The sequence below is a fragment of the Corynebacterium sp. LK14 genome, assembly GCF_008042215.1.
GTDB lineage: Bacteria > Actinomycetota > Actinomycetes > Mycobacteriales > Mycobacteriaceae > Corynebacterium > Corynebacterium striatum.
In genome coordinates this window covers 57,672-115,342 of sequence record NZ_NOVQ01000010.1, presented here as the reverse complement: position 1 = coordinate 115,342, position 57,671 = coordinate 57,672, and the positions used below count along the sequence as shown (strand labels likewise).

The following is a 57,671-nucleotide window of genomic DNA, read 5'->3' as shown; positions in this document are numbered from 1 at the left end:
TATCAAGGAAGACGTCCTCAAGATTGCGGTGTGTGGTGTCGAGGCTGCGCAAGGTCACGGATTGTCGTGCCAACTCTTGCGCTAGGCGGGCGATGACCTCCGGGGTGGCCGGAGTCTCGACGCGGTAGTGCAGTGGGCGGGTGGCATCCGTAGGAAGATCTGCCGCACGCAGCGCTGCGAGGTCAACTTCGGTCGAGGTCTCAAAGCTAATGAGTGGAGACCCCGTGGATTCCATCAGCTCGGCGGTGGTACCTTGAGCCACCATGTGTCCGTGATCAATGATGACCACTCTGTCGGCAAGCGCCTCCGCTTCATCCATCAGGTGGGTAGTTAGGATAGTGGTCACGCCGTCTGCGCGCAGCGCACGAATGAGATCCCACACGGCTAGTCGCGACTGCGCGTCGAGACCTGCGGTGGGTTCGTCTAGGAAGACCAGCTCCGGCCTGCTAATGATGGCTAGCGCCAAGGAAAGTCGCTGCTGCTGACCGCCGGAGAGACGGCGGTAGGTGTTCTTCTCCACACCCTTGAGTCCCAGCTTCTCGATGAGCCAATCCGGGTCGAGGGGGTTGGCACTGTACTTCGCGCTAAGCTGTAGCATCTCGCGGACGCGAATTCCGGAATAGGAGCCACCACCTTGCAGCATGATTCCGATTCGCTCTCGTACGGCATCTGGACTTGTGCTGGGGTCGAGACCAAGGACACGAATACTCCCCGACGTCGGCTTCTTAAAGCCCTCGCACATCTCGATAGTCGTGGTCTTACCCGCACCATTGGGGCCCAGCAGACACAGCATTTCTCCACGATTCACATGGAAGCTGAGCCCGTCTACGGCTCTCTTGTCCCCGTAGGTTTTGACTACGTCCGTTAGCTCGAGAGCTGGGGATCCATCGAAAGTTGTATTCACGAAGGACTAGTTTAGGACACTAATTCTTGAGCGACGTAATAGGAGAGTCCACAGCCCCATGACCACGACGTATGCAGCAATAGCGGAAATATAGATGATAGCGATCGTGCCCGGCGGGAGGCCAAGGCCGCGCGGGAGAACGAAGAAGCTCATCCCGGCCGAATAGATCACCACAGTGAGGCGGAAGATGAGCCGGTTAGCCCAAGCCGCAAGCGGCAACACCGTCCAGAGGATGTACCACGGGTGGACCACAGGGAAGAAAACGACTAACACAAGCGTCGAGATTCCCAGACCGCCAATCGGATGGATGCTTCCGCGGTACGTTGCAAGGAGCATGCGGAACATGAATCCAGTGGCGATGAGCACGCCTACCGTGCGGGTAAAGGAGAGGATTGCCTCAGTGTGGTCGCCCAAGCCCAAAAGCATCCCTAGGAAGCCGGCGCCCACGCCCACGGCGGTACTAGAGGAAAGCCAAGAGCGAATGCTTGCGGCACCGCCTTGGCCCGTGATCCAGCCCAGTCCGATGCCGGATGCAAGCGTGACGATGCCGATGGACAGGATGAGGATGCCGAGTTGGACTGCGGTTGCGCTAGCTATGGCACCCAGGGGGGAATAGCCGCGCCGCAGCATCAACACTCGGGCCAGGGCCATGCCCACAAAACCCAAGCCGATAAAGCCCGTCACCTTGACCATGCCTGCGCAAGAAATGAGCAGGCCCGAGGCCAAGAAATAGAACCACACGGGTCTTCCACCCAACTTATCGACCCCGCGCAGGCCCAGTTCCACGCCCACGAGTGCCAGCCCCAACATCACCGACTCGTTATGGATACCGCCCACTAGGTGCAAGGTAGTCAGTGGGTTCAAGATACCCAGCCAAAGCGCTGACTCTGGAGAAACTCTGCAGCGACGTGCCAGCTGCGAGGTCGCCCATCCCGCTGCAATGATGCCCGCCAATGAGAGAAGACGGTGCGCAATAACACCCAGAATGATCGAGTTATGCGTGAGCAAGCTAACTATGGCTGCGAGGCCCAGTGCCACAGGGCCATAGGGCGAGGGCGAGTTGGCCCAGATGAATGGAACCGAGCGCGCTAGTGGGTCCTCCGATCCCAATAACTGAACGGGACCTGCTGAATAGGGGTCGAGTCCCTGGGCCACGATGGAGCCATTAGCAAGGTAGGAATAAATATCCTGCGTAAACAGGGGAGCGGTGAAAATGAGTGGGATGACCCAACCCGCCCACGTTCGCCAGAGCTGGCTTTGGGTTAGCAAGCGTCGAGGTTTTGTGCCACGGGCACCGCGTAGTGGCGTGCCCACGAAAGGCGCGATGAGTACCCACGCGGTCACCATGAGGCCGACACCCAAAAAGACCAATGCTGAGGCCGACTGCAGCATGCGAGACATTAAAGAGCCGAATGGAACGTTGTCATAAGGATTACCCACCACGGGGAGAGCGCCCGCCCCCAGGCCGCCAACCGCGATAAGGATTGCGCCAAGTGTTCCCATCCAACGCAGGACGAAAAAGGCGCGTAGTTGATTAATAGAGGTGCGCGGGCGAACCTCAGGATCGTCGGGGAGCAGGTCATATAGGGCGTCGGAAAGCGAGCCCCTCGTTGCATCATCTGAATCAGCGTGCAGCTGCGCGGAACGAGAACCCGCACTGCCAAAACGCGGGAGGTCCTCGCGGACACCCGTTAGGAAGGCAGTGAGACGCTGTTTCATAAAGAAACACTTTAGCGGGCCTTCTGTTCAAACGGGGGTGAAGGTACGCCACGCCGGGACCAGCGCTGGTGGAAATTGGGAATGAATTAGGGAACACTAGTGTTGTCTAAAAATAGACGTTCGTTTTTAACAAGGAGGTGCAGCACATGGTCACAGATAAAGAGACCCGAACCACCGAGGGCGATACCCGCCGCCAGGTCATGCTTCTCCTCCTCAAGGACGGCCCGGTGACGGCGTCGTACCTCGGCGAGCGCCTAGGTCTTTCGGCCGCCGGAATTCGCCGGCACTTAGACATTCTGGTGGAAGAAGAGCTAACAGAGGTTGTCCATCGCCGGCCCCATTCGGCTGGGCGTGGCCGCCCTGCCAAGCATTTCCGCCTCACCGACCGTGGGCGTGCGCAATTTGGCCATGCTTACGACGCGCTTGCTTCGGATGCTCTGGACGCCCTGCGCGCGGCCGGCGGTGCCGAGGCAGTGCGTAGCTTTGCCAAAGCACGTTTCGAGAAACTTCTGGCAGACGTTAAACCACTTGTGCGGGATGACGAGTCTGTAAAGGAAGTGGCGAAGAAACTCGCTGAGGTTCTTGATGAACATGGTTACGCTGCCACGGTAAATAGTGCGGGCAACGGTGTGCAGATTTGCCAGCACCATTGCCCCGTAGCCCACGTGGCCGCGGAACATCCGGAGTTGTGTGAGGCTGAGCAGGAAGTCTTTTCTGCCCTATTAGGTAAACACGTGCAGCCCTTGGCCTCCATTGCGGATGGCCACGGAATCTGCACCACAAACATCCCCTTGACTCCGGTCAGCCCTGACCGGAAAACAAATCTTTAGACGAAAGGAGCGGGTTATGACTCAGGCACAACCGGCGCCAGGCCTCGAGACCAAGATGAGTGATGACGAGATCATCTCTTCCATCGGCGGTTACGAGTACGGCTGGCACGATTCCGACGAAGCGGGTCAGGCAGCTCACCGAGGACTCAGCGAGGACGTTGTCCGCGATATCTCTGAGAAGAAGAACGAGCCGGAGTGGATGCTGGAATCCCGGCTGAAGGCGCTGCGCATCTTTAACAAGAAGCCGGTTCCAACGTGGGGCCCGGATCTCTCCGCTATCGACTTCGACAACATCAAGTACTTCGTCCGTTCCACGGAGAAGCAAGCTCAGACGTGGGATGACCTTCCCGCCGACATTAAGGAAACCTACGACAAGCTCGGCATTCCGGATGCCGAGAAGAAGCGTCTGGTCTCTGGTGTTGCGGCTCAGTACGAGTCTGAGGTGGTCTACCACAAGATCCGTGAAGACCTTGAAGCACAGGGCGTCATCTTCGTCGACACTGACACTGCCGTTAGGGAGTACCCGGAGATCCTCCAGGAGTACTTCGGCACCGTTATTCCGGCAGGCGACAACAAGTTCTCCGCACTGAACAACGCCTGCTGGTCCGGCGGCTCCTTCGTCTACGTCCCGAAGGGCGTTCACGTGGACATCCCGCTCCAGGCTTATTTCCGCATCAACACGGAGAACATGGGTCAGTTCGAGCGCACCCTCATCATCGTTGAGGAAGACGCTTACGTTCACTACATCGAGGGCTGCACCGCTCCGATTTACAACTCGGACTCCCTGCACACCGGCGTTATCGAGATTGTGGTCAAGAAGGGCGGACGTTGCCGTTACACCACCATCCAGAACTGGTCCACCAACGTCTACAACCTGGTTACCCAGCGTGCCAAGGTCGAAGAGGGCGGCACCATGGAATGGGTCGATGGCAACATCGGTTCCAAGGTCACCATGAAGTACCCGTCCTGCTGGCTGACTGGTGAGCACGCTAAGGGCGAGGTCCTCTCCCTGGCTTTCGCTGGCGAGGGTCAGGTCCAGGACACCGGTTCCAAGATGGTTCACATGGCACCGCGTACTTCCTCCAACATCGTGTCGAAGTCCGTTGCCCGCAACGGTGGCCGCGCTGCCTATCGTGGCTTGGTGCAGGTCAACGCGAACGCCTCCAACTCCACCGCGAACGTCGAGTGCGACGCACTGCTCGTGGACAACAATTCGCGTTCGGATACCTATCCGTATAACGACATCCGCAATGATCACGTGACCCTCGGCCACGAGGCAACTGTCTCCCAGGTCTCTGAGGAGCAGCTGTTCTACCTCATGTCCCGCGGCATTGCGGAAGAGGAGGCAATGGCGATGATCGTGCGCGGCTTCGTGGAGCCAATCGCGAAGGAGCTCCCGATGGAGTACGCCCTCGAGCTCAACCGCCTTATTGAACTACAGATGGAAGGATCGGTGGGCTAAGTGGTTGCCTCCAACGAATTCAATCCGGCTGACGTCACGAAGGGTGACCAGTTCACCTCGTTTAACGTCGATGACTTCCCGGTTCCACACGGCCGCGACGAGGTCTGGCGCTTCATCGCGCTGCGCCACCTGCGCGGTCTGCACAACGGCGAGTTCGCACCGGCCGTTGCACAGAAGATTTCCGTAACCACCCCAGCAGGCGTGTCGACTGAGACTGTTGCTCCCGATGACGCCCGCTTGGGCACCGCTGGCGCTCCTGCCGATCGCGTTGCCGCGCAGGCATGGACATCCATGCCGGAGGCACAGATCGTGACCATCGATGCGGATGCACAGGTCAACGACCCCGTCGAGATCACCATCACCGGTGCAGGCGAGGGAGTCACCTCCTTTGGTACTACTTCCATTCAGGTTGGCCACCACGCAGAGGCCACCGTCGTGCTCAAGTACGTCGGTTCCGGCACCCATGCTGACAACGTTGAATTCCTGCTTGGCGACGGCGCCAACGTCACCGTTGTTGTCGACGCTGATTGGGAAGACAACGCGGTACACCTGGGCCACCAGGTCGCCTCCATGGGTCGAGATTCTGTTCTGCGCCACAACACCGCCATCTTCGGCGGCGAGATCGTGCGCATCGTTCCGCGCGTTGCCTTCACAGCTCCTGGCGGCGACGCCGAGATGCTCGGCGTCTACTTCGCAGATGCTGGACAGTACTTCGAGAACCGTCTGCTGGTGGACCACTCCGTGCCGAACTGCCGTTCCCGTGTGTTCTACAAGGGTGCCCTGCAAGGCACCAACCAGGCTGACGGCACCGTCGAATCTGGACGCAAAGAAGCCCGTACCTGCTGGGTCGGTGACGTTCTCATCCGCCAGGATGCAAACAACACCGATACCTACGAGACCAACAACAATCTCATCCTTACTGAAGGCGCACGCGCCGATGCGATCCCGAACCTGGAGATCCAGACCGGTGAGATCGTGGGTGCAGGCCACGCCGCAACCGTAGGCCGCTTCGATGATCTTGAGGTCTTCTACCTCATGTCCCGCGGTATTCCGGCTGCCGAGGCACGCCGACTCATCATCCGCGGCTTCTTCTCTGAGGTCATTTCCCGTATTCCGGTTGAGTCCTTGCGCGAGGATCTGGAAACCCGCGTCATTGACGAGCTCGAAAAAATCAACGCTTAACAATCCCCGAAAGCAGGTATAACTCAATGTCCACCCTGGAAATTAAGAACCTCCACGCGCAGGTCCTCCCGAACGACGAGAACGGTGAGCCTAAGGAAATCCTCAAGGGCGTTAACCTCACCATCAACTCCGGTGAGACCCACGCTGTCATGGGCCCTAACGGCTCCGGTAAATCCACCTTGTCCTACGTCATCGCCGGCCATCCGAAGTACGAAGTAACCGAGGGCGAGATCCTGCTCGACGGCGAAAACACCCTCGAGATGGAAGTTGACGAGCGCGCCCGCGCTGGCCTCTTCCTGGCTATGCAGTACCCAACCGAGGTCCCGGGCGTCAAGATGGCTCAGTTCATGCGCTCCGCTGTCACCGCTGTCCGCGGTGAGGCTCCGAAGCTGCGCGAGTGGAACAAGGAACTAACCGAGGCTCGCGAGAAGCTCTCCATCGATAAGTCCTTCGCACACCGAGCTGTTAACGAGGGCTTCTCCGGCGGTGAGAAGAAGCGCCACGAGGTTATGCAGCTGGATCTGTTGAAGCCTAAGTTCGCCATCATGGATGAAACCGACTCCGGCCTCGACGTCGACGCTCTGCGCGTTGTTTCTGAGGGCATCAACCGCTTCCAGGAGGAAACCCACGGCGGCATCCTGATGATCACCCACTACAAGCGCATTCTCAACTACGTCAAGCCTGACTTTGTGCACGTCTTCGCCAACGGCCAGGTCATCAAGACCGGCGGCGCAGAGCTCGCTGACCAGCTCGAAGAGTCCGGCTACGATCAGTTTGTTAAGTAAGAAGGCTAATGTCTAACTTCGATGTAACTGCCATCAGGAAGCAGTTCCCGATCCTCGAGCGCACCGTGCGCGGCGATAAGCCGCTGGTGTACCTCGACTCGGGAGCTACCTCCCAAAGGCCACTGCCAGTTTGGAAGGCGGAGGAGGAGTTCGTGCTTGGCACGAATGCTCCAGTCCACCGTGGTTCCTACCAGCTGGCCGAAGAGGCCGACGATGCTTACGAGTCTGCTCGCCAGGCCATCGCTGCCTTCGTTGGCGCCGACCGTGACGAGATTGCGTTCACCAAGAACGCAACGGAGGCCCTCAATGAGGTTGCCTACACGCTGTCGGATGAGCGTGCAGGTGATCTCTATGTAGGGGAGGGCGACACCGTCGTCATCACCGAGCTCGAGCACCACGCGAACCTCGTCCCGTGGCAGGAACTGTGCCAGCGCACCGGCGCCACGCTGAAGTGGTACTCGATGACCGAAGACGGCCGCATCGACCTCGATTCTCTCGAGCTTGATGAGAGCGTCAAGGTCGTCGCGTTCACGCACCAGTCCAACGTCACGGGTGCAATCGCTGACGTCGAAGAACTGGTCCGCCGCGCGCGTGCCGTTAACGCCCTCGTCGTCTTGGATGCCTGCCAGTCGGTTCCGCACATGGCCGTGGACTTCCACGCGCTCGACGTGGACTTCGCTGCCTTCTCGGGACACAAGATGTGCGGCCCGAATGGTGTCGGCGTGCTTTACGGAAAGGCAGAGCTGCTTGAAAAGCTTCCGCCATTCCTGACCGGCGGCTCCATGATCGAGGTCGTCCGAATGGAAAAAAGCACCTTTGCAGCCCCGCCTACTCGCTTTGAGGCGGGGACGCAGATGACCAGCCAGGTCGTGGGCCTTGGCGCAGCCGTCAAGTTCCTGAGCGAAGTGGGCATGGCAAACATCCACGCCCACGAGCAGAAGCTCACTGCTCGCGCACTGGAAGGCTTACAGCAGATCCCTGGTCTGCGCATCGTTGGTCCAACCACCACCGAGCAACGCGGTGGTGCCATCTCCTTCGTGGTTGACGGTATCCACCCGCATGACCTGGGTCAGGTGCTCGATTCGCACGGTGTTTCCATCCGTACTGGCCACCACTGCGCGTGGCCGCTGCATCGTGCGGGCAACATCAACTCGACTGCCCGCGCTAGCTTCTACCTCTACAACACTGAGGAAGAAGTGGACAAGCTCATCGAGGCCGTCAAGGCTGCACGCGAATTCTTTGGAGTGGAGTAAATGAATCTAGATTCCATGTACCAGGACGTCATCCTGGACCACTACAAAAACCCGAAGTTCGCCGGTCTGCGCGAGGGCCAGTCTGAGGTCCACCACGTCAACCCATCCTGTGGCGACGAGGTGACCCTGCGTGTAAAGCTTTCCGCAGATGGCAAGACCGTTGAGGATGTTTCTTATGAGGCAGAGGGCTGTTCCATTTCGCAGGCCTCGACCTCCGTGATGGCTGAGGAAATCATTGGCAAACCTTTGTCCGAGGCCAAAGAAAAGCTCGAAGAGTTCGAGAAGATGGTGACCTCCCGTGGCGAAGTCGAAGGCGATGATGAAATCATCGGCGACGGTGTTGCTTTCGGCGGCGTCGCACAGTTCCCCGCCCGCGTTAAATGCGCTCTCCTCGGATGGAAGGCCTTCCAGGCCGCATCCGTGGAAGCACTCAATGATCTGGAGAAATAAATGTCTGACCCAGTAGATCCATACCAAGACGCTAACGCGTCCTTCGATGGTGGCAGCCAGCGTCCGCCCCAAACCGAGGCGCAGATTGCCAAGGTATTCGACATCACCGAGTACATGCGTGACGTGATTGACCCGGAGCTTGGCATCAATGTGGTTGATCTGGGCTTGGTCTATGACGTCTGGCTCGAGGACGTCGACGGCAAGGAGACAGCGATGATCAACATGACGCTGACCTCGCCGGCCTGCCCGCTTACCGACGTCATTGGTGAGCAGGTTGAAGACGCAGTGGTGGGCAACAAGCTTGCCGACGCCGTCCAGATTAACTGGGTCTGGATGCCGCCATGGGGTCCGAACATGATCACCGAGGAAGGCCGCGAAATGCTGCAGGCCCTAGGCTTCGCAGTCTAGGCGAGTGATTTAAACTTCCACATCTTGATAAGTCCCGCTGCCGAATGGCCGCGGGACTCTTCTAGTTTTCTGGTTTTGGCTCAGCTATGACCTGTTAGCGCCGGTTGATAGACTGATTCCTCGTGATTGTGACCAATGATTTCGAGGTGCGCGTGGGCGCACGTACGCTTCTCGACGCTCCCGGCCAGCACCTGCGAGTGCAGCCGGGCGACCGCATCGGGCTGGTCGGACGCAACGGTGCCGGCAAGACGACCACCATGCGCATCCTGGCAGGGGAGACCGAGCCCTATGGCGGCTCTGTCACGCGCTCCGGCCCCATTGGTTACCTGCCACAGGACTCCCGCGAAGGCAATATCGAGATCACCGCTCGTGAGCGCGTTCTCTCCGCCCGCGGCTTGGACGATATCAAGCGCCGTATGGCTAAGCAGCAACAGCTAATGGAAAACGCCACGGACGATAAATTCCGTGACAAGGCCATCCGCAAATACTCTCGCTTGGAGGAGGAGTACCACTCATTGGGTGGTTACGAAGCAGACTCCGAGTGCGCGCAGATTTGCGATAACCTGGGCCTGCCACAGCGCATCCTTGACCAGCAGTTGAAGACTCTCTCCGGCGGTCAGCGCCGCCGCGTGGAGCTCGCACAGATCCTCTTCGCAGCGTCGGCTGGCTCGGGCAAATCCCAGACCACCTTGCTGTTGGATGAGCCGACTAACCACTTGGATGCTGACTCCATTACGTGGCTGCGCGGCTTCTTGTCCAAGCACGAGGGCGGCCTCATTATGATCTCTCACGATGTGGACCTCCTTGAGGCTGTGTGCAACAAGATCTGGTTCCTTGATGCGGTGCGCGCCGAGGCCGACATTTACAACATGGGATTCAAGAAGTACCTGGATGCGCGCGCTACCGACGAAGCTCGCCGCCGACGTGAGCGCGCCAATGCGGAGAAGAAGGCTTCGGCCCTGCAGAAGCAGGCTGCCAAACTCGGCGCGAAGGCCACCAAGGCGGCCGCTGCCAAGCAGATGCTTGCCCGCGCGGACCGCATGATGAACCAACTGGACGAAGTGCGCGTGGCCGACAAGGTCGCGCACATTAAGTTCCCTGAGCCCGCGCCGTGCGGCAAGACCCCGCTGAACGCTAAGGGTCTTACCAAGATGTACGGTTCCTTGGAAGTCTTTGCCGGCGTCGATCTCGCCATCGACAAGGGCTCCCGCGTGGTTGTTCTCGGTTACAACGGCGCTGGTAAGACCACGTTGCTGAAGCTGCTTGCGGGAGTAGAACGCACCGACGGTGAGGGCGGCATTGTTTCCGGCCATGGTCTGCGTATCGGCTACTTCGCGCAAGAGCACGACAACATCGACGCGAACAAGACCGTGTGGGAGAACACCATTGAAGCTTGCCCGGACGCAGGCCAACAGGATCTCCGCGGCCTCCTCGGTGCCTTTATGTTCTCCGGCGACAAGCTGGAGCAACCCGCCGGTACCTTATCCGGTGGTGAGAAGACGCGTCTTTCGCTGGCAACCCTGGTGTCCTCGCGCGCGAACGTGTTGCTGCTGGATGAGCCTACTAACAACTTGGACCCGCAGTCGCGTGAGCAGGTGCTCGACGCACTTTCCACCTACACCGGCGCCGTCGTGTTGGTCACCCACGATCCGGGAGCAGTGAAAGCACTCAAGCCCGAGCGTGTCATCATCATGCCGGATGGCGATGAAGATCTGTGGAACGACGAATACATGGAGATTGTTGAGCTGGCCTAAACATTGCAGTGTCGGACCAGATCGTGTTCATGGACGAAGGACGTATCGTAGAGACCGGCGAGCCCAATGCGTTCTTTGACAACCCGCAGACAGAGCGCGCCCATAAGTTCCTCGATACCCTCGTCTTTTAGGAGCCTTTAGCCGATGACCACGCCCCGCATCCTGCTTGATTGCGATCCCGGAATTGATGACGCCTTTGCCCTCATTTATCTCGCGGCGCTTCACCACGCCGGCGAGATTGAGCTCGTTGGTGTCACCACGACGGCCGGCAACATCGACGTCGACACCACTGCTCGCAACGCGGCGTTCATTCTCAGCGAATGCGGGCTAGGGGAGATCCCCGTGGCACCCGGCCACCCAGTTCCCCTGGAGGTTCCACTGGTAACGACCCCGGAAACCCATGGCCCAGCTGGTCTGGGCTACGTCACGGCTCCGGACTGGAACTCCGATTACAACTGGCGGGACCTGTGGAACAACGCAGCTGAACAGGACGCGCAGCTCATCGTCACCGGTCCGCTCACCAATGCAGCGCTAGCCGGGGTGAGCAAGTTCAGCCAGGTGACGGTGATGGGCGGCGCAGTGAACTACCGTGGCAACACCACGCCCACAGCGGAGTGGAACTTCTGGGTAGACCCGCATGCCGCAAAGCAGGTCTTTGGCGACTTGCGCGAAAGCAACAGCCAAGCGACGCTGTGCTCACTGGAAGTGACCGAGCAGTTTCTCATCGCGCCGCCACGCTTGGAGCGACTCATCGCGGAGCTGGGCGAGCATCCGGTGGCCCGCCACCTTCCAGAGATCCTCCGCTTCTATTTCGAGTTCCATCAAGAGCAAGGAGAGGGCTACCAGGCTCAAATCCATGACCTGCTCACCTGCATAATCGCGCTTGGCAAGGTGGACTTCCTTAAGCGCACCACCACTGTGGATGTGGAGGCTGAGTCGCAGTTGCTACGCGGAACATCCGTGGCGGACCTACGGGGACATTGGGATGCGCTGGCCAACGCACACGTGGTGACCGCCGTAGATATCGTAGGCGCGCACGCGGAGCTCACCCGTGCGGCCGGGATTTTGGCTCGTCGCGTTTAGTGCGCTTATTATTAATGGGCTGCCCGAGGTGACATAGGGCAAAAACATTGCCAACGCTTTGTACATCTACTACTTCCCAAAGTGAAAGTTTCATGTCACAGATCTCTTTAACGCCAGCCCGCAAAGGCCTGGTAATCGCCGGTGCGCTCATCGTCGTAGCCACCTGGATCTATCTCGTTTTGGTCCGTCCGACTTCCTGGGAGTCCGTCGCGGGCTCCACTGAAGCACTCATCACCTTGGTCGGCTACTTGCTCGGTGCCGCCTTGCTGCTTGCAGGCGCGCTGCCAGCGCTTCCCGCCCGAACCATCGCAATCATCCCTGTCGCGTTGGTCCTCAACATCGTCGTCGGCGAGATCATTGGTTCCATTGGTGTACCGCTCTACATCGACTCCGTGGGTACCATCCTCGTCGCCGCCATTGCCGGCCCTATCGCTGGCCTGGCCACGGGTACTTTGTCCTCCGTGGTGTGGGGTCTTCTCAACCCGGCAGCCCTGCCATTTGCGGCTGTATCGGCTGCGACTGGTTTCCTTGCGGGTTGGGCGATCAACAAGGGTGCCTTCAAGAAGTGGTGGTCCGTCATCCTTTCCGGCGCCATCATCGGAATCATCTCCGGCATGCTGGCCGCGCCCGTCGCAGCATTCGTTTACGGCGGCACCGCTGGCCTGGGAACAGGCGCCGTGGTCTCGCTCTTCCGCGAGCTCGGTAACTCGCTTATCGCTTCGGTGACCCTGCAGTCCTTCATCTCCGATCCGCTCGATAAGGCCATCGTCTTCCTCATCGTGTGGGCAGCAATCAAGGCACTGCCGAAGCGCACCCTCGAAAGCCTGCGCCCGCGTTAATGATTCACCCAGCCACTGTTTTTAGCGCCGCAGCCTCCACCTGGTTTCTCATCGTGGCAGTCAACTCACCCCTACTCAATGCGGCTGTGCTCATCATGTGGCTCATACTTGGCACCATCGCATCACGCTCGATAGCGGTGGTCGCCACCACCACGGTGCTTGCCCTTCCCGCCGCGGCATCGATGGCGCTCATTCACGCGCCCTACGGCACTGCCCGTATATTCCCATTACTCACCAGTGATGGCCTGCTTCTTTCAGGCCAACTTTCCCTACGTTTCGCCGCCTTAATGGGCTGTATCGTGGCGGCTGCCGCCATGGTTAAGGTCAGCGACGTCGCCAAGTGGCTCCAAGCCTCCCGCCTCGGCCACAAAGCCGCCTACGTGGTGGGTGCCTCCCTTCAATCCCTGCCCGAGGGTGCGCGCGCCATCGCCGCGGTACGCGACGCTAACCGCCTCAGCGGCGTGAAGGTTTCCATACGCAACGTTGCCTCCCGCGTCATCATCCCGGTCATCGCACGCCTGCTCACTCAGGGTGCGCAGCGGGGCCAGGCCTTAACTGCGATCGGATTCGACAGACCAGGCCGACGCACAGTTTTGGTCCCCGTTCCAGACAGCCTGGCTCAGCGCATCGTCCGGTGGGCACTGCCCATCATCAGCGTTCTTGGAGTATTGCTATGGATCTAGTCCCAGGAACAAGCAAGACCATCCGCGTAGGATTTAGCGAAAACGCCGACGACGTTGCGCATCAACTCGCAGAGATTTTGGATGTTGACACGGTAATCGGCGCCGATGCGGCAGCACACGTCTCTCTCCTGCGCGAGACAGTCAGGGAAGAACTAGCGCTTGCGTTGGAACACCTTGGGATGGATCCGCAGAACATGAAATCCAGGGTAGAGCAGGCGCTTTGCGACGTCGCCCTCGACGGCACGCGCAAACCCTCCGGCCTGTCTGGTGGTCAAACACGCCGGCTTGCGCTCGCGCAGGTCGCAATAGCCGAGCCACCCGTGCTCATCGTGGTCGAGCCGTGGGCAGGCCTCGATCCCGATTCACGCGAGCGCATCGCCAGCTATCTCGGAACGCTGAAAGAAACCGCGGTCATCCTCGTTGAACACGACACCAGCGCAGACGGCATTTTTGACCTTGCCCGCGTGGCTCCGACTTCGGATAGCGTCACTATTTCCCAGGTGCGCGCCAAGCGCGGTGCGAAACCCAGGCGCTGGTGGCACCTCAAAGCTCCGGAATCCAGCACTTTTGAGGTTGGCCCGGTGGACTTGAAGCTGCGGCCTGGAGGAGTGCTGTGGCTGCGTGGCGGAAACGGTTCAGGCAAGACCACGTTGCTGCGCGCAGCCGCTGGCCTCGACAGCGATGAACCCGCCCATCCCAGCATCGCGATGGCGCTGCAATCGCCCATGGACCAGGTGCTCGAATCCACCATTGGGGCGTGGGTGCAGGAGCCAGATCTCATACCTGGCCTACCTCTAGAAGAGCATCCTTTGGACGTCTCGGCTTCGCAATTGCGGGTCGCGCAGGTCGCGCACGCGGTGGCACTGCGCCGCAGTATTCTCATTCTTGATGAGCCGGACACGCTTCTCGACGCCCGTGGCAGAGTGATGGTCCATCGTCTCATTCACAACGCGCTTTCCGCATCGGCGTCAATAGTATTGACCTGCCACGATCCCGCGTTTGTGGCCGAGGTCGCCTCCTACGCAACGGTAGACGAAATGAATCTAGCGAACTGACGCGGCGCCCGAAACCTCATGGATGAGAATCCGTGGAGCACGGGCAATGGTGAAGGGTGAAACCTTCACCATTACTCACTCGCTTCTAATTGCGGAAGCCGTGGACCGGTGCGGGGATGAAGCCGCCGCGATTGACAAACGTGGAGTTGCCCACGGTGTTGACCGGGATTACCGGAGCGTATCCGAGCAGGCCACCGAAGTTGACTTCGTCGCCAATCTTGGCCCCTGGGACTGGAATAACGCGGACCGCGGTGGTCTTATGGTTCATCACACCGATGGCGGCTTCATCAGCAATCATGCCGGCAATCGTTGCCGCAGAGGTATCGCCAGGAAGCGCAATCATGTCGAAGCCGACTGAGCAGATTGCGGTCATGGCTTCCAGCTTGTCCATGGAAATGGCACCGGAACGCACTGCGTCGATCATGCCCTTGTCCTCAGAGACGGGGATGAAGGAACCCGAAAGGCCGCCGACGCGCGAGCATGCCATCATGCCACCCTTCTTCACGGCGTCGTTAAGCAGTGCCAATGCGGCTGTCGTGCCATGAGTACCGACCTGGTCAAGGCCCATGTGCTCCAGGATGTGTGCCACGGAATCGCCGAGCTCGGCGGTTGGTGCCAGGGAAAGGTCAATGATGCCGAAGGGAACGCCAAGGCGCTCGGAGGCCATGTTGCCCACGAGCTGGCCAGCACGCGTGATCTTAAACGCGGCCTTCTTGACCTCCTCGGCAACCTGATCCAGGGTGGCACCCTCGAGGTTGCCCAACGCACGGTCCACCACGCCGGGGCCGGAAACGCCCACGGAAACCACGCAATCCGGTTCCTCGATGCCGTGGAAGGCACCCGCCATGAACGGGTTGTCGCCCACGGAGTTTGCAAAGACCACCAGCTTGGCACAGGCGATCGCCGACTGATACTTGGTCAGTTCGGCGGCCTCCTTGATGACCTCGCCCATGCGCTTGGCGGCATTCATGTTGATGCCCGCGCGCGAGGACGCGATATTTACGGAAGAGCATACGAGCTCCGTCGTAGACAGGGCCTCAGGGATCGAATTGATGAGCTTCTTTTCCGCGGTGGTAGCGCCCTTTTCCACGAGAGCAGAATAACCACCGACGAAGTTCACGCCGGTCTCAGCCGCTGCGCGATCGAGTGCCTTGGCCGCCTCAACGGGGTTTCCTTCGACGCCTGCGACGATGAGCGATACCGGCGTGACGGAGATGCGCTTATTAACGATCGGAATGCCGAGCTCCGCCTCGATGCCCTCGCACACCTCAACCAGGTGCTTTGCGCGTTCAGTCACCAGGTCATATACCGCCTGGGCAGTCGCATCCATGGATGAACGCGTACATCCCAGCAAGGAGATACCCATGGTCACCGTGCGGATGTCGAGACGGTACTTGTCGATCATCTCGATCGTGTCGAGAATACTTACGGTATTAAAACGATTGAGCATATTTAGATCTCATTCATCGCTGTAAACAGCGCCTCAGACTGTACGCGGATGGACTGGTTAATGTCTTCGCCCACCTTATTCATGCGCTCTTGAATCTGTTGGATCGATACCTCAGATTCATCAAATTCCACGCGCAGAATCATGGTGAAAAAACCGGACATGAGTGTCTGCGAAACGTCGACAATGTTCACCCCGAGCTCAGCGAGGTTAGTAGTTACAGAAGCAATAATTCCGGTGCTATCAGCGCCGGTCACAGTCATGATGGCAATCATGGAGTTGATTCTAGTGCTTCTCACCTCTTAATTGTCCGGCGACCAATAAACGGGGCCAAGCTCACAGTTAGCGTAGGGTGGGGCGCCATGACCACAGTTAAGAAAGTTTTGTACATCGGCGGACACGGCAAGATCGGTCTGCTCTCCGCACCTCTTATTTCTGAGAAGGGTTACGAGATTCACTCACTGATCCGCAACCCCGACCAAGCCCCGGAGATCGAGAAACTTGGCGCCACCCCAGTCATCAAGGACATCACTGAGCTAAGCGTTGACGAGTGGGCAGATTTGCTCACGCTTTACGACGTCGTGGTTTGGGGCGCCGGAAACGGCGGCCGCGGGGGAGCAGAGCTCACAACTGCTGTGGATCGCGATGGCGCGCTTGCCACGATCGACGCACTCGAGCAGCTCAAGGCAGCTGGCAAGCCCACCCCGAAGTACGTGATGATCTCCTATGTTGGCGCGACCCACAATACTGCTAACCCTGACGACGCATCCTGGTACGCCTACGTCGAGGCCAAGAAGGCAGTGGACAATCGCCTCAATGCCTCACAGCTCGACTACCTCATCCTTGGCCCTTCCGCCTTGAGTGATGAACCCGCAGAAGGCATCGAGGTTCTCGAGTCGCCGTCCACGGAAAAGGAGACCAGCCGCGAGCTCGTGGCACAGGTTGTGGCCGAGGTCGTGGGACGCGACGAGTTCCCGAACACCCCGTTGGAGTTCTACAACGGCACCAACCCGGTCTCTAGCATCTAGGTTCAGCTTGGTGTAGAAGCTTGCTTTCTCGGACGGCTGCCGCGGATAGATTGCTCGACCAAGGCCAGAACCGCCTCTAGGTTCGCAGTATCACCTAGTGCAAGACGGTTGATGAAACCGTCCATGAAGGTCTCCAAATAAAGCACCAACGTGTCAATGGAGACGTCGTCACGCATGCGCCCTTGCTCGGCGTTGCTTTCCAAACGTGCACGCACCGCCCGATCCAAGACTTCCTGCTGGTCGCGCCAACGCATGGCAAAGGAGGGATCGGTGCGGAGCATGGAAGTCACCTCGAGGCGAGTGGCCAGCCAATCATGGCGCTCTGGGTGGCGAAGCATTTCGCTCATCACCTCAACCAGACCGTTGTTTGCAACGACTTCAGCCTGGCGAGCGGCGTCTTCCTGGGCCAGTGCCAGAAATAGGGATTCTTTGTCACCGAAGTGGTGGAAAATCGCACCACGCGACTTTCCCGTAGCTTCTTCCAGAAGGCGCACGGTTGCGCCCTCATAGCCATGCTCGGCAAAACACTTTCGGGCACCTACCAAGATTTCGTGACGACGTCGGTTGAGCTCAGAATCGCTCACGATAGGCATGGAAGTCTCCTCAAAAGTGCAATAAGAATAATCAAAATAAGATAAAGGAGGGCCGCACGGCGAAAGCCGGCGGCCCATAAGCGGAGGCGGCTGCCTTCTACCATTTACTTGCTAGCAGGAAGCCATCCTCCAAGAGGCAGTCCGATTAGGACTTGACCATCTGGCGCAGAACGTACTGCAGAATGCCGCCGTGGCGGTAGTAGTCAGCCTCACCCGGGGTGTCGATGCGGACCTTAGCGTCGAACTCGACGGTCTCGCCGGACTCCTTGGTTGCGGTGACGTGAACGGTCTTCGGGATGCCGCCCTCGTTGAGAGCTGCGATGCCTTCGATGTCGAAGGTCTCGGTGCCGTCCAGGCCGAGGGACTCGTGGGACTCGCCCTCTGGGAACTGCAGCGGTATGACGCCCATGCCGATGAGGTTCGAGCGGTGAATACGCTCGAAGGACTCGGTGATGACAGCCTTCACGCCGAGCAGGTTGGTGCCCTTGGCAGCCCAGTCACGGGAAGAACCGGTGCCGTACTCCTTACCTGCAATAACAACCAGCGGGATGCCAGCTGCCTTGTAGTTCTGGCAAGCATCGAAGATGAATGCCTGAGGAGCGCCTTCCTGAGTGAAGTCGCGGGTATAGCCACCTGCAACGTCAACCAGCTGGTTCTGCAGACGAATGTTGGCGAAGGTACCACGCATCATGACCTCGTGGTTACCACGACGGGAACCGAGGGAGTTGTAGTCCTGGCGCTCAACGCCGTTCTCATCCAGGTACTGAGCAGCTGGGGTGCCCGGCTTAATGGAGGAGGCAGGGGAGATGTGGTCGGTGGTGACGGAGTCGCCCAGCTTGGCAAGAACGCGAGCGCCCTTGATGTCCTCAACTGGGTTCGGCTCTGCTGGCATACCGTCGAAGTACGGAGCCTTGCGGATGTAGGTGGAGTCCTCGTTCCACTCGAAGGTTTCGCCCTCCGGAACGTCCAGGGAGCGCCATGCGTCATCGCCCTTGAAGACGTCAGCGTAGTCAGCCTCGTAGAGCTCACGGGAGATAGCCTTCTGGATGGTGTCCTCGATCTCCTCGGCGGAAGGCCAGATGTCCTTGAGGAAGACATCGTTGCCGTCCTGATCCTGGCCAAGAGCCTGGGTCTCGAAGTCGAAGTCCATGGTGCCAGCAATAGCGTAAGCGATAACCATGATTGGGGAAGCCAAGTAGTTCATCTTGACGTCCGGGGAGATACGACCCTCGAAGTTACGGTTACCGGAAAGAACCGCGGTAGCAGCAAGGTCGTGCTCGTTGATAGCTGCAGAGATCTCCTCTGGCAGCGGGCCAGAGTTACCGATGCAGGAGGTGCAACCGAAGCCGGAGAGGTAGAAGCCCAGAGCCTCAAGGTCCTTCCACAGGTCTGCACGCTGGAAGTAGCCATCAACAACCTGGGAACCAGGTGCGCAAATGGTCTTAACCCATGGCTTGGAGGTCAGGCCCTTTTCGGCAGCCTTACGGGCGATGAGGCCAGCGCCGACCATGACGGACGGGTTAGAGGTGTTGGTGCAAGAGGTAATGGAAGCGATAGCAACCATACCGTGGTCCAGGGTGTACTCGCCGCCCTTCGGGGAGGTGACGGTAACCGGGTTGGACTGACGGCCGGAGCCGCCCTTAGCTGCGGACTCGCCGTGGCCCTCGCGGGAGTTGTTCAGGCCACCGGTGACGTCAACGAGGGCCTCGTCAGCGTCACCTTCAGCGGTCATACGCTTTGCCTCAAGGGAGGACTCGTCAACGACGACGTCGCCAGTTGCGTAGGTAGGCAGATCCTTACGGAACTGCTCCTTAGCCTCGGAGAGCAGGATGCGATCCTGTGGGCGCTTCGGACCAGCGATGGAAGGAACAACGGTGGACAGGTCGAGCTCGAGGTACTCGGAGTACTCTGCCTCTGGAGCATCCTGCTCGAGCCACATGCCCTGAGCCTTTGCGTAAGCCTCGACGCGCTCGATCTGCTCGATTGGGCGACCGGTGAGCTCGAGGTACTTGATGGTCTCTTCATCGATCGGGAAGATCGCAGCGGTGGAACCGAACTCTGGGGACATGTTGCCGATGGTGGCGCGGTTTGCCAGAGGAATGGACTTAACACCGTTGCCATAGAACTCGACGAACTTCTGAACTACGCCGTGCTCGCGGAGCATCTCGGTGATGGTCAGAACGACGTCGGTTGCAGTAACGCCTACCGGGATCTCGCCGGTCAGCTTGAAGCCAACAACGCGCGGGATGAGCATGGAAACCGGCTGGCCAAGCATTGCTGCCTCAGCCTCGATGCCGCCAACGCCCCAACCGAGGATGCCGAGGCCGTTCTCCATGGTGGTGTGGGAGTCGGTACCGATACAGGTATCTGGGTAGGCAACGCCCTCGTTATCGAAGACAACGCGGGAGAGGTACTCGATGTTGACCTGGTGGACAATACCGGTTCCTGGAGGAACTACGCGGAAGTTGGAGAAGTTCTCAGCACCCCAACGCAGGAACTGGTAACGCTCCTGGTTGCGCTCGTACTCGATTTCAACGTTCTTCTCGAGAGCCTCAGGGGAGCCGAAAGCCTCAACGATGACGGAGTGGTCAATAACCATCTCAGCCGGGTTGAGCGGGTTAACCTGCTCTGGCTTGCCGCCGAGTGCGGAAACTGCCTCACGCATGGTGGCGAGGTCGACCACACACGGAACGCCGGTGAAGTCCTGCATCAGGACGCGGGCCGGGGTGAACTGAATCTCAGTGTCCGGCTCAGCGGACGGATCCCAGTTGGCGAGTGCGTTGATGTGGTCCTTGGTTACATTCTTGCCATCCTCGTAGCGCAGCTGGTTCTCAGCAAGCACCTTAAGGGAGTACGGCAGCTTCTCCAGGCCTGGAACCGCGTTGATGTCGAAGTAGTCGTAGGACTTACCGTTGACATCAAGGGTCTTCTTGGCGCCGAAGGAGTTCAGGCTTTCAGTCACAGGGAGCTCCATTCCTTGTTGATAGAACAAATTGTTCCTTGCTTCTAGCCCTACCCGAACTGGAGCGCTTTAGCCCGCGCCCTATACATCTATATATAAGGAACGAAACAAGCGCTGAATTTCAGGCACTAGAAGCGAGAAGAACGCGAAGGTTCAGAAACCAGTCTAATGGTTCAAACCGACGACTGTGTTAACTATAACAGTACGAGCGTTCTGTTTCATCATTTTAGGGGGACCGGCGCGTCACCCACCGAAATTTGGGCGCCGAGCGATAGTTTCAGTAACAGCAATCAAGCCATCGTGGGCGGCAAACCCGAGTAGCTCACGGCAGGCCCACTGGAGAATTCAGGAAAACGCTCGGCATAGGGGAGGGCAATCGCAATGATCCCAGAAGACGTCGACCTAGCAAACCTTTCCGACCAACTCAGTCAGGACGGCGTAGCGTTTAGCAATCCCCGCATCGCCAATGATCTAGAAATCCAGGAAGAGATCATTAAATCCCTCCATCCAGATCACGGCATCGCCGTAGTGGACAGTTTTTCGGCTAGTGCGGCTGACGCACGCGACATTGCACAAGATCTCCAGTCGGCGACTGGGCTCGATACTGTCATCGTTCAGACGCCGACCCATATCTCGGCCGTAAGCGATTCACTAACTCGGGCAAATATCGAAGCCGCCGAGCGAGCCATACCGAAGGGCCTCGATCAGACCTCCGTGTTGGAGCAGTTCTATTCCGGAACCGATCACTTCACCGTTCACTGGATGGCGATCATAGCCCTCGCTTTAGCCCTCGCCGGCGTCGCGGGATGGTCCGCCTATCGCGCGGCGAGCGCTACGCGGACGGCAATAAATTAGCCGCGAGGCATCTCAGAAAGAGACACCGCAGGATGTTTAAAACGGCTTAGTTTTGTTCGAAAAAATATAACACTAACCCGATTCGGACAGCCCTACGAGCACCCCTCACGAGACTCGGCCGACGCCTCCCATACTCATCCCGACGAGCAATCCACACGCCGAAACCAGTCCGGGAAACACACTTGAAAACGGCCCCAAAAATCCCCAACTTTTAAGGCTCGAACTACGCCCAGAACCCGATAGCCCTGTTACCAAGAGGGGTTCAACTTGAACTCCGAACCGCGATTCACGGCACCGGAGGCGTCTGTGAAATCGGCCATCAGGGCGACCCCAGCGCCCACAAAGGGGGCAGTGGGGAAGGGGTTTAGTCAACCACCCTGACTTGACGTGAGGTGGGGGAGGGGTGCGGGAGGGGCTTCAAGTGGCCAGTCGAGCCTTATATGTGACCAAAGTCACCGTCACGGGAATGTAACAAAATCGTTGCAGGTTGACCGCCGGTGTAACGCCCTGTGGCCCAGCGGGACGCATGTGAATTTTGAGTAAAGTGTGCGCCAGGGTGTGTCGGTGACGTATGGTTCCAGTATCGACTCACGGGTTGATTCTTGTTCCATACGTTCATGGGCCAAGCCTTGACTCTCAATCGAGTAGACACACGGGTATGTGGGGAAGCACGCCTCGAGTGGAAGCAGAAGGATTGAGGATCGCCGCCTGGTTCAGGAGGACGCAATGGAAGCTTCTTGATTGTTCGGCAATCGCATTCATTGGCTTAGGCCAACTCGAACAAAGCGATACAGGCGTGTCGCCAGATTTTCCAACACAGCGGAAGCGACAAGTTCAATCCCACGTAGCCGATTACAGTGTTCGAATTTTTCAAAATTAAAACACCCACATTCCGATTGGGGACTAGCGTCGCGCTCTTTCCCTGTCGCCGCCTTTTCGGGCATCGGTCGATGGAGACTATCGACGGGTTCTCGCTAAGGGGACGGCAGTACTGAGCCACAGCGAGTCACTCGTTAGGGTTCGCTTCGTGCGGACCGTTCAAGGTTCGTGGCTGCAAGACGGACAGCCCTCTCAGTGACACAAGGTGTCACGGTGTCGCGGCGTCCGGGAGGCCATGGATTTTAGAGCGGTTCATACGATTCGACGGCGAGAATGACGCGTAATGCAGTCCCGCGTTTGCCATAGCTATAGACCCCCTCATGGGAGGACTATCCAATAGGACAGGCGCCTTGAAGCTCATCGCGCGACACCGCGGCGCAGAGTCTTCCTTCACGCACTTTCACTTATGGCTGATGCGCTCGACAGTACCCTCTACTTTTATATCCGGCGCCAGGTACTCCTGGACGGTTGCGTAGAGAGCGCTGCGCTTGACGACGTCGATTTTCCTGACTTTGTGCGAATCAGTCAGGGGAGCAGGGTCCATAGACCACGACATGTTCGTCCTCGAGACCCATTAGTCCCGGGCATACCTATGCCAATTGCGACCAAGTTGCTGCCCCTCAACGGGTAGCAGCTGGCAGCTGCATAGGTTCTACACGGGGATGTCTAGGTGAGATGCGAGTCGACAATCCAGGATTACGTGGGCGTCTAGGAGATACCTCTCGTGGCCACCACCTTCAAGTTTGGCTCTAGGCGTCTGAAGACGCTTCTAGCCACCGTCGCAACTACTGCGGCGTTGTCAACCGTTTCCACCATGACTCCCGCTGTTGCTCAGGAAGCAGCACCGGTAGACATCCAGTCCTTGCTGTCCTCTGATAACCCATCAATTGCGGACCTCGCCGGCGCCATCGCTTCCATCGAGGAGCAGGTTGCCAAAATTGAGGCCGAGATCGGCCTTCGTCGCGAGGACGTCAACCGCGCGCTCGTTGATCTCCAGGATGCGCGCACCGAAGCCGAGCAAGCACGCCGCGGCACGACCACGGCACGCGGCGAACTCGACACCGCACAGTCCGACGTTGAACGGGCCCAGGCCAAGCTCAACGAACTGTCGCGTACCGCTTATCGCCGCGCCAACACCTCCGATGCAGTGTCTGCAGCAGCAGGCAACGACGCACGCGGAGACATGCTCGAGCGTCAGTCCTACTTGCGGACCCAAACCAAGGACCAGCAAGCAATCTTGGATCAGCTTGAGCGGGAGCGCACGGAAAAGGCGAACAAGGAGTCGCAGCTTCGCAAAACCCAGCAGTTGGCCGAGCAACGCGAAGAGCACGCTACTGAGGCCGAGGCAGCTGCACGTCAGACCCTGGAAGACAGCGCCTCCCGGGTCGAAGAATTCTCGTCCCAGCGTGAATCGCTCATGCAGCAGCACGCCAAGGTTCAAAAGGCACTAAATCAAGCCAAAGGACTGGATTCAGGCGAGCAACCCGGTTTCAAGGGTGAAGATAACGTCAAGCCAAATAACTTGACCGAAGGTGCTGCAAACCAGACCACTGGTAAGCAATCCACCGACTCTCAAACTGCTCCCCAGACTCCTGACGCAACCCCACAGGCTGCGACCCCGGAGTCTGCACAATCGGCCACCGAGTCGGCGAACGAGTCTGCTGCTCAGCCCGGCACACAGTCTGCAACCGAATCCGCCACCACGACGGCATCCCAGGAGCAGCCAAGTGCAGGGGCATCGGATGACAACAGCGGTTTTACTTCCGAGGAAACGGTAGAGCGTGAGTTCCACGCTGAGAAGTCCGGTAACCAACTTTCTGCGAGCGACGTTCGGAAGGCTGCTCAAGCGGCCCAAGAATTGTCCTCTGATCCAAACGTGCAGAAGCTCTCTTCTGACGGAATTTCCATGCAAGGTTCTTCCTTGGATTCCGGCTCACTGAATCTTGCAGCCACCGCTATTGGTGCGGCGGCAGCCATTGTTGGCGCCGCACAGCCTAACCACACTGGCTTAACCCAGGAAGAGCTCGACGCTTTCGCACAGGGCTCTTCCCAGCTGGCCGCATTGCAAGGCTCCGGCAACACGAACACCGACGACGACTCCCTGACGGGCGCCGTCTCGGATGTCCTGGGTGGGTTGAAAACCACTGACGATGTCACTGAGGAAGCGACGAATGTTCTGGGCAATGCTGACCGTAACTCAAAGATTGAAGCGGTTATCGCTCGCGCCCAGTCCCAGATCGGAGTTCCTTATGCGTGGGGCGGCGGTGACGCGAATGGCCCAACCAAGGGCATCCGCGACGGCGGTGTTGCCGACTCTTACGGCGATTACAACAAGGTCGGCTTCGACTGTTCAGGCCTGACGCTCTACGCCTTCGCCGGCGCGGGCATTTCGCTTCCGCACTACACCGGTTACCAGTACCAGAAGGGTACCCAGGTCCCAGCTAGCCAAATGCAGCGCGGCGACCTTATCTTCTACGGACCTGGCGGCAGCCAGCACGTAGCTATCTATCTTGGCGACGGCACCATGATTGAGGCCCCTCAGTCTGGATCCAACGTTCAGATTTCTCCTGTGCGCCAATCCGGAATGGCCCCTAACGTCGTGCGCCTCCTCTAAGCCCCAACCTTTGGTTGGTAAAGTTGGGGTATGACTGACGCACAACAGCATGCCCGCAGCTTCGACGCCCTCCTCGTTCTTTCTTTCGGTGGCCCGGAAGGAAACGAGGAGGTCGTTCCGTTTTTAGAGAATGTCACCCGCGGGCGGGGCATTCCACGCGAGCGCCTAGAAGTCGTAGGCGAGCACTATTTCCACTTCGGCGGAGTAAGTCCGCTGAATCAACTCAATCGCGAGATCATCGATCATGTCGAGACGAAGCTCAAAAAACGCGGACATAATCTACCGATCTACTTCGGAAACCGTAACTGGCATCCCTTTGGAACAGAAGCGGTTGAGCAGATGGCCGCAGACGGCGTCCGCAACGTAGCCGTCCTCGCCACCTCCGCTTGGGGCGGATACTCCGCGTGCCGCCAGTACGACGAGGACATCGTCAAGCTGCGGGCACACCTCGAGGAGAAGGGCCTTCCGCAGATCGAGTTCACCAAGATCCGCCAATTCTTCGATCACCCCAAGTTCATCGGCGAAATGGCGCAGGCCGTCAAGGACGCCTATGCAAAGATCCCAGAGGGTACGCAAGCGCGCATGCTGTTTACTGCCCACTCCGTACCCACCGCGCACGACAATGTCGGTGGTGGAGAAGGGGACAAGAACATCTACTCCCGCCAGGTCGCCGAGGCCTCGCGTCTCGTTGCCGAGGCCGCAGGTATCACCGATTATGACCTAGTTTGGCAGTCTCGTTCGGGCAGCCCGAAGACCCCTTGGCTCGAGCCGGACATTGTCGATCACACCGCTGAAATCCATGAGAAGAACGGCGTCGACGCAGTGGTCGTCTGCCCAATCGGGTTCATTTCCGACCACATGGAGGTCGTATGGGACCTCGACACCGAGCTTCAGCAGGCTGCCGACGAAATGGGAGTAATCGTGGAGCGCACCCGCACCGCGGGCCCCACCGATGCCTTCTCGTCGATGGTTGTCGATCTCATCGAGGAGCTGGAGCAAGAAAAGCCCTGGGAGTCCCTAGGCGATGTAACCGTTCAGGGCTGCACCGTCAACGGCGCACCTTGCGCTGAAGGCTGCTGCGACATTTGGTCGCTTCGCAAGCCTGCAGCTGCTGCCAAGTAGCATCCACCCTTAGAAGCATTGCCCGTTGAAGCCTTCCGGTTTCAGCGGGCAAAGTCAGTTAAGGCATAGGCCACACCCGCCATGCGAGCTTGCCTAATATGTCGCCATAGTGCCAAAAGATGATGGTCGAGGCTGTGGTCGGCAATTCGCCCAGTCACCGTTTCGATGATTGCGCCGACGCGATCCGCACGGGCAAACAATTTCGCAGCGCGCGGTGGCACCGATTCCGGCAGGCCAGGAGTGTCGTAGAAGTCACTGAGGGACCCCACGGCAAGACGCGGATTATGTAGCGCATCTGTGGAATATCCGTCGGCCTCGATGAGAGTGGCGGCCTGGTTGGTCGCCTGGCTCAGCAATGCGTCGGCCTCGCCGGGGCTTAACCACGAGGGTGCGGGCAGTGGAAGAGTCTCCTCATAGAGCTTCCAGCTGGTACTGGTGTTGCCATAGTGGGGGATGAGAACTAAGTGACGGCTTGGATCATTGGTGCGCACCACGATTGCGCCCTCAGCGCTTTCCGACGCCGCCTTCCACGACTCCGAACCCGCCGGCAATGCCGGTGACTCGCCAGGACCCGAGAGGATGAGTCTAAAGACGGGCTCGCGCTGTTGTGCCGCGATGAGTTCTGAAGTTTCGGTCCGCAAGGTTGAAAGGAGCTCGATGAAGGGCTCCTCATTTTCCATCGCCTGCTTCCCTCCGAGCTCTTGCAGCGCATCCAGAAGATCATCTGTCGACTCATATCCCCACAGCCATGCTCCCAACCAGACGGCAGTATTTTGTAAAGGAGACCAAACCTCGGCGCGCATATCCATGGCCAGAAAGTTTAATGGATAGACTTTCTCCCCATGAGTATCGATCCATATGGCGGCGACATTTTTGCAGGTCACAAACGGACACAGAAGAAGGAGTATCCCAAGGTCCCAGCCGAGCCGGGGCTCGTCGTGGAAGTCCGCGGCGACGACTTTGTTGGCGCGGTGATGGGAGTCGACAAGACCGTCTATGGCCCCGTGGTCCGCCTCGAGGATCGGCGAGGCAATGAGCGTGTCTTCAATTTGGTCGAAGGTGGTTTTCTCCTCGAAGGCCAGCCTGTCACACTGACGCGTTATGTGGAAAAGCAGGCTCCGCAAAAGTCCAACTCCGGCTCGCGCCGCGTTAGTAACGTTGAGGCCAAGGTTGCTGCGCCCTCGCGCATCTGGGTCGAGGGTATCCACGACGCAGCTATCGTAGAGAAAGTCTGGGGTCACGACCTGCGAGTAGAAGGCGTTGTTGTCGAGTACCTCGAAGGTCTCGACAACCTCGAGGAACGACTCGCCGAATTCCAGCCAGGTCCTGGTCGCAGGGTCGGAGTTCTGGCGGATCACCTAGTAGAGGGGTCCAAAGAAACTCGCCTAACGCAGACAGTAGGAGAGCACGTGCTCGTCACTGGCCACCCGTTCATCGACATTTGGGCTGCGGTAAAGCCCGAGCGGCTAGGCCTGCGGGCATGGCCCGAGGTTCCCTACGGGGAAGACTGGAAGACTGGAATCTGTCAGCGTGTGGGCTGGTCCGACCCGAAGGAGGGCTGGAGCCGTGTCTACACTGCTGTGAATTCCTTCCGCGACCTCGACTCCACTCTCATCGGTGCAGTGGAAAGACTCGTCGACTTCGTCACCACGCCAGAGCTTACGAAGGCTGATCTGGGTTACTAAGAGGGAGTGTTGGCGCGCTCGATGACGTGTACTGCAAGTTGCCAGCCAGCCATCTCAGCAGCCCAACCGGCAGCTTGCAGGCGCTGCGACATCGCTTGCTTAGAGATTCCCAGCTCTTCAGCTGCTTCGTTCTGGTTGAGACCCGCGCGAACTAGCGACGTCGCCTCGCGGCCTTCCATGGTGCGCTTGTGGAGGACAAAGCCGAGAAGCGCAAAGGTTGCGGCAATGTCGGCGGCTTCGGAAGCGCGACCACGCTTGCTTACTTTGGCGTAGACCTGTCCCGCGCGGGCCGATCCCTTAAGTGCGCCGGTGGCGACCTCACGCGCTGCTTCTTCGTCGCCAGTCAAACCTGGAGAGACTCCGATGCCGATGGCCCAGTCGCCGTCGGCAAGTAAAGCCATGACAACGTCGCATACTGAAGACGCCGAGTAAGCAACTGCACAGATGTCCTCAACGCCGAGGACCTGGAACTCGCCGACGCCGTCCAATGTTGATAGCGCGGAAGCAGAGCGCTGAACCAATTCAGCGCGGCGAACCGAACGGCCGCGGTAACGTGCGTGTACAGCGAGCATGCTGCCTCCTCAAATAGTTCAACGAGTAGCTGTTTGCACTTCAGCATAGTCGCCAATATCTATATAGGAAACTTGACCCTGCGCCTCCGGCGGAGGATTTAAGGACGTTGCGGCAGTTTGGAGTCTAGGACTAATCCGCCGATACCCAGGACCGCGAGAATGGCCATGGCAACGAAAAGCCACGGTTCGGATTTGCCGGTGAGGGCGTCGCCGAAGAATACACCTAGGGCAGTGGTGGGAATCGAACCGATCAGTGTCGCAAGCGTAAATTGCCCGACGGGGATGGGCGTCAATGCGGCTACATAGTTGAGGATGGAGAAGGGGACACCGGCCACCATTCTGAGGCTGGCGATGGCGAGCCACCCGCGCCTTTCCAGCCGCGAATTGATCTTGAAGACAGCAGGGTGGGAGAGGTGAGGTCGGATCCAGTCACCGAGGAGCCAGCGAACCAGCAGGAGCGAAATCATCGCCGAGAGTGTCAGGGCGAGGAGAGATAGGCCGAGGCCGAACCACGCCCCGAACAAGACGCCAGCCGCCACGGTCCAAATGGTGCGGGGCAGCGGAAACTGCGTAAATATGACATAACCTAGGACAAAGGCAACGACAAACCAGGGCCCAAGGCTCTCCGCCCAGGAACGTAGGTCGGCGATGTCGGGGACGTCGACAAGCAATGCTGCGACCACAATGGCGATGATCGCTCCGAGAGCCATCGCCCACCGGGCCATCGACCAACTGCGGATGGCTGAAAGCGCGGACTTGGACAGTTCCGCGAGAAAGGCTCCGAAAGTGCGCAGCCATCCTAGAAATTGGGTCATAGGCTAAAACAGTAGCGCTCGGAACTTGCGATGTGGAATTGGGTTACCTGTGGCTAGGCTGTGTTGATCACGACAATTTGCGGTGAAATCGCACGTCGAGCTAGGAGATGGGCGGGCTGCAGACGATACTAGAAGGCGGTTACTCGCGCTGCGAACTGGAGCGCCTTATTTTTTGGAGAATCGAGTGGACGCAATTTCCAATCTCTTGTCCTATATGGACGCCGCAACCCTTTTGGAAGCCTTTGGCCCTTGGGTTATTGCCGGCATTGGCATCGTCGTGTTTATTGAGTCCGGCGTGCTATTCCCGTTCCTACCGGGCGACTCACTGCTGGTTACCGCAGCTATCCTGCGTGAGCAGTTGGATGTCAATATTTGGACACTGCTTGCTGTAGGAATTGTTGCGGCCATTTTGGGTGACCAGGTGGGTTACTACCTGGGACACCGATTCGGCCGTCGACTCTTCAAGGACGACGCGAAGGTTCTTAAGACCGAGCACTTGCAGTCGGCTGAGGAATTCTTTGAGAAGCACGGCCCAGTAGCTTTGGTCTTGGGCCGCTTTGTGCCGATTGTGCGCACCTTTATCCCAGTTGCTGCCGGTACTGCGGAAATGCCGTACAAGAACTTCGTGGGCTGGAACGTCTCTGGCGCAATTGCCTGGGTGGTCTCCATGAATCTGGTTGGTGTGTTCTTGGGCAACATTCCGGGCATCGCAGATTCTATCGAGAAGATCATGCTGCTGATTATTGGCTTGTCAGTTCTCCCGATCGTGGTGAAGTACGTCTTGGACCGTTTCAAGGCGACCAAGGAGCCGAAGTTAACGGCGTCCAATCCTGATGCCGCGGAGCCTGAGACCGTTTAAAGCAACATTGAGGCCGTAGGGCCGCCAGCACCAACAAAAATCAGCGCCTGTCCCCAAGTTAGGGGATGGGCGCTTTCTTTGGGGCGGCCGCCCGGAGCAGTGATGCGCTTTGGCGGTGGGATGTGCGTAGTTGGCAACGAAGGCGTCGGTTTTGCGTTACCAGAGGCTTTCGTTGGCAGTTATGCAGATCTGTCAGGCCGCTGCCCGGGGGGTTAAGTAGCAAAAAGTCTCGAGACACCGTAGAAACGATATCTCGATACTTCACGTTGTTGAAGTGCCCCAGGTTTTGTTCCGTTTGAGTAGATGGGAAAATTTGGAACATGCCGAAGAAGTTTGATCAGGAGGCGAAGGACCGAGTCGTCCGCTTGGTAGAAGATCGCATTCTGGCAGAGAATATTTCGACGCAGGAAGCATGCAAGATCGTGGCACCCAAACTGGGCGTTTCGTGGCACACAGCGAGGCAATGGACGCAGGCCGCTCGTCGTGAAGGACGCGTTACTGAACGGTTGCCAGAGGACCTTGTGGCAGAGGTCGCCAAGCTACGCCGTGAGAATCAAGAGCTACGCGATACTAATGAGCTGCTGAAGGCTGCCTCAGCTTTTTTCGCGTCGGAACTCGACCCCAAACGTCGGAAATGATCCGATTCATCGATGAACACCGGAATCGTTTCTCTATCGAGTTCATTTGTAAGACGTTGAAGAATAACCGGGCTGGTGGGTTTATCACCTCGCGTGGTTATCGCCAGTCCAAGGCCCGTGGATTAAGTGCTCGTCGCCTTCGCGATGCTGTGCTGATTGAACGCATTAGGGCTGTTCATCAGGATAATTACGGTGTTTACGGGGTGCGGAAAATGTGGCGCGTGCTGCAACGCCAGGGCATTGACATTGGCCGCGAGCACACAGCCCGGCTGATGCGCAGCGCTGGCCTGTCTGGCAAGGGCAAAGGTGGGGCACCAATCACAACGCGCAAACCCAAAGACCCGGATCTTCGCCCTGACTTGGTCAATCGTGATTTTAAGGCCCCTGGCCCTAATCGGCTGTGGGTAGCGGACATTACCTACGTGCGCACCAGGAAAGGCTTTGTGTACACCGCGTTCGTGACCGATGTATTCTCCCGGAGGATCGTCGGATGGGCGCTGTCGGATTCGATGCGCACCGAAGCCTTACCGCTGCAGGCGTTGAACCAAGCAATCGTGTGTGCCAAGGAAACAACGGGCTTGATTCACCATTCAGACCACGGCTCACAATATGTGAGCATCGTCTACAACGAGCGCCTAGCCGAGCACGGTATCGCAGCGTCCACTGGGACGGTGGGCGACTCCTACGACAATGCTTTGGCTGAGAACGTCAACGGCTCCTTCAAGAACGAACTGATCCATGGGCGCTCGTGGAACGATGTCGTCGACGTAGAAATCGCCACGTTCGAGTGGGTCAACTGGTGGAACGAATCACGGCTCCACCAGAGCCTAGGCTACCGCACGCCGGCTGAAGTCGAAGCCGAGTTTTGGGAACACCACCCCAGTCGAGAAATAATGGAAATCAAGGCAAATGCCTAGGAACAAAACCCGGGGCACTTCAGAACGATTGACTCCAAGCTCTGTTGAAGCCTCGTGGAGTGAGAGGTCCTCATTGTTTTCGTAGAGGGCCACAGCATCACGTTTGAACTGTTCGGAGTACCTAGGCATGGTGGTAGATTACCTTTCTTCCCAACCCAACCGGGCTGGATATCAGGTGTCCACCAAACAGGGGTCAGGTCCATCCACCTCAGTTGTTTTCAGCGGAAACCCTTCCAAAGCTCACGAAATTTGGCGCCCGACCCGGGCACAATCTTCCCGCTACAGCGGAGGAATTCGTAAGCGAAAAGTCTATTGCTGAGAGCAGGGGCGCTCAACCGCTGCGAATCGGGGACGAACAGTACCCAAATTTTGTTGACTTGAGCGTCATGTTTACTCCCCAGATACTCGGTTTTGCGGGAAGAAACCCCTGCGGATATATGTGCTCATTAGAACGCAGCACTATCACGTTCGCCGATCAGCAGTATGTAAAAATCGAAAATGCCTTTTCCCCGCGATCTGAGCTGCTCGGCGCAAACTACATTGCGAAATTGAACCCATTTGTTTTGCTCTACCGCGAGGAAGTCTTTCCTGACAATCTGTCGAGCCTAATGTACGTCACTCGGTTGTTCTCTCAATCATCGAGCCGAAACAGTGCGAAGCTTTGGGATATTGCACCATAGCCGGGAGAGCACTGAGCTCAAGGAACTGCGTCAAATGGCACACGACTACTGTCGCCCACGACGAGTATGCCCTTCCCATTCTTGAGGAGATGCGCCAGCAAATGAGTAAATAGCATTTCGTATAGTCACAGCGAGTCTTAGTGCAACAGTGACCTAATTAACACATTTCGCGTCACGGAGTAAGTACTCTCTTCAGTTCATATCCCGAGTGGAAGGCAGCACTTTCCGCCCATAGTGGGACTTGCATCCGCAATCCCCACACCATCACTCCACAACCCCCGCGAACACAAAAACAAAACAAACCGGAGATCACCCCCTCTTTCGAGTTTGTGATCTCCGGTCCTTGCGGTTCGTGAACCGCTCGTTGTGCCCGAGGGGGGACTTGAACCCCCACGTCCGTTAATAGGACACTAGCACCTCAAGCTAGCGCGTCTGCCATTCCGCCACCCGGGCTGGGTGTTTTTCAGCCTCTCGGCTGGGCACTCGAATACTGTAGCGCGAAACGCCGCACATAAACAAATCGGCTGGACAGAGGGTAAAAAATGTACTTCTTATGACTCTTAATCAAAGATGAAAACACATCAATGTAAGCATGACACTGGCCGGAGTCTCCCATAGTCTCCGGAGGGTGATGCCCGCCCCATCGACAGCAAGGTGTGACCTCAGGTACAACTGAATTATGACTTCATACACAAATGACTCCCGTTTCCCTGGCCCAGATCCATATGCGCCGCTCAAGGACCTGCCATCCTTCACGTTGACCTCGACCGATATCACCCAGGGCGAAGAAATCGAAGCGCGATTCCGCGCACCGGAGGATATCTCCCCGCAGCTTGCGTGGAGTGGAGCACCAGAAGGCACCAAGTCCTACGCCGTTACGTGCTTCGACCCTGATGCCCCAACTGCCTCAGGCTTCTGGCACTGGGCTGCGTTTAACATTCCGGCCCACATCACCGAGCTTCCTACCGGCGCTGGTTCGGCTGAAGACCTTGGCATCGAGGGCGTCGTCAGCCTGCGCGGCGACTCGGGCAAAAAGACCTACTACGGCCCCAACCCGCCGGCCGGACATGCACCGCACCGTTACCTCTACGTGGTTCATGCGGTGGACGTCGAGAAACTTGACATCGACCCAGAGTCCACCCCAACTGTGCTGGGCTTTAACCTAAACTTCCACGCAATTGGCCGTGCCATTACCTGGGGTTGGTACGAGACCACTTAGTATTTCTTTCTATGAGCCACAAGCATTCACCCATCGAAGGAACCGCCGGAAACAATCGACCCGCAGGCGAGCCTGCCAAGGATAACGCCGAGGGCGTGACAATTCCTTTGGCATGGCGCGTTGGCGGTGCCTTTTCAGCACTGGCCTTCGTGCTCGTGTTGCTGGGGGTTCTCGCCATCGTCAACGACGGATTCGGCGCCCCCTTCGAGTGGACGTGGAACGTGGTGTTCATTGTTTTCGCTGCGATCTTGGTCGGCGCATTCAGCACGGTTCGCAAAGACCAGAAGGGCAGCCGCACCCAGCTCATCGCCCTGGTTATGGCGCTCATCGCCATCGCGGCGGGCCGCTTCATGCCCACCGAGCCGCTTATGGTCACTGGCCAGCCGCTCGTATTCGCTTACTTTGTCGGCGCATTGCTGTGTGCCTTCATTATTAGGCGCACCGCCATGACCAAGGTCCCACCACAGCAGTAGCGGCAAGAATAGCGTCCCTGCCTCAGCTAAAGGAATCGAGGCAGGGACGCTTTTATTTTTGGGGCTTAGCTCTTCCAAGGCAGCCCAGAGCCGACTGCCTCAGAGATGTTGCGCAAGCCGTGCGCATGAATCTGCTGCGCGATTCCACGGTGGATGTCCCGGATCCAGTCCGGGCCACCGTAGATGAGTCCGGTGTAGCCCTGTAGGAGGGAAGCACCCGCTGCGATGCGTTGCCAGGCCTGTTCAGGGGTCTCAATTCCGCCTACAGAAACAAGCACCAATTTATCGCCGACGCGCTCGTGCAGTCGATTTAGAACTTCCAGGGAACGAGCCGCCACAGGAGGGCCGGAGACGCCGCCGGCGCCCATCGCAGCAACTTCATCGGCCGGGGTCTTGAGCCCCTCGCGGGAGATGGTAGTGTTCGTCGCCACGATGCCCGCCAAGCCAAGCTCAACGGCCATGTCGGCCACGGCGTCAACATCCTCATCAGAAAGGTCCGGGGCAATCTTGACCAGAACCGGGGAAGAGGTGGATTTCTGAACCGCAGCCATGATCGGACGCAGGGACTCGACCGCTTGAAGGTCACGCAGGCCCGGGGTGTTCGGCGAAGAAACGTTGACCACGAGGTAGTCGGCCAAGTCGCCAAGAACGGAAGCAGACTGACGGTAGTCGGCAACGGCTTCTTCGGCCGGAGTCACCTTGGTCTTGCCGATGTTGATACCTATGACGTCAGAGGTCTTTCGAGCACGAAGGTGCTGTGCCGCCGCAGCGGCACCCTCGTTGTTAAAGCCCATGCGGTTGAGAATGCCGCGGTCCGCCTTCAAACGGAACAGGCGAGGGGATGGGTTACCAGGCTGTGCCTTCGCAGTCACGGTGCCTAGCTCTGCGTAGCCAAAGCCCACGCTGCTCCAGGTATCCGCAGCGGTTGCATTCTTATCGAAGCCAGCTGCCAAACCCAGCGGGCGCGGGAAGGTGACCCCAAATACTTCCTGCGAAAGGACCGGATCATTAACCGGGACAATCTTGTGCAGACCACGGTGCAAGATGGGAGCTTTCTGCAGAGCGCTGAGGGCACCGATCATGATGAGGTGAATACGCTCTGGGGAAAGTTTGAACATGCCCTTCAGAGCAAGCTGATACACCGCTTTGCGGGCCTTATCGACACGTGTTTGTTGCATGTTGGGGTCCTACTTCACGTCAGGATCGGAAATGAATTGGATGCCGTCACCCGTGGCTGAGGCGGTGACGAGGGTGGCGTCGTCAAGCACGGCGATGTTTTGTGCATCAGCGACAGTGTCCACACTGCCTTTAGCCACCGGCACTCCGGATTCGATCGAGAACGCATGTGCCTTCCCGGTATCGGTGGTGGTCACCCAGGCCAGCTTGCGAGCAGGGTCCCAGGCCACGGCCCAAGGGGTGCCGTCGACGTTGCCGTACTGGTGGAGGCGGATTACGTCGTCCGCGGTATAGACCGCCAGGCGCTTGCCGGAGGTGTCGGAGCCGAGGACAATCGCGCCCTCACCAACCGCAATCTGGCCGATGCCTTGACCCGCACGCAAACGGCCGCCCGCACGATCCTTCTCCCAGTCGATGGACTGAATCGTGGAGTCAGCGCGCAGAATTCGAACCACGTTATCGGTGCCGTCGAGATTCGGAACGGCCAACAGCTGATCTGAGCCTTCCTCGACCTTGATCTCGCGGTCGCGCTTGCCATCGACGTAAATGCCCACGGCGTTGGACTCGTGGGAACCGACGAAGAGCTCGCCCGAGGAAAGCTGCGTGGCCACGGTGACCGGAGTTTCTTCTTCCATGGCGACCTCTTCAGGCGCTTCCGGCTTGGCGGGGTCAATCAGCAAGACCTTGTCGCCGCACGCGAGGACAAAGCCTTGCTCGGAAGAGCTAAGGTCGCCGCACTTCTCATCGATGGCGACCTTCTTCGGGGAACCGCCTAGGAAGTCCTTCTGGGAGCCAACCAAAAGTTCTGCCTTGGTCCGTGCTGCAATGGTATCGCCATGCGCGGCCAAGTCAACGACGTCCGCATCAACTTGGGCGAGCTTGCCAGCGGGTTTGCCGGCAGACGAGGAACTCGGCGCCGGGGTAGCGTTTGCTTTCAGAGCCGAGTCAGGATCTCCTCCGACTCCCGTTTCCGGCTGACATGCACTCAACGCGAGAGTGCTAATGGCCAGCGCTAGAGGCATCAATTTCTTTGTCTTGGCCTGTGCTTTCACGATTGTTTATCGTAGCAGCCAGCGTGGGTAAATCCCGAAGTGTGCCGCGGTATGTATGCTCTCCCGAGTGAATACCGCAGCAGCAACAGACGCAATGTCCTGGATCCAGGTCATTGTCCTATCCATCGTCCAAGGCCTCACGGAGTTTCTACCCGTGAGCTCCTCCGGGCACCTTCGCATCATCTCAGAGCTCTTCTGGGGAGAGGATGCAGGTGCTTCCTTTACCGCAGTCATTCAGCTGGGTACTGAAGCAGCCGTCCTGGTCTACTTTGCCGGCATGATTTGGCAGATTATCACCGGCTGGTTCCGCGGACTTTTCCACAAGGAGCAGCGGGGCCAAGACTATCGGATGGGGTGGATGGTCATCGTCGGCTCCATTCCGATTGGCATCTTGGGCGTTGTTGGTAAAGACCTGATTCGCGATAACCTCCGCAACCTGTGGATTACCGCCGCCATGCTCATCATCTTCTCCTTCGTGTTCATCGCGGCCGAACGGGTGGGCAAGAAGGAACGCGGTTTCGACGAGCTTACGATGAAAGATGCCGTGGTCATGGGCCTATGCCAGTGCCTTGCGCTCATCCCAGGTGTCTCGCGCTCCGGCGGTACCATTTCGGGCGGCCTTTTCATGGGTTTGGACCGCGAGGTCGCCACGCGCTTTAGCTTCCTGCTCGCCATTCCTGCTGTGCTTGCCTCGGGGCTTTTCTCGCTTGGCGACGCCTTTGGCCCCTCCGTCGGCCAGTCCGCCTCTGGCGCGCAGTTACTGGTGGGCACCCTCATCGCCTTCGTCATCGGCTATGCTTCCATTGCCTGGTTACTGAAGTTCGTGGGCAACCACTCCTTCGAGTGGTTCGCTGCGTACCGCATCCCAGTGGGCATTCTGGTGATGATTCTGCTGGCGCTCGGCGTCCTGCAGCCTTAAGAGGATTTACTTCATGCCTAATGCATCTGAACGTGCATTAGGTGCGGGTGCGGGGCTACGATAGACCGCATGCACTCTTGGCCCACACCCCGCGTTGATACTGTTCCCGGGAAACCTCACGCACTGCATCTTTACGATTCTGCGGATGAAACCATCCGCAAGGTAGAGGTCAGCGGCGAAACTGCCACCATGTACGTCTGTGGCATCACCCCCTACGATTCGACGCACTTGGGCCACGCAGCGACCTACCTGACGTTCGACTTGGCTTACCGCCAGTTGCTGGATAACGGCTACCAGGTGCACTACGTCCAGAACATCACCGACGTTGATGACCCACTGTTCGAGCGCGCTGAGCGCGACGGAGTGGACTGGCGTGAGCTAGGGACCTCGCAGATCAATTTGTTCCGCTCCGACATGGAGCTTCTTTCCGTTTTGCCGCCACAGGATTACGTGGGCGCAATGGAAGCCATCGATGAAGTCACTGAGATGGTGAGCAAGCTTATCGACGCCGGCGCGGCTTACGTGGTCGATGATCCTGAGTTCCCCGACGTTTATGCCTCGATCGACGCCACTAAGAACTTTGGCTACGAGTCCAACTACACCGCAGCCGAGATGGCGGAATTCTTTGCCGCACGCGGCGGTGATCCCGATCGCCCCGGCAAGCGCAACCCGTTGGATGCATTGGTTTGGCGCGCGCACCGCGAAGGCGAGCCTGCCTGGGATTCTCCCTTTGGCCCGGGCCGTCCTGGTTGGCACATCGAGTGCTCTGCTATTGCGACCAACCGCCTAGGCGCTTCTTTTGATATCCAAGGTGGCGGTAGCGACCTGAAGTTCCCGCACCATGAGTTCTCCGCAGCCCATGCTGAAGCGGCCCTTGGGGTAGAGCGCATGGCCCAGGTTTATGTCCACACCGGCATGATTGGCCTCGACGGCGTCAAGATGTCGAAGTCGCTGGGCAACCTGGTTTTCGTTCACAAGTTGGTGGAAGCAGGCGTTGATCCTTCCGCGATCCGTCTCGGTGTCTTCGCAGGCCACTACCGTGCTGAACGCGACTGGTCCGATGAGGTCCTAGAACAGGCAAATGAGCGCCTCGGAGTATGGCGCGATGCGCTGCAGAACCCGGGTTCTCTCGAAGTTGCGCAGGAGCTCGTGGATGCAATCCGCAGGGCACTGGCCAACGACTTGGACACCCCAGCTGTACTTGCGGCCGTTGACGCGTGGGCATCTGCAGATCGCGGCGCGAACAACGACGAGGCTGGAGAGCTCATCCGCACCGCACTTGATTCGCTGCTTGGCGTGCGGGCCTAGGGAACTTAAGGCAGAATTCACTGCATGAGCATTCGCGTAGATTTTCAGCCCAACATTGATGAGTTCATCAGCAACCTAGAGTCTTTTGCCACCGGCAGCTACCTCAAAGAGGACGAGAAGGAATTCTGGGAAGCGCCTTTCGATGCAGCAGCGTTGCCGGAGCTGCGCACCATTGTGGAGAAGCTTTTCGACGACCTCGATGCATTGCCGGACGATCCTGATGGCCCGACTTTGACGGCTGTGATCAACCGCTCCGTCGAGGAACTCGGCGCCTTCAACCGCAAGAATGCTGACGCTATCTTGGAGCCGGAGGAGAAGGAAGAGCTCACTGAGCTCATCTACAACGCGTCCGCCGCCACGGGCGCTGACGACGATGTCCTTTCTCAACTTCCAGAGCTCGATTTCTAGGACACATTCACTCTTTATGAACCCTCCTAACCACGCTATCCGTCCCGCTGCCATCTTTTGGGACATGGACGGAACGCTGACCAATTCCGAGCCATTGTGGGCGGAGGCGACGCTTTATCTGTCGAGCCTTTTGGGCCACGAAATGACGCACGAGGAGCGCTTGGCCACAGTCGGTGCCACTTTTGAGACGACGCTAGATATCTGCGCAGGCTTGGCTGGGGTAGAGGTTGCCCCACATGAAGTCGAGCGTTACCGCATGGCGATGTTCGACTATGTAAAAGGCCTCTTCCACGGCAATCTCACAATCTTCCCTGGTGTGCCGGAGCTGTTGCGCGAGCTCCACGCCGACGGGATTCCGATGATGGTCACCACCAATACGGAACGCTATGTGGCTGGCTCCGCTATCGCTGAGTTGGGCGAGCACTTCTTCGTGGACACGATCTGTGGCGGCGAAGTACCCACAGGCAAACCGGCCCCGGACATGTATGTCGAAGCGGCCCGTCGATTGGATTTGGACCCGCGTGACTGTTTGGTCTTCGAGGATTCGGCCGCAGGTATGCGCGCCGCAGTTGGCGCGGGGTGCACGGTCATTGGTCTCCCGGAAGACAATCGCGTGGAGGTCCCAGAAGAGGTTGTGGAAATATCCTCCCTGCATAATTCTCGCCACTTGCACGGCGTGGGCGCCGCTGACATTTATGCGTGGTTTGCGCAGATTCGAAGCTAGACGCCACATAAGTACGCCGTTGATGCAGGTAGGTCAAGCCCTCACAAATAGGGTAGTGCTAGCTCCAGAAGAGATTCTTTAAACACCAATCGCGACATTGTATGCGTATCTGTGGAAGAATAGGCAACCGTGAAGAATTTTGAGTCGCTTTTTGCTGAACTGTCCGAGAAGGTTGCCGCCCACCAAGAGGGTTCCGGCACCGTAGAAGCATTCGACAAGGGCGTCCATCATCTTGGCAAGAAGATCATCGAGGAAGCTGGCGAAGTCTGGATTGCTTCCGAATATCAGTCGGACGAAGAACTCGCTGAAGAAATGTCTCAGCTCATCTACTGGACTCAGGTCATGATGCTCAAGCGCGGTCTGAAGCCAGAAGACATTTACAAGTATCTGTAAACGCGTTTCCCGTAACGTCATCCCATTCACTTAAGACTCCCACCGCTCTCTGATTGCTAACGCAGCAAGAGTGATGCGGCTTATTGCGAAGGTTCCATCATGATCAAGATTGCCGTCCCTAATAAGGGTTCACTGTCAGAGGCAGCAGTAGAGATTTTGGCCGAAGCAGGCTACAAAGGCCGCGGCCATAACAAAGCCCTTAACATCGTCGACGAGGCGAACGACGTTGAGTTTTTCTTCCTCCGCCCCAAAGACATCGCTATTTACGTCGCACAAGGTGTACTAGACCTTGGCATCACTGGCCGCGACCTTGCCCGAGACTCCAAGGCCAAGTTCAACGAGGTCCTCGACCTGGGCTTTGGCACTTCGACCTTCCGCTATGCCTCCCGCCAAGGCGAAAACTGGACGGTTGAGAAGCTCGCTGGAAAGCGCATTGCTACCTCGTACCCGAACTTGGTTCGTGACGACTTAAAGACTCGCGGCATTGAGGCCGAGGTCATTCGCCTCGACGGCGCGGTAGAGATCTCCATCCACCTAGGCGTCGCCGATGCGATCGCTGACGTTGTCTCGACAGGCACCACCTTGCGACAGCAGGGGCTCGAGCCATTTGGCGAGCCAATTATCACCTCTGAAGCAGTGGTGATTAAGCGCGAGGGACAGGAAGTCACGCCTGCCGAGCAAGTAGTACTCAGCCGCATCCAAGGTATTTTGCACGCACGTAACTACTTGATGATTGACTACAACGTTTCGACGGATAATCTCGATGCCGCATCCGCAGTTACGCCAGGACTCACCGGCCCGACCGTATCTCCGCTAGCTCGCGAGAACTGGGTAGCGGTCCGCGCAATGGTCCCACGCAAGGAGGCAAACCACATCATGGACAAGCTATCTGCGCTGGGCGCCGAAGCCATTTTGGCTTCCGATCTCCGTATCGCCCGCTTTTAGGGGTAATTATTAGATTTATCCCATAGATCGGGCACCCATACGGCGGGGCTGGCTACGATGGGCGTTGAGTTTACTCACCCTTTCATCGTTCAAAATGTTCGTGAATAAATAGCGAGCATTAACCTACTAAGGAGTCCCGCCAAATGGCTAAGACCACTAAGAAGGATGTAGAGATTGACGCCAAGGAGGAAGGTGTAAAGCCATCCGCCTCTGAAGCAAAGGATGCTGCTAAGGCAACGAAGTCTTCGAAGAAGACTCGTACCGAGACCGACCTTCTCGGCTCCATGGAAATTCCGAATGATGCGTACTACGGTGTCCACACCCTTCGCGCAATCGACAACTTCCAGATCTCGTACGTAACCATCAACACCATCCCGGACTTTATCCGCGGCATGGTGATGGTAAAGAAGGCTACCGCGATGGCAAACCGCCGTCTGCACGTTCTGCCAAAGAAGAAGGCAGAAGCCATCATTTGGGCTTGTGACCAAATTCTGGATGAGGGCCGCTGCATGGACCAGTTCCCACTGGACGTATTCCAGGGCGGCGCTGGCACCTCACTGAACATGAACACCAACGAGGTTGTGGCAAACCTCGCTCTCGAGTACCTCGGCGAGGAAAAGGGTGCTTACGACATCATCAACCCGAACGATGATGTCAACATGTCGCAGTCCACCAATGACGCATACCCAACCGGTTTCCGCCTCGGCCTGTATTTCTCGCTTGATGCCCTCATTGAGCGCATCGACGCGCTGCAGGCATCCTTCCACGAGAAGGGCAACGAGTTCCAGGACATTCTGAAGATGGGCCGTACCCAGCTGCAGGACGCAGTCCCAATGACCCTTGGTGACGAGTTCAAGGCCTTCGCCCACAACCTGGCCGAAGAGCAAGCTGTCCTGCGTGACGCTCAGAAGCGTCTGCTGGAAATCAACCTCGGCGCAACCGCAATTGGTACCGGCGTAAACACCCCAGCCGGCTACCGCCACCAGGTCACCGCCGCCCTGTCCGAGGTCACCGGCCTCGAGATCAAGACCGCTCGCGACCTAATCGAGGCAACCTCCGACTGTGGCGCTTACGTGCTTCTGCACTCCGTGATCAAGCGCACCGCCATGAAGCTCGCCAAGATCTGTAATGACCTGCGCCTGCTGGCCTCTGGCCCACGCGCTGGTCTGGGTGAAATCAACCTGCCTCCTCGCCAGGCTGGTTCCTCCATCATGCCGGGTAAGGTCAACCCGGTTATCCCAGAGGTTGTCAACCAGGTCTGCTTTAAGGTCTTCGGTAACGACCACGTCGTCACCATGGCCGCTGAAGCCGGCCAGCTCCAGCTCAACGTCATGGAGCCGGTAATCGGAGAGGCACTGTTCCAGTCCATCCGCATCATGGGCAACGCCGTTGATACACTCCGCGAGAAGTGCGTCACTGGCATCACCGCAAATGCAGATGTCTGCCGCGCATACGTCGAGAACTCCATCGGTATCGTCACTTACCTCAACCCGTTCATCGGCCACCACAACGGTGACGAAATCGCCAAGGAGTCCCTGAAGACTGGCAAGGGCGTCAAGGAGCTGGTCCTGGAGAAGGGTCTCATGGACGAGGCAACCCTGTCGAAGGTCCTGTCCGTAGAGAACCTTATGCACCCAGAGTTCCGCGGCCAGCTCTACGTCGACGAGGATTAATTCCCACTTTAAGGCCGTGTGGGAATCTGCACGGTCTTAAGAGATAAGAGTTTCAAAAGCCCGTTTCGGACTAGTTTTCGACTCGTGCCACCCCCTTAAATGGGCAGGGTGACACGAGGACGGAAAGCTTCGTTCGAACCGGGCTTCTTGTATATCCAGGGGTTTTGATGAATTTCAATTAACCAACCGTAATATAAAGAATTAAATATGTGGGAACAAACACAAACGGGCGATTTGGCTAACAAAAGCCACATTGTTTGGGGGACAATATGAGGGACAGAGCATGGCTCCCTCATAAATTTGGGCTGAGGAAGCCATTCATTTCAAACCTGTGGAGACTCTCATGGTTATAGTCCATATCCTCATTGTCCTTGCGGCAATTTACTTGGGCGCCCGCATCGGCTCAATCGGTATCGGTATGGCCGGCGGCCTCGGCGTGCTGGCCCTTGGCCTTACCGGTATCCCCGTTACCCGCGAAGACATCCCATTCGATGTCATCGGCATCATCATGACCGTTATCGCTGCCATCGCGGCGATGCAGCGCGCTGGCGGCATGGATTACCTGGTTTATGTCGCAGAGCGCTTCCTGCGTAAGAACCCTCGCCGCATTACCTACTACGCACCAATCGTTACCTGGTTGATGACCGTACTGGCTGGTACCGGCCACACTGCGTTCTCTACTCTTCCGGTTATCGTCGAGGTCGCAAAGGAAGGCAAGGTTCGTCCTTCCCGGCCGCTGTCCATCGCCGTCGTTGCCTCACAGATGGCAATTTGTGCATCCCCGATTTCCGCAGCAGTCGTCCTGTTGGCCTCGCTCCTCGAGCCAGTAGGCATTGGTTACCTGCAGCTTCTCGCAGTATTGATTCCAGCTACCTTCCTGAGCATCTTCCCGGCTGCTTGGCTTGCCAACCACGCCGGTAAGGAACTCGACGACGATCCAGTTTACCAGGAGCGCCTGGCACAAGGCCTCGTATCGAAGCCAAAGGGGGAGTCCGGACAGACTGTCCAAAAGGGTGCTAAGGCCTCCATCGGTATCTTCCTCGCCGCCATCGTCATCGTCATGATCTGGGCAACCCTGACCTCTGAGCAGGTTGGCCTCATCACCGACCCGACCCTGCCACGTAACGAGGCAATCATGACGGTCATGCTGACCGCCGCTGCACTCATCGTGATGATCACCAAGATTCCGGCCGCGGACGTTCTCAACACCCCAGTGTTCAAGTCCGGCATGTCTGCCTCGATGTGTGTTCTGGGCGTCGCTTGGCTCGGCACCACCCTCATCAACCACTACCTCGAAGACATCCAGGCAATGGCTGGTGACATCATCAAGTCCGCTCCGTGGATGCTCGCCGTGGTTCTCTTCTTCGCAGCAGCGCTCCTGTACTCCCAGGCAGCTACCACCAAGGCGCTGCTCCCAGCCGCTCTCGCTCTGGGCGCAAGCCCACTTACCGCACTGGCAGCATTCCCTGCAGTTTCCGCACTGTTCATTCTCCCGACCTACCCGACTCTGCTTGCAGCGGTCGAGATGGACGACACTGGCTCTACCCGCATCGGAAAGGCCGTCTTCAACCACCCATTCCTCATCCCGGGTACGGTCTCCATCGTGGCCTCTGTCCTGCTGAGCTACCTTTTGGGTGCAGTTATCGCCTAGCTTCTTGAGGCACCTGAATTACCCACCACAAAAGGTAGGTTCAAAGCCAGCCGCTTGGACCCCAAATCTTTGAATTTGGCCGGATCAAGCGGCTTTTTCTCGGTAGCATAAAGCCATGACTACCCACCTGACAGACGTTGAAATCGCCCAGGCTCACCACCTCGAGCCCATCACCGATATCGCAGACCGCGCCGGCATCCCGGCAGAAGCTCTCATCCCTTACGGCAACACCAAAGCCAAAGTCGACATCACCAAGCTGGATCACTCTAAGCCCAAGGGCAAGCTGGTCTTGGTAACGGGTGTTTCGCCAACTCCTGCCGGCGAAGGCAAGTCCACCACGCTCATCGGCCTCACCGATGCGCTCTCCCTCCTCGGCCACAAGGCCATCGTCGCTCTGCGGGAGCCTTCTCAAGGCCCAGTCATGGGCATCAAGGGTGGTGCCGCTGGCGGCGGTTACTCTCAGATCGTCCCAATGGAAGACATCAACCTGCACTTCACCGGTGACTTCCACGCCATTGCCGCCGCCACCAACACTCTTGCGGCAATCATCGATAACCACATCCATCAAGGCAACCAACTAGGCATCGATCCTCGACGCGTGACCTGGCAGCGCTGCCTCGACGTCAACGACCGTGCACTGCGCAACGTCGTCACCGGACTCGGTGGACCCGCCCACGGAGTCCCGGCAGAAACTGGTTTCACCATCACCGCAGCGTCCGAAATCATGGCAATCCTGGGCTTGGCTACGGACCTCGAGGATTTGAAGAAGCGCCTCGGTGACATCACCGTCGGCTACACCTACGATCAAAAGCCCGTCACCGCACGTGAGCTCAACGCAGAAGGCGCACTCACCGCGCTTATGCGCGATGCCCTAAACCCGAACTTGGTCCAGACCCTGGGCGGCACGCCAGCATTCGTGCACGGCGGCCCGTTCGCCAACATTGCCCACGGCTGCAACACCTTGCTGGCTACCCAGACTGCTATGGAGTTCGGCGACATCGTCCTCACCGAAGCTGGCTTTGGTGCAGACCTTGGTGGCGAGAAGTTCATGGACATCAAGGCTCGCTTTGGCGATCTCGACGTCGCCGGTGCAGTGGTCGTAGCAACCATCCGCTCCCAGAAGTACAACGGCGGCCAGGCTCGTGAAGACCTCACCACCGAAAACCTGGATGCGCTGCGCAAGGGCATCGTAAACCTAGAGCGCCACGTAGAGAACCTACGGAAGTTTGGCCTACGCCCAGTTGTCGCTCTGAATTCCTTCTTCACCGATACCGACGCCGAGCGTGAGTTCATGCGCACGTGGGCTGAGGACTTCGGTGTTGCTCTCGCCGAGGCAGACGTCTGGGGCAAGGGCGGCGAAGGCGCAAAGGAACTTGCTCAGACGCTCATCGACAACCTGCAGGACGGCGCAGCCCACCAGCTCTACGACCCAGCAGAGGGCGTCGAGAAGTCCATCGAGACCGTCGCCAAGGAAATCTACCGTGCCACCCACATCGAGTATGGCCCCAAGGCGAAGAAGGACCTGCAGTACATCAAGGACAACGGCTGGAATGAATTCCCGGTCGTCATCTCTAAGACGCAGTATTCCTTCTCGGACAACCCGGCTGCGCTGGGTGCACCGGAAGACCACACCCTGCATTTGCGCGAGCTTCTGCCACGCACCGGCGCTGGATTCATCGTCGTCCTTACCGGCGACGTCATGACCATGCCGGGTCTGCCTAAGAAGCCGGCCGCGAACAACATCGACGTTGACACCGACGGAACCATCTCTGGTCTGTTCTAAAGACAGAAAATCAAAAAGGCTGCCGAGTACCCGAAGGGGAGCAGTTCAGATAACAATGTGTACTCGACAGCCTTTGTTTATGAGTTGCTAGCTGTTAACTAGGAAACGTCCGCCGTGGACCCGGGCCAGCCCGGGTACTCCGGAGGGGTGCCGCCGAACTCGGGGCACAGCTTTTGGAAGGAGCACCAGCCGCACAGCTTCGAGGTCTTTGGCCGGAAGACGCCCTCCTTGCCGTCACCTTCGATTTTCGCCCACAAATCGCCAAGGTCGCGCTCGAAGTACTCCAGCTCCTCCCGAGTTGGTGCAAGGAACATCGAGTCCAGCACCTTGAGGTACATCAGGCGCAGCTGGGCTGGAATGGTCCCGAGGATGCGCCAATAGACCAGCGCATAAAAACGCATCTGGAACTGGGCATCCTGGCTGTAACGGGGGAGCGGCTTCTTGCCCGTCTTGTAGTCAACAACGCGCACCTCGCCCGTTGGCGCCACATCAACACGGTCGATAAACCCGCGGACCGGTACGCCGTTGGGCAAGACAGTATCGACGTACATCTCGCATTCTTGGGCGTCGAAGCCCTGCGGATTTTCCATCTGGAAGTAACCCTTGACCAGGTCCCGGGCAGAGACGAAGAAGTCGAGAGTGGCGTCGTCAGGCACCAGCTCCTTAAGCTCCGAATCCGCCGCCACCATTTTCTCCCACTCCGGCTTAATCATCTTCACCGCAGTGGGGTAGTCGCGCTGCTCACGGGGAAGCTTGTGGGTGTTTTCGAGAACCGCGTGAACCAGCGTTCCCTTCACCTGTGCCAGCGTCTTCGGCTCGGGGAGTTTGTCAATTGCTCGGAAGCGGTAGAGCAATGGGCATTGCTTATAGTCAGAGGCCCGTGACGGTGAAAGCGCCAGCGGTCGGGGAGTGCGTGCATCAGCCATGGTCCTTTTAGCCTAGTGCCCAAGCATTCATGGCAAAGTAGGGGGTATGAGTATTTCGGATGAGTTCCTCGATTTTATTGCTGCAAGCCCTTCCTCCTATCACGCAGCGCACGAAGTAGCGCGCCAATTGGAGGAGGAAGGCTTCGTCCGTCAAGATGAATCCGCCGAATGGTCAGCGGCGCCTGGCGGACACGTCATGATTCGCGGTGGCGCAGTAATGGCTTGGTATGTGCCCGAAGGTGCGGACAAGAACTCGGCCTTCCGCATCGTAGGCTCTCACACTGACTCACCAGGCTTGGTCCTAAAACCCACCCCGGACTTTGATTCCGCCGGCTGGCAGCAAGTTGCGGTGGAAATCTACGGCGGCGCGCTCCTGCATACGTGGTTCGACCGCGAGCTCACCGTTGCGGGACAGGTAGTCACCAAGGATGGCGAGCACCACCTGGTCAACACCGGCCCAATACTGCGTCTGCCTTCTTTGGCCATCCACCTCTACCGTCAAGACGAGTTCAAGCCGGACCGCCAGCACAACATGCAGCCAGTGCTTTCCGTTGGCACTCCTGATGCCTCCGTCTTGAGCGTCGTTGCGGAAAAGATCGGTGTGGAAAAAGACGATATCTCGGCCTTTAATCTCATCACCGCTGACGCGCAGCGCGGTGCCGTCTTCGGCGTCGGTGAACCACTCATCGCAGCTGGCCGCATGGACAACCTGGCTTCGGTCCATGCTTCCTTAGTAGCCATGAAGAACGCGGCACAGAAGGGCGCGGTTGCGCATAACGACGTCCTCGTTATGGCCGCCTTCGACCACGAGGAGGTTGGCTCTTCCTCCCGCTTTGGTGCTGCCGGCCCAATCCTGGCGGACGTGCTGGGCCGTACCGGCCGCGCACTCGGCGCCAACGAAGAGGAGCGCTACCAGATGTTCGCACGCTCCTCCTGCGTATCTGCCGACGCCGCGCACTCCGTACACCCGAACTATGTAGGCAAGCACGATCCGACACACCATCCGATCATCGGCAAGGGGCCGGTCACCAAGATCAACGGCAATCAGCGCTATGCCTCCGACGCCACCACTGTTTCCTTGTGGGAACGCGCGTGTGAGCGAGCAGGAGTTCCTTTCCAACGCTTCGTGGGCAACAACGACGTCCCGTGTGGCTCCACCATCGGCCCCATCACCGCAACGCGCCTTGGCATCGACACTGTCGACGTCGGAGTGCCCATGCTCTCGATGCACTCGGCCCGCGAAATGGTCGGCGAACGCGACCAAGTATGGATGGGCGAGGCCATTGAGGCATACTTGGTAGGTTAACTAGACCCACTCCACAGAAAGCATAGGAATCCCCACGATGCCTTACTCCGGACCATTTCACTATGGCGATCGCGTCCAGCTGACCGATGCTAAGCGCCGCCACTACACCGTGGTGCTCGAAGAGGGCGGGGAATTCCACTCGCACAAGGGCATCATCCGCCACGACGAGATCGCCGGAATGGACGAGGGCTCTGTCGTGCGCTCGACTTTGGGCAGCGATTTCCTGCTCTTCCGCCACCTCATGGTGGACCACGTGCTGTCGATGCCGCGCGGCGCCGCCGTCATTTACCCCAAGGACTCTGCTCAGATCCTGGTGGAGGGCGACATCTTCATGGGCGCCCGCGTCCTGGAGGCAGGCGCGGGTTCTGGCGCGCTTTCGATGACTCTGCTGCGTGCTGTGGGCCCAGAGGGCCACGTCTTCTCCTACGAGGTTCGCGACGATCATCTCGAGTACGCGGTGGACAACGTCAAGGAATACTTCGGTAAGCAGCCGGAGTGGTGGTCGCCGCGCTTGGGTGACTTGGCCGATGTCACCGTCGACGAGTTGGGCGGCCCAGTTGACCGCGTCATCCTCGATATGCTCGAGCCATGGGAGCACCTCGAAAAGGTGCGCGACATCCTGATTCCTGGCGGCGTGTTCATGACCTACGTGGCCACCGTCCCACAGCTGATGAAGGTCATGGAGGGCATCCGCGAGCTGCAGTGCTTTACCGAGCCTAAGGCTTGGGAGTCCCTCGTGCGCGAGTGGAAGGTCGAGGGCTTGGCTACCCGCCCAGAACACCGCATGAACGCACACACCGCATTCCTCATCTGGACGCGCCGCCTTGCCGACGGCGTAACCCCGCCGCGCCCGCAGCGCCGCGCTCGCAAGTAACGCCACGCAAGCCCTGCACGCCACACACAGCACACCAGGGTGCCCCTCACGAATGAGGGGTACCTAACCTTGCGGAGAGCCGTACGCGCTAGTGTGTAGCTATGAACGACGCAAGTCACACCGCCGACCTCAAACGGCAGATTGATCAGCTCGCCGAGCGCAACACCAAGCTCGCATCCTTGTTGCAGGACTCCCGCAACAAGCTGCAGCAGATGCTCGCTGAAGTCAACGCCCTTTCCGAGCCTGCTTCGACCTATGGCGTCTTCCTCGGATACTCAGGCCGCGAGCACGACTCCCGCCGTGATGCCGAGGTCTATACCAACGGCAGGCCCATGCGCCTGAAGATCTCGCCCAACTTGGAGCCGGGCAGCCTCAGCGTGGGCCAGCAGGTGCGCCTTGGCGACGGCTTCGTGGTCGTCGAAGGCTGCGGGCATCCAGATACCGGCAACCTTGCCACCGTGCAGGAAAAAGTCGATGACTCTCGCGCCATCGTGGCTAATTCCTCTGGTGAGGAACAGGTCGTTCTGCTCGCCACCCGTCTCCGCGAGGGCCTGCGCGCTGGCGACACCATCCTCATCGACTCCAAGTCCGGCGTCGCACTAGAGAAGATCGAAAAGACCGAGGTTGCGCAGCTCTCGCTGGAGGAAGTTCCTGACGTCACCTACGAGGACATCGGTGGCCTCGACGCGCAGATCTCCCAAATCCGCGACTCCGTGGAGCTGCCCTTCCTGCATCCGGATCTCTACCGCCAGTATGACCTCGAGCCGCCCAAAGGCGTGCTCTTATACGGCCCTCCCGGCTGTGGCAAGACCCTGATCGCCAAGGCAGTGGCCAATTCTCTTGCCAATAAGATGGGCAGCGCCGGCCCGAGTTATTTCCTCAACGTCAAGGGCCCAGAGCTGCTCAACAAGTATGTCGGCGAGACCGAGCGCCGCATTCGCCTCATCTTCGAGCGCGCCCGCGAGCTGGCGGCTCTCGACTCCGCGCGTCCTGTCATCGTCTTTTTCGACGAGATGGAGTCCATCTTCCGCACGCGTGGCTCCGGCGTGTCCTCCGATATGGAGACCACCGTGGTCCCACAGCTGTTGACGGAGCTCGACGGCGTCGAGAAGCTGGGCAACGTCATCGTCATCGGTGCCACCAACCGCGAGGAACTCATTGACCCCGCGATTATGCGCCCGGGCCGCCTCGACATCAAGATTCGTGTGAACCGCCCCAACAAGCAGGGCGCACGCGATATCTTCTCCCGCCACTTGGGGGAAAGGGTCCCGCACCAGGGCGATGTCGATGCTCTTATCGACGCCGCGGTAGAGGATCTGTACTCGGAGCGCCCATTCGTGCGCTTGCACTACTTGAACGATGAGCCGCGCATTCTCTACTACCGCGACTTCGTGTCCGGCGCGATGATCGCAAACATCATCGCCCGCGCGAAGAAGCTGGCCATCAAGGAGGCTCTGGCCGGGGATGCCCGCGCAGCCCAAGGCATCACCGAGAATCACTTGCGCCAAGCGATCGCCGCGGAGCAAGCGGAGTCCGAGTACGTCCCAACCTCCGCAAGCCCGGAGGAGTGGACGAAGATTGTCGCGGGAACCGAGGCTGGCGCCGAGGTCACCCGCGTTGAGCTGATGGGTTTTAGGAGCACTTCATGGCACGCGTCTTAGGAACTGAGACTGAATACGGCATCTCCACGCCAACTAACCCGGAGATGTCACCTATTGTCACCTCGACTCACGCGGTCGTCGCTTATGCCGCGCTGCATACAGGGGCCCGCTCGCGCTGGGATTTCCGCGAGGAGCACCCGCTGCGGGATTCCCGTGGCTTCGACCTCAAGCGCTACCAGACGGTACCCAGCGTGGACCCCAACGCCATTGGTGTTGCCAACGTGGTCACCGCCAACGGCGCGCGCTTCTATGTTGATCACGCGCACCCCGAGTATTCCTCGCCAGAGTGCACCAATGCTTTCGACGCCATGCTTTACGACGCTGCCGGTGACCTCATCCTGCGCCGCGCCGCCGCGTCCGTCGCGGAACTCACGGAGCAGGGCACTTCGGTGCTCGTCAACCATGATCCGTGCCCGCCGCTGAAGTTCTACAAGAACAACGTGGACGGCAAGGGCGCGTCCTATGGTTCCCACGAGAACTACCAGTATCGCCGCAGCACCGACTTTGGCGACATCGCTGCGGGACTCATTCCCTTCTTTGTCGCCCGCCAGGTAGTCATTGGTGCAGGACGCGTGGGCAGGGGACAAGACGGTGAGGAGGCCGGCTTCCAAATTTCCCAACGTGCCGACTACATCGAGCAGGAGATCTCGCTAGAGACCACGCTCAACCGCGGCATCATCAACACTCGTGACGAGCCGCATGCCGTGGCAGAGGACTTCGGTCGCCTGCACGTCATCATCGGCGACGCGAACATGTCGCAGACCTCAAACTTCTTGAAGCTGGGCATGACCTCCTTGGTCCTCGATGCCATCGAAGCCGGCGTTGACTTTAGCGATCTGCAGCTGCGCGACGCCGTGGCCGAGGTATCTAAGGTCAGCCACGACCTCACCTTGACCCACAAGCTGCAGCTCAAAGACGGCCGCGAACTCACAGCACTCGAGATTCTCGCGGCCTACCGCGAGCGCGTCGTTGCAAAAACGGACGTCGACAAGCGCGTGCTCGAGGCTTGGGACGAGGTGACAGGCCTGCTGTCTGCCGACCCAATGACAGCAGCGCATCTCTTGGACTGGGTGGCCAAGTACCAGCTCATCAAGGGCTACATGGACCGCGGCGTGGATCCTGCGAACCCGAAGCTTGCGCTCATCGATCTCCAGTACACTGACATTGACCCAGCGAAGTCGCTTTACCACGCACTCGTGCGCAAGGGACGCATGCGCACGCTCGTCAGCGATGAGGACATCGCCCGCGCTGCGGATAATCCGCCTCGCGACACTCGCGCTTTCTTCCGCGGCAGCATCACGCAGAAGTACAGCGAGGATCTGTTGGCAGCCAGCTGGCAGACGCTGTCTTTCCGCACCCCGATGGGCACGGCCACCGTAGCGCTGGACGATACGCGCGGGCTTGGCGCTAACGACGTCGAGAAGCTCATTGCGGACTCCGCAGACTCCCAGGCGCTATTAGCCAAGCTCGGCCACATGGGAGTAAACGTCGAGTACTCTAAACATGGTTAAGAAAGGAAAGTAGAGCTATGAGTGGAAACCAATCCCAGGTCAACGCTGGCAACGGCGGAAACAACGGCGACGCACCTGAGGACTTGGCCGCGGGCCAGGTTAGCATCAACAGCGCCGGCACCGACGATCTCCTTGACGAGATCGACGGACTGCTAGAGAACAACGCCGAGGAATTCGTGCGCGCCTACGTACAAAAGGGCGGCGAGTAATCGTGGGGGAGCTCGCCATAGGTCCGGTCTATGCCCGCCGCATTATGGGAATTGAGACCGAATACGGAATCACCTCGAGTGCCAGCGGCAATCAACGGAAAATGACTCCGGACGAGATCGCCCGCATCTTATTCCGTCCCGTGGTGGACGAGTACTCCTCCTCGAATATCTTTCATCCCAACGCCTCACGCTTGTACCTCGATGTGGGTTCCCACCCGGAGGTGGCCACCGCGGAGTGCGATAGCCTCACCCAGCTCATCAACTATGAGCGCGCTGGCGACCGCGTGGTCAATGACTTAGCACTCCGCGCTGAGGAAGCCCTCGCGGCGGAGCAACAGCCCCGCGCGGTGTACCTGTTCAAGAACAACGTTGACTCGGCCGGCAATTCCTATGGTTGCCACGAGAACTACCTCATCAGCCGGCACGTGGTGCTCAAGGACTTGGGCGTAGCCCTGCTTCCATTCATGATTACCCGCCAGCTGATCTGTGGTGCGGGAAAGATTCAGCCCGCGCGAGGCGAGGAGCCAGCGCACTTCCTGCTTTCGCAGCGTGCCGACCAGGTGTGGGAAGGCGTTTCTTCCGCGACCACTCGTTCGCGCCCCATCATCAACACCCGCGACGAGCCGCACGGTGACTCAAAGCGCTTTCGCCGCATGCACGTCATCGTGGGCGATTCCAACATGTCCGAGCCGACGTTGGCGCTCAAGGTCGGCTCTGCGTTGTTGATGCTGGAGATGCTCGAAGCCGGATTCGACGTTCCGCGCTTCGAGGTTGTTGATCCGATTCACCACATTCGCGAGATCGCCAGGGATACGACGGGGCGAACGCCGCTGCCATTGGCTGATGGTTCCACGATCACTGCGTTGGAGGTGCAGCAGGCGCTATGCGACGCCGCCCGCCGCTGGCTTAACGAGCGCGAAGACGCAGGCACCCTGTCGGCTGAGATGGCGCGCGTGGTCGACTTGTGGGAGCGCACATTGCATGCCATTGAGACCCAGGACTTCTCGGGCGTTGACCGCGAGATCGATTGGGTTATTAAGCGCGGACTGCTAGATCGTTACCGCGACCGCCTGGGCGGGGAGTGGGGCCACCCGAAGCTGGCACAGATTGACCTGACCTATCACGACATCCGGCCGGGCCGCGGTTTGTTCAGCATCTTGGAAAGCCGCGGAATGGTGGAGCGTTGGACCACTGACGAAGCAATTGCTAAGTGCATCAACACCCCGCCGCAGACCACGCGCGCCAAGTTGCGCGGGCAGTTCCTGGCGGAGGCGCGCAGGCTGGGATCTAATGTCACTGTGGACTGGACACGCTTGAAGGTCAACCGCCCTGAGCCCATGACGGAGGAGTTTTCTGACCCGTTCGTTTCAGAGGATCCCCGCCTGCAAGCGTTGTTAGACTACATGGAGCACAACGCCTAGTTCCCGTGCCTGCCTATATCCCGTGCGTATGGTTGGCGCGGTGCAGGTATGCGCGCTGTATTCTTAAATAAACCTGTTTGCATATAACCGATGTGAAGGAGCATGCCCGCATGGCTGAAGGGAATCCGGCAAAGCGCGACGAGGCCGTCGAGCGGCTGACCAACCTTTCCTTTGCCTTGCAAGGCGCGGCGCATGGTGGCGGCAGCCCGGACCGCAGCGCGGCTTGGATCCGCAAGAATGTCGAGGGCTATCAGAATCGCAGCGATGAGGCCTTCTTAAAACAGCTCTCGCGCGACGTCGTCACGCTGCAGCGCGCGGGTGTCCCAGTGGTCCACTCCAGTGGCGAGGATGGATCGATGTACCGCCTCAACCAGGACGAGTACCAGCTGCCGCCCGTTGACTTCACTCCTGAGGAGGCCATGGTCTTGGGCGTGGCTGGCGGAATTGGCAAGCCAGGCGGCTTGAGTGACTTCACGCTGTCGGCGTGGACGAAGATCGCAGCCTCTGGTGCATCCCGCGACCTGAGCGGCGCACCCGTCTACGTTGCGGTCAACGACATCACCCGCATCAGCCCGGAGCTGACCACCGCAGTCATCACGGCGGTGCGCGCGCATCTCCGCATTACTTTTGATTACTACGCCACGCCCTCCTCGCCGGCAGTGCGGCGCACGATGGACCCGTGGGGACTAGTCAACCACAACAGCCGCGTGTACTTGGTTGGCTGGGACGTTGACCGTGAGGCGGCCCGCGTGTTCCGTGCAACGCGCATCGATAACGTCAAAAGGTCGCGCCAGGACGCCACGCACCTTACTGTGCCTGGCCCGCTGCAAGACCTCGTTGTTGAGGCTCTCCAACGCGGCGAGACCGTGGACGCGCTCGTTTCGATTCCGCAGGGCAGCGCGCTCGAGCTCGCTGCTGCTGGCAAACAGCGGGAAGATGGGCTCTATGCCATGAATGGGGTGGAAAAGGACTGGCTTGTTCGCACTGCTGCTAGCTATGCACCAGGCGTTGAGGTCCTCGAGCCCGCCGAGGTTCGCGCCGCCATCATCGAGCTGCTTACCGCAGAACGCCCGCAGGAAGGGGAGAAGTAGACATGGCTGATGGTTCCCAAAAGCTCCAGGCGCTGGTGCGCTCACTTAATCTGATTCCCTATTTCCGCAACCACCCAGGGCAAAGCCCAATGGAGGCCGCCACGGACCTGGGGATGACACCAGCGGAGCTCAAGGACGCGGTGGATCGCCTCTTTTGTTCAGGCGTTGGGCGTAATACAGAGGACCTCATCGATCTTTCCTTTGATTACCGCGACGGTATCCAGATCTACAACGATCAGGGCTTGACCCAGGCACTGCGTCTCACGCCTACGGAGGCGGGCGCGTTGCTGCTGACCCTTGAGTCCTTGGAAGCCATGCCGGGTCTGATCGACACTGCCGCTGTGCGGTCCGCCGCTGCAAAGCTGCGCGACATCATGGACGAAAAGACCGCAGCCATCTACGACTCGCTGGCGCACATCGACCCCACTGAGTCCGAGGTGCAGGCCGCGCTTGCGGGCGCCGTCGACAAGCACCAACGCGTGCGCTTCAAGTACTGGTCTGCATCAAGCAACCAAGAAAAGGAACGTACCGTCGATCCGGCGCGTATTTTCATCTTCGAATCGGAGCCCTACCTCGTGGCCTGGGACGAGTCTGTAGGCGCACACCGCACCTTCCGCCTTGACCGCATGCGTCAAGTAAAAGTGCTGGAAGAAAAGGCGAATCCGCGCGTTCGTCAGCTCGACTTTGACCCTGACCAGCCTTTCGAAATGCGACACGCCAAGACTGCGCAACTAGAGATTCAACCAGAATTCACTTGGCTTGCTGAGCAGCACGATATGACTTTAGGTGAGACCCTAAAAAATGGTCGTGTAGCTGCAACGATGCCAATTGGCGGCGAGGACTGGTTTATTCGTTTCGCACTCAGCCAAGCTGATAGAGTGCGAGTCGTGGGCCCTGAACCACTTGTTCAAGCAATTGCAGATCGGCGAATCACGGCCCTTGAGCGTTATACTCAATAGCCGAAAGTTAACTCAATAGACCAGCTCCACATGAGCCTGTCGAACAGAAAGAGGCACCCATGCCAATCGGTCCTAGGGAATTACTTATTATCCTCCTCGTCGTCGTCCTGCTTTTCGGCGCCAAGAAGCTGCCTGAGCTGGCTCGCTCTATGGGCCGTTCGATGCGCATTTTCAAGTCTGAGGTCAACGAGATGAAGGCTGAGAATGAACAGCAGGGCCAGCTCGCAAAGCCTGCGAAGCAGACTGACGAAGAGTTCTGGAACAGCCCGGAAATGCAGCCTCGCCAGTCCCAGCCGCGTTCTGAAGGCAACCCAAACTCATAGATTTGGTGAGCGCTTCTGACACGCATTAGCCGTGTCGGAGGCGCTTTATTTGTTCCAGATTTTTCTTTTCACGGAAGGTCGATGTCAATGTCTGCACAGGGAAGTGTTGCTGGCCAACAAAGGCCAGCGCGTAAGCGACCCCTGCTCAAGAGGTTCGGCAAACGTAAGTCCAATCCCATGGGCGAGATGACGCTGGTTGAGCACCTTCAGGAGTTGCGCAAGCGCATCGTCATTTCACTCGTCGTGCTCGCCATCGGCGCCGTCATCGGATTCATCTGGTACGAACAAGCTCCCTTTGGGCTGCGCCCGCTAGGCGAGATCCTGCGTGGCCCATATTGTGAACTTCCTGCTGAGCGCCGCGCCTCCTTCAGCGCTGACGGGGAGTGCCGCCTCTTGGCGACCAGCCCGTTTGAAATGCTGACTTTGCGCTTGAAAGTGGGCGCACTCGCTGGCACTGTGCTGGCCTCACCGATTTGGCTGTACCAAATCTGGGCGTTCATCGTGCCTGGCCTGCACAAGAACGAGAAGAAGTACACCTTCATCTTCGTTACCACCGCCGTCATTCTCTTCGTTGGCGGCGCCGTACTGGCCTACTACATTCTCTCCGTCGGCCTTGAGTTCCTCATGAGCATGGGCGAGGAGTTCCAAACGGCCGCACTGACTGGTGAGCGCTACTATTACTACCTTCTCGCGATGCTCCTCATCTTCGGCGTGAGCTTTGAGTTCCCGCTGCTGGTAGTCATGCTCAACATCATCGGCATCTTGGAATACCGAGTGATCAGGAACAAGCGCCGCATCATCTTTGTGGTCATCCTCATCTTCGCGGCGGTGGTTACTCCGGGCCAGGAAGTCTTCTCGATGATCGTCTTGGGCGTAGCGCTCGAGGTCCTCATCGAGTCCGCGTTCCAGTTCTGCCGCATCAATGACAAACGGCGCAACCGCAACCGTCCGAATTGGCTGGATGTGGACGACGGGTCTGCTTCGGCGTTGGATGACGACACCACGGGTATCGGGCTGCCTACGCCGGTTGAAGCCGCACAACCTGTTTCTTCCTCGCACCTGGCACCCCGCACTCATGGCGCGCCGCCAACCGCCCCTTCCGCAGCGCCTAACTCGGCGCCAAGTACGCCGCCAAACGCTGGCTTCTTCGACGACGTCCTGTAGCAGCGGGTAACCTGAGGACTTATGACTTCCACACACCTGGATACCTTCCGCGATAGACTGTCCCACCCGCTGGATGATTTCCAGGTTAAGGGATGCCGAGCCGTTGAAGAAGGACACGGTGTTCTCGTCTGCGCGCCCACCGGCGCGGGCAAGACCATTGTGGGCGAGTTCGCTGTGTCCCTGGCGCTAAGCCGCGGAACCCGTTGCTTCTACACCACGCCCATCAAGGCGCTGAGCAACCAGAAGTACCACGATCTTGTCGCCGCACACGGCGCGGACGCCGTCGGCCTGCTCACGGGCGATGTCTCCATCAACTCCCGGGCAGAAATCCTCGTCATGACCACTGAGGTTCTGCGCAACATGATTTACGCAGAGTCCGGGGCGTTGGACCGCCTGAGCCACGTGGTCATGGATGAAGTCCACTTCCTC

At 58.6% G+C, this 57,671-nt stretch carries 55 protein-coding genes and 1 tRNA gene (2 of these 56 cut by a window edge); 42 read left to right on the top strand and 14 right to left on the bottom strand.

From position 1 onward, the window contains the following. Both CHU71_RS07010 and mptB read right to left on the bottom strand, forming a co-directional pair. Positions 1-904: the 5' portion of an ABC transporter ATP-binding protein gene (locus tag CHU71_RS07010; RefSeq protein ID WP_147760602.1), read on the bottom strand. Its footprint begins 26 nt before the window's first position; the window shows 904 of its 930 coding nt (coding positions 1-904); it begins with the start codon at positions 902-904; its stop codon lies beyond the left edge, outside the window. 6 nt (positions 905-910) lie between these two features. Beyond that, positions 911-2,623 (bottom strand): polyprenol phosphomannose-dependent alpha 1,6 mannosyltransferase MptB, encoded by a 1,713-nt coding sequence (gene mptB, locus CHU71_RS07005; RefSeq protein WP_147760601.1) that lies wholly within the window; start codon positions 2,621-2,623, stop codon positions 911-913. A 146-nt stretch (positions 2,624-2,769) separates the two neighbouring features. Between mptB and CHU71_RS07000 the strand changes: the two genes are divergently transcribed. From CHU71_RS07000 to CHU71_RS06945, 13 genes are all read left to right on the top strand, one after another. Beyond that, positions 2,770-3,453 (top strand): metalloregulator ArsR/SmtB family transcription factor, encoded by a 684-nt coding sequence (locus CHU71_RS07000; RefSeq protein ID WP_005531593.1) that lies wholly within the window; start codon positions 2,770-2,772, stop codon positions 3,451-3,453. Between the two features lie 16 nt (positions 3,454-3,469). Further along, positions 3,470-4,915: a Fe-S cluster assembly protein SufB gene (gene sufB / locus CHU71_RS06995; protein WP_005531592.1), complete on the top strand. Its 1,446-nt coding sequence runs from the start codon at positions 3,470-3,472 to the stop codon at positions 4,913-4,915. Beyond that, the gene (gene sufD / locus CHU71_RS06990) at positions 4,916-6,097 is read left to right on the top strand and encodes a Fe-S cluster assembly protein SufD (protein ID WP_147760600.1); all 1,182 of its coding nucleotides are present in this window, start codon (positions 4,916-4,918) and stop codon (positions 6,095-6,097) included. A gap of 26 nt (positions 6,098-6,123) precedes the next feature. After that, positions 6,124-6,882: a Fe-S cluster assembly ATPase SufC gene (gene sufC, locus CHU71_RS06985; RefSeq protein WP_147760599.1), complete on the top strand. Its 759-nt coding sequence runs from the start codon at positions 6,124-6,126 to the stop codon at positions 6,880-6,882. Positions 6,883-6,890: 8 nt separating this feature from the next. Then, positions 6,891-8,135: a cysteine desulfurase gene (locus CHU71_RS06980; RefSeq protein WP_147760598.1), complete on the top strand. Its 1,245-nt coding sequence runs from the start codon at positions 6,891-6,893 to the stop codon at positions 8,133-8,135. Further along, positions 8,136-8,585 carry a Fe-S cluster assembly sulfur transfer protein SufU gene (sufU, locus tag CHU71_RS06975; RefSeq protein WP_147760597.1) on the top strand — a complete coding sequence of 150 codons (450 nt, stop codon included), beginning with the start codon at positions 8,136-8,138 and terminating at the stop codon, positions 8,583-8,585. Further along, entirely contained in the window at positions 8,586-8,993 is a 408-nt protein-coding gene (locus CHU71_RS06970) for a metal-sulfur cluster assembly factor (protein WP_147760596.1), read from the top strand. A 122-nt stretch (positions 8,994-9,115) separates the two neighbouring features. Continuing rightward, entirely contained in the window at positions 9,116-10,747 is a 1,632-nt protein-coding gene (locus CHU71_RS06965) for an ABC-F family ATP-binding cassette domain-containing protein (protein WP_147760595.1), read from the top strand. A gap of 8 nt (positions 10,748-10,755) precedes the next feature. Then, positions 10,756-10,878 carry a hypothetical protein gene (locus CHU71_RS13025; protein ID WP_255456409.1) on the top strand — a complete coding sequence of 41 codons (123 nt, stop codon included), beginning with the start codon at positions 10,756-10,758 and terminating at the stop codon, positions 10,876-10,878. A gap of 13 nt (positions 10,879-10,891) precedes the next feature. Continuing rightward, positions 10,892-11,830 carry a nucleoside hydrolase gene (locus tag CHU71_RS06960; protein WP_147760594.1) on the top strand — a complete coding sequence of 313 codons (939 nt, stop codon included), beginning with the start codon at positions 10,892-10,894 and terminating at the stop codon, positions 11,828-11,830. 92 nt (positions 11,831-11,922) lie between these two features. Beyond that, positions 11,923-12,669, top strand: a complete 747-nt coding sequence (locus tag CHU71_RS06955; protein WP_049062386.1) for a glycosyl transferase family 9 — start codon at positions 11,923-11,925, stop codon at positions 12,667-12,669. Then, complete coding sequence (locus tag CHU71_RS06950; RefSeq protein ID WP_147760593.1) at positions 12,669-13,352, top strand: energy-coupling factor transporter transmembrane component T; 684 nt, start codon at positions 12,669-12,671, stop codon at positions 13,350-13,352. Before CHU71_RS06955 ends, CHU71_RS06950 begins: the two co-directional genes overlap by 1 nt. Continuing rightward, positions 13,343-14,407, top strand: a complete 1,065-nt coding sequence (locus CHU71_RS06945) for an ATP-binding cassette domain-containing protein (protein ID WP_147760592.1) — start codon at positions 13,343-13,345, stop codon at positions 14,405-14,407. Before CHU71_RS06950 ends, CHU71_RS06945 begins: the two co-directional genes overlap by 10 nt. 85 nt (positions 14,408-14,492) lie before the next feature. Here the strand turns inward: CHU71_RS06945 and CHU71_RS06940 are convergent, their stop codons facing one another. Beyond that, positions 14,493-15,857 (bottom strand): PFL family protein, encoded by a 1,365-nt coding sequence (locus tag CHU71_RS06940; protein ID WP_147760591.1) that lies wholly within the window; start codon positions 15,855-15,857, stop codon positions 14,493-14,495. Positions 15,858-15,859: 2 nt separating this feature from the next. Next, the gene (locus CHU71_RS06935) at positions 15,860-16,129 is read right to left on the bottom strand and encodes an ACT domain-containing protein (RefSeq protein ID WP_005531569.1); all 270 of its coding nucleotides are present in this window, start codon (positions 16,127-16,129) and stop codon (positions 15,860-15,862) included. A gap of 87 nt (positions 16,130-16,216) precedes the next feature. Here CHU71_RS06935 and CHU71_RS06930 point away from each other — a divergent pair, with 87 nt between their 5' ends. After that, positions 16,217-16,882, top strand: a complete 666-nt coding sequence (locus CHU71_RS06930; protein WP_147760590.1) for an NAD(P)H-binding protein — start codon at positions 16,217-16,219, stop codon at positions 16,880-16,882. 2 nt (positions 16,883-16,884) lie between these two features. Here CHU71_RS06930 and CHU71_RS06925 read toward each other — a convergent pair whose 3' ends face one another. Together CHU71_RS06925 and can are read right to left on the bottom strand one after the other, a co-directional pair. Then, positions 16,885-17,475, bottom strand: coding sequence for a TetR/AcrR family transcriptional regulator (locus tag CHU71_RS06925; protein WP_049062392.1), 591 nt, complete (start codon positions 17,473-17,475; stop codon positions 16,885-16,887). Positions 17,476-17,620: 145 nt separating this feature from the next. Beyond that, complete coding sequence (gene can, locus CHU71_RS06920) at positions 17,621-20,437, bottom strand: aconitate hydratase (protein WP_210385553.1); 2,817 nt, start codon at positions 20,435-20,437, stop codon at positions 17,621-17,623. Positions 20,438-20,818: 381 nt separating this feature from the next. Here can and CHU71_RS06915 point away from each other — a divergent pair, with 381 nt between their 5' ends. Further along, the gene (locus CHU71_RS06915) at positions 20,819-21,292 is read left to right on the top strand and encodes a DUF6676 family protein (RefSeq protein ID WP_147760589.1); all 474 of its coding nucleotides are present in this window, start codon (positions 20,819-20,821) and stop codon (positions 21,290-21,292) included. A gap of 1,279 nt (positions 21,293-22,571) precedes the next feature. On the opposite strand, the gene CHU71_RS12835 is transcribed toward CHU71_RS06915, so the two are convergent. Further along, positions 22,572-22,727, bottom strand: coding sequence for a hypothetical protein (locus CHU71_RS12835; protein ID WP_161799762.1), 156 nt, complete (start codon positions 22,725-22,727; stop codon positions 22,572-22,574). A 168-nt stretch (positions 22,728-22,895) separates the two neighbouring features. Between CHU71_RS12835 and CHU71_RS06910 the strand changes: the two genes are divergently transcribed. Both CHU71_RS06910 and CHU71_RS06905 read left to right on the top strand, forming a co-directional pair. Then, on the top strand, positions 22,896-24,785 hold the full coding sequence (locus CHU71_RS06910; protein WP_147760588.1) for a DIP1281 family NlpC/P60 protein: 1,890 nt from the start codon (positions 22,896-22,898) through the stop codon (positions 24,783-24,785). 30 nt (positions 24,786-24,815) lie between these two features. Continuing rightward, a complete protein-coding gene (locus tag CHU71_RS06905) occupies positions 24,816-25,907 on the top strand; it encodes a ferrochelatase (RefSeq protein WP_147760587.1) in 1,092 nt (363 codons plus the stop codon). 41 nt (positions 25,908-25,948) lie between these two features. Here the strand turns inward: CHU71_RS06905 and CHU71_RS06900 are convergent, their stop codons facing one another. Then, the gene (locus CHU71_RS06900; RefSeq protein ID WP_147760586.1) at positions 25,949-26,716 is read right to left on the bottom strand and encodes a hypothetical protein; all 768 of its coding nucleotides are present in this window, start codon (positions 26,714-26,716) and stop codon (positions 25,949-25,951) included. A 33-nt stretch (positions 26,717-26,749) separates the two neighbouring features. On the opposite strand from CHU71_RS06900, the gene CHU71_RS06895 reads away from it, so the two are divergent. Then, on the top strand, positions 26,750-27,592 hold the full coding sequence (locus CHU71_RS06895; RefSeq protein ID WP_046645968.1) for a DUF3097 domain-containing protein: 843 nt from the start codon (positions 26,750-26,752) through the stop codon (positions 27,590-27,592). On the opposite strand, the gene CHU71_RS06890 is transcribed toward CHU71_RS06895, so the two are convergent. Then, positions 27,589-28,164: a hypothetical protein gene (locus tag CHU71_RS06890; RefSeq protein WP_005531549.1), complete on the bottom strand. Its 576-nt coding sequence runs from the start codon at positions 28,162-28,164 to the stop codon at positions 27,589-27,591. The two genes, CHU71_RS06895 and CHU71_RS06890, sit on opposite strands and share 4 nt — an antisense overlap. A 98-nt stretch (positions 28,165-28,262) precedes the next feature. Then, positions 28,263-28,979, bottom strand: a complete 717-nt coding sequence (locus CHU71_RS06885; RefSeq protein ID WP_147760585.1) for a TVP38/TMEM64 family protein — start codon at positions 28,977-28,979, stop codon at positions 28,263-28,265. A 184-nt stretch (positions 28,980-29,163) separates the two neighbouring features. On the opposite strand from CHU71_RS06885, the gene CHU71_RS06880 reads away from it, so the two are divergent. Further along, positions 29,164-29,838 (top strand): DedA family protein, encoded by a 675-nt coding sequence (locus tag CHU71_RS06880; RefSeq protein WP_370450503.1) that lies wholly within the window; start codon positions 29,164-29,166, stop codon positions 29,836-29,838. A gap of 320 nt (positions 29,839-30,158) precedes the next feature. Further along, positions 30,159-31,393, top strand: a protein-coding gene (locus CHU71_RS06875; protein ID WP_147760584.1) for an IS3 family transposase whose coding sequence is annotated in 2 segments (ribosomal slippage) — positions 30,159-30,447 and positions 30,447-31,393 — 1,236 coding nt in all. Because the reading frame shifts where the segments join, the coding sequence is not laid out codon by codon here. 1,047 nt (positions 31,394-32,440) lie between these two features. Here CHU71_RS06875 and CHU71_RS06870 read toward each other — a convergent pair. Beyond that, a tRNA-Leu gene (locus tag CHU71_RS06870) sits at positions 32,441-32,526 on the bottom strand. 226 nt (positions 32,527-32,752) lie between these two features. Here CHU71_RS06870 and CHU71_RS06865 point away from each other — a divergent pair. Together CHU71_RS06865 and CHU71_RS06860 are read left to right on the top strand one after the other, a co-directional pair. Further along, a complete protein-coding gene (locus CHU71_RS06865; RefSeq protein WP_005531543.1) occupies positions 32,753-33,292 on the top strand; it encodes a YbhB/YbcL family Raf kinase inhibitor-like protein in 540 nt (179 codons plus the stop codon). 11 nt (positions 33,293-33,303) lie between these two features. Then, positions 33,304-33,765, top strand: a complete 462-nt coding sequence (locus CHU71_RS06860) for a hypothetical protein (RefSeq protein WP_236593734.1) — start codon at positions 33,304-33,306, stop codon at positions 33,763-33,765. 65 nt (positions 33,766-33,830) lie between these two features. On the opposite strand, the gene CHU71_RS06855 is transcribed toward CHU71_RS06860, so the two are convergent. Both CHU71_RS06855 and CHU71_RS06850 read right to left on the bottom strand, forming a co-directional pair. Next, a complete protein-coding gene (locus CHU71_RS06855; RefSeq protein WP_147760583.1) occupies positions 33,831-34,943 on the bottom strand; it encodes a quinone-dependent dihydroorotate dehydrogenase in 1,113 nt (370 codons plus the stop codon). 9 nt (positions 34,944-34,952) lie between these two features. Then, entirely contained in the window at positions 34,953-35,993 is a 1,041-nt protein-coding gene (locus CHU71_RS06850; RefSeq protein ID WP_147760582.1) for a hypothetical protein, read from the bottom strand. A 94-nt stretch (positions 35,994-36,087) separates the two neighbouring features. On the opposite strand from CHU71_RS06850, the gene CHU71_RS06845 reads away from it, so the two are divergent. From CHU71_RS06845 to CHU71_RS06805, 9 genes are all read left to right on the top strand, one after another. After that, positions 36,088-36,912: an undecaprenyl-diphosphate phosphatase gene (locus CHU71_RS06845; RefSeq protein WP_174775825.1), complete on the top strand. Its 825-nt coding sequence runs from the start codon at positions 36,088-36,090 to the stop codon at positions 36,910-36,912. Positions 36,913-36,981: 69 nt separating this feature from the next. After that, positions 36,982-38,220: a cysteine--1-D-myo-inosityl 2-amino-2-deoxy-alpha-D-glucopyranoside ligase gene (mshC, locus tag CHU71_RS06840; protein ID WP_070420275.1), complete on the top strand. Its 1,239-nt coding sequence runs from the start codon at positions 36,982-36,984 to the stop codon at positions 38,218-38,220. A 24-nt stretch (positions 38,221-38,244) separates the two neighbouring features. After that, positions 38,245-38,628, top strand: coding sequence for a hypothetical protein (locus tag CHU71_RS06835; RefSeq protein ID WP_046645976.1), 384 nt, complete (start codon positions 38,245-38,247; stop codon positions 38,626-38,628). A gap of 16 nt (positions 38,629-38,644) precedes the next feature. Beyond that, positions 38,645-39,352: an HAD family phosphatase gene (locus tag CHU71_RS06830; protein ID WP_147760581.1), complete on the top strand. Its 708-nt coding sequence runs from the start codon at positions 38,645-38,647 to the stop codon at positions 39,350-39,352. A gap of 129 nt (positions 39,353-39,481) precedes the next feature. Next, positions 39,482-39,745, top strand: a complete 264-nt coding sequence (locus CHU71_RS06825) for a phosphoribosyl-ATP diphosphatase (RefSeq protein ID WP_046645978.1) — start codon at positions 39,482-39,484, stop codon at positions 39,743-39,745. 99 nt (positions 39,746-39,844) lie between these two features. Beyond that, complete coding sequence (gene hisG / locus CHU71_RS06820) at positions 39,845-40,690, top strand: ATP phosphoribosyltransferase (protein ID WP_147760580.1); 846 nt, start codon at positions 39,845-39,847, stop codon at positions 40,688-40,690. A gap of 143 nt (positions 40,691-40,833) precedes the next feature. Continuing rightward, the gene (gene aspA / locus CHU71_RS06815; RefSeq protein ID WP_046645979.1) at positions 40,834-42,363 is read left to right on the top strand and encodes an aspartate ammonia-lyase; all 1,530 of its coding nucleotides are present in this window, start codon (positions 40,834-40,836) and stop codon (positions 42,361-42,363) included. A gap of 343 nt (positions 42,364-42,706) precedes the next feature. After that, entirely contained in the window at positions 42,707-44,014 is a 1,308-nt protein-coding gene (locus CHU71_RS06810) for an anaerobic C4-dicarboxylate transporter (protein ID WP_049158951.1), read from the top strand. Between the two features lie 115 nt (positions 44,015-44,129). Then, a complete protein-coding gene (locus CHU71_RS06805) occupies positions 44,130-45,797 on the top strand; it encodes a formate--tetrahydrofolate ligase (RefSeq protein WP_147760579.1) in 1,668 nt (555 codons plus the stop codon). Between the two features lie 98 nt (positions 45,798-45,895). Here CHU71_RS06805 and CHU71_RS06800 read toward each other — a convergent pair whose 3' ends face one another. Then, complete coding sequence (locus CHU71_RS06800) at positions 45,896-46,723, bottom strand: RecB family exonuclease (protein WP_147760578.1); 828 nt, start codon at positions 46,721-46,723, stop codon at positions 45,896-45,898. Positions 46,724-46,769: 46 nt separating this feature from the next. Between CHU71_RS06800 and CHU71_RS06795 the strand changes: the two genes are divergently transcribed. From CHU71_RS06795 to CHU71_RS06745, 11 genes are all read left to right on the top strand, one after another. Further along, a complete protein-coding gene (locus CHU71_RS06795) occupies positions 46,770-48,029 on the top strand; it encodes a M18 family aminopeptidase (RefSeq protein WP_070420283.1) in 1,260 nt (419 codons plus the stop codon). Positions 48,030-48,066: 37 nt separating this feature from the next. After that, positions 48,067-48,903, top strand: coding sequence for a tRNA (adenine-N1)-methyltransferase (locus tag CHU71_RS06790; protein WP_005531513.1), 837 nt, complete (start codon positions 48,067-48,069; stop codon positions 48,901-48,903). 101 nt (positions 48,904-49,004) lie between these two features. Then, positions 49,005-50,564: a proteasome ATPase gene (gene arc, locus CHU71_RS06785; RefSeq protein WP_147760577.1), complete on the top strand. Its 1,560-nt coding sequence runs from the start codon at positions 49,005-49,007 to the stop codon at positions 50,562-50,564. Beyond that, a complete protein-coding gene (gene dop / locus CHU71_RS06780; protein ID WP_147760576.1) occupies positions 50,549-52,075 on the top strand; it encodes a depupylase/deamidase Dop in 1,527 nt (508 codons plus the stop codon). The genes arc and dop overlap by 16 nt, the downstream gene beginning before the upstream one ends. A 17-nt stretch (positions 52,076-52,092) precedes the next feature. After that, the gene (locus CHU71_RS06775; protein WP_147760575.1) at positions 52,093-52,284 is read left to right on the top strand and encodes a ubiquitin-like protein Pup; all 192 of its coding nucleotides are present in this window, start codon (positions 52,093-52,095) and stop codon (positions 52,282-52,284) included. A 44-nt stretch (positions 52,285-52,328) separates the two neighbouring features. Continuing rightward, positions 52,329-53,705, top strand: a complete 1,377-nt coding sequence (gene pafA, locus CHU71_RS06770; RefSeq protein WP_147760655.1) for a Pup--protein ligase — start codon at positions 52,329-52,331, stop codon at positions 53,703-53,705. A 110-nt stretch (positions 53,706-53,815) separates the two neighbouring features. Further along, entirely contained in the window at positions 53,816-54,796 is a 981-nt protein-coding gene (locus CHU71_RS06765; protein WP_070420285.1) for a YafY family protein, read from the top strand. Positions 54,797-54,798: 2 nt separating this feature from the next. Further along, complete coding sequence (locus tag CHU71_RS06760; protein ID WP_147760574.1) at positions 54,799-55,755, top strand: YafY family protein; 957 nt, start codon at positions 54,799-54,801, stop codon at positions 55,753-55,755. 59 nt (positions 55,756-55,814) lie between these two features. Continuing rightward, on the top strand, positions 55,815-56,078 hold the full coding sequence (tatA, locus tag CHU71_RS06755) for a Sec-independent protein translocase subunit TatA (protein WP_046645989.1): 264 nt from the start codon (positions 55,815-55,817) through the stop codon (positions 56,076-56,078). Between the two features lie 87 nt (positions 56,079-56,165). Continuing rightward, positions 56,166-57,242: a twin-arginine translocase subunit TatC gene (tatC, locus tag CHU71_RS06750; protein ID WP_370450502.1), complete on the top strand. Its 1,077-nt coding sequence runs from the start codon at positions 56,166-56,168 to the stop codon at positions 57,240-57,242. A 21-nt stretch (positions 57,243-57,263) separates the two neighbouring features. Next, positions 57,264-57,671 carry the 5' end (the start) of an RNA helicase gene (locus tag CHU71_RS06745; protein WP_147760573.1) on the top strand. It continues 2,421 nt past the right edge of the window, so the window shows 408 of its 2,829 coding nt (coding positions 1-408); it begins with the start codon at positions 57,264-57,266; its stop codon lies beyond the right edge, outside the window.

Coding starts and splice junctions, on each gene's coding strand:
- mptB (WP_147760601.1), bottom strand. CDS start 2,623: ATGAAACAGCGTCTCACTGCCTTCCTAACGGGTGTCCGCGAGGACCTC.
- CHU71_RS07000 (WP_005531593.1), top strand. CDS start 2,770: ATGGTCACAGATAAAGAGACCCGAACCACCGAGGGCGATACCCGCCGC.
- sufB (WP_005531592.1), top strand. CDS start 3,470: ATGACTCAGGCACAACCGGCGCCAGGCCTCGAGACCAAGATGAGTGAT.
- sufC (WP_147760599.1), top strand. CDS start 6,124: ATGTCCACCCTGGAAATTAAGAACCTCCACGCGCAGGTCCTCCCGAAC.
- CHU71_RS06980 (WP_147760598.1), top strand. CDS start 6,891: ATGTCTAACTTCGATGTAACTGCCATCAGGAAGCAGTTCCCGATCCTC.
- sufU (WP_147760597.1), top strand. CDS start 8,136: ATGAATCTAGATTCCATGTACCAGGACGTCATCCTGGACCACTACAAA.
- CHU71_RS06970 (WP_147760596.1), top strand. CDS start 8,586: ATGTCTGACCCAGTAGATCCATACCAAGACGCTAACGCGTCCTTCGAT.
- CHU71_RS06960 (WP_147760594.1), top strand. CDS start 10,892: ATGACCACGCCCCGCATCCTGCTTGATTGCGATCCCGGAATTGATGAC.
- CHU71_RS06955 (WP_049062386.1), top strand. CDS start 11,923: ATGTCACAGATCTCTTTAACGCCAGCCCGCAAAGGCCTGGTAATCGCC.
- CHU71_RS06950 (WP_147760593.1), top strand. CDS start 12,669: ATGATTCACCCAGCCACTGTTTTTAGCGCCGCAGCCTCCACCTGGTTT.
- CHU71_RS06945 (WP_147760592.1), top strand. CDS start 13,343: ATGGATCTAGTCCCAGGAACAAGCAAGACCATCCGCGTAGGATTTAGC.
- CHU71_RS06940 (WP_147760591.1), bottom strand. CDS start 15,857: ATGCTCAATCGTTTTAATACCGTAAGTATTCTCGACACGATCGAGATG.
- CHU71_RS06935 (WP_005531569.1), bottom strand. CDS start 16,129: ATGATTGCCATCATGACTGTGACCGGCGCTGATAGCACCGGAATTATT.
- CHU71_RS06930 (WP_147760590.1), top strand. CDS start 16,217: ATGACCACAGTTAAGAAAGTTTTGTACATCGGCGGACACGGCAAGATC.
- CHU71_RS06925 (WP_049062392.1), bottom strand. CDS start 17,475: ATGCCTATCGTGAGCGATTCTGAGCTCAACCGACGTCGTCACGAAATC.
- CHU71_RS06915 (WP_147760589.1), top strand. CDS start 20,819: ATGATCCCAGAAGACGTCGACCTAGCAAACCTTTCCGACCAACTCAGT.
- CHU71_RS12835 (WP_161799762.1), bottom strand. CDS start 22,727: ATGTCGTGGTCTATGGACCCTGCTCCCCTGACTGATTCGCACAAAGTC.
- CHU71_RS06905 (WP_147760587.1), top strand. CDS start 24,816: ATGACTGACGCACAACAGCATGCCCGCAGCTTCGACGCCCTCCTCGTT.
- CHU71_RS06900 (WP_147760586.1), bottom strand. CDS start 26,716: ATGGATATGCGCGCCGAGGTTTGGTCTCCTTTACAAAATACTGCCGTC.
- CHU71_RS06895 (WP_046645968.1), top strand. CDS start 26,750: ATGAGTATCGATCCATATGGCGGCGACATTTTTGCAGGTCACAAACGG.
- CHU71_RS06890 (WP_005531549.1), bottom strand. CDS start 28,164: ATGCTCGCTGTACACGCACGTTACCGCGGCCGTTCGGTTCGCCGCGCT.
- CHU71_RS06885 (WP_147760585.1), bottom strand. CDS start 28,979: ATGACCCAATTTCTAGGATGGCTGCGCACTTTCGGAGCCTTTCTCGCG.
- CHU71_RS06865 (WP_005531543.1), top strand. CDS start 32,753: ATGACTTCATACACAAATGACTCCCGTTTCCCTGGCCCAGATCCATAT.
- CHU71_RS06860 (WP_236593734.1), top strand. CDS start 33,304: ATGAGCCACAAGCATTCACCCATCGAAGGAACCGCCGGAAACAATCGA.
- CHU71_RS06855 (WP_147760583.1), bottom strand. CDS start 34,943: ATGCAACAAACACGTGTCGATAAGGCCCGCAAAGCGGTGTATCAGCTT.
- CHU71_RS06845 (WP_174775825.1), top strand. CDS start 36,088: ATGTCCTGGATCCAGGTCATTGTCCTATCCATCGTCCAAGGCCTCACG.
- mshC (WP_070420275.1), top strand. CDS start 36,982: ATGCACTCTTGGCCCACACCCCGCGTTGATACTGTTCCCGGGAAACCT.
- CHU71_RS06835 (WP_046645976.1), top strand. CDS start 38,245: ATGAGCATTCGCGTAGATTTTCAGCCCAACATTGATGAGTTCATCAGC.
- CHU71_RS06830 (WP_147760581.1), top strand. CDS start 38,645: ATGAACCCTCCTAACCACGCTATCCGTCCCGCTGCCATCTTTTGGGAC.
- hisG (WP_147760580.1), top strand. CDS start 39,845: ATGATCAAGATTGCCGTCCCTAATAAGGGTTCACTGTCAGAGGCAGCA.
- aspA (WP_046645979.1), top strand. CDS start 40,834: ATGGCTAAGACCACTAAGAAGGATGTAGAGATTGACGCCAAGGAGGAA.
- CHU71_RS06810 (WP_049158951.1), top strand. CDS start 42,707: ATGGTTATAGTCCATATCCTCATTGTCCTTGCGGCAATTTACTTGGGC.
- CHU71_RS06805 (WP_147760579.1), top strand. CDS start 44,130: ATGACTACCCACCTGACAGACGTTGAAATCGCCCAGGCTCACCACCTC.
- CHU71_RS06800 (WP_147760578.1), bottom strand. CDS start 46,723: ATGGCTGATGCACGCACTCCCCGACCGCTGGCGCTTTCACCGTCACGG.
- CHU71_RS06795 (WP_070420283.1), top strand. CDS start 46,770: ATGAGTATTTCGGATGAGTTCCTCGATTTTATTGCTGCAAGCCCTTCC.
- CHU71_RS06790 (WP_005531513.1), top strand. CDS start 48,067: ATGCCTTACTCCGGACCATTTCACTATGGCGATCGCGTCCAGCTGACC.
- arc (WP_147760577.1), top strand. CDS start 49,005: ATGAACGACGCAAGTCACACCGCCGACCTCAAACGGCAGATTGATCAG.
- dop (WP_147760576.1), top strand. CDS start 50,549: ATGGCACGCGTCTTAGGAACTGAGACTGAATACGGCATCTCCACGCCA.
- CHU71_RS06775 (WP_147760575.1), top strand. CDS start 52,093: ATGAGTGGAAACCAATCCCAGGTCAACGCTGGCAACGGCGGAAACAAC.
- pafA (WP_147760655.1), top strand. CDS start 52,329: ATGGGAATTGAGACCGAATACGGAATCACCTCGAGTGCCAGCGGCAAT.
- CHU71_RS06765 (WP_070420285.1), top strand. CDS start 53,816: ATGGCTGAAGGGAATCCGGCAAAGCGCGACGAGGCCGTCGAGCGGCTG.
- CHU71_RS06760 (WP_147760574.1), top strand. CDS start 54,799: ATGGCTGATGGTTCCCAAAAGCTCCAGGCGCTGGTGCGCTCACTTAAT.
- tatA (WP_046645989.1), top strand. CDS start 55,815: ATGCCAATCGGTCCTAGGGAATTACTTATTATCCTCCTCGTCGTCGTC.
- tatC (WP_370450502.1), top strand. CDS start 56,166: ATGTCTGCACAGGGAAGTGTTGCTGGCCAACAAAGGCCAGCGCGTAAG.